Origin of the sequence: Lentzea terrae, from assembly GCF_003265345.1 — a bacterium.
Classification (GTDB): Bacteria; Actinomycetota; Actinomycetes; order Mycobacteriales; family Pseudonocardiaceae; genus Lentzea; species Lentzea terrae.
This window is the reverse complement of record NZ_QFWW01000013.1, coordinates 328,332-386,002: the sequence shown is the minus strand read 5'-3', so window position 1 is coordinate 386,002 and position 57,671 is coordinate 328,332. Positions and strand designations below refer to the sequence as shown.

Annotated in this window: 43 protein-coding genes (1 of these 43 only partly in view); 23 read left to right on the top strand and 20 right to left on the bottom strand. The window is 69.1% G+C overall.

Going from position 1 to position 57,671, the window contains the following annotated elements; translation table 11 throughout:
• On the top strand, positions 1 to 146 hold the 3' portion of the coding sequence (locus DI276_RS20405; protein ID WP_112265685.1) for a hypothetical protein. The gene continues 223 nt to the left of window position 1, outside the view; the window shows 146 of its 369 coding nt (coding positions 224-369); its start codon lies beyond the left edge, outside the window; it ends in the stop codon at positions 144 to 146.
• The gene (locus DI276_RS20400; RefSeq protein WP_232836783.1) at positions 146 to 2,248 is read left to right on the top strand and encodes a caspase, EACC1-associated type; all 2,103 of its coding nucleotides are present in this window, start codon (positions 146 to 148) and stop codon (positions 2,246 to 2,248) included. Before DI276_RS20405 ends, DI276_RS20400 begins: the two co-directional genes overlap by 1 nt.
• A gap of 84 nt (positions 2,249 to 2,332) precedes the next feature.
• On the opposite strand, the gene DI276_RS20395 is transcribed toward DI276_RS20400, so the two are convergent.
• The gene (locus DI276_RS20395; RefSeq protein WP_157984829.1) at positions 2,333 to 2,941 is read right to left on the bottom strand and encodes a hypothetical protein; all 609 of its coding nucleotides are present in this window, start codon (positions 2,939 to 2,941) and stop codon (positions 2,333 to 2,335) included.
• Between the two features lie 170 nt (positions 2,942 to 3,111).
• On the opposite strand from DI276_RS20395, the gene DI276_RS20390 reads away from it, so the two are divergent.
• The gene (locus DI276_RS20390; protein WP_232836782.1) at positions 3,112 to 3,345 is read left to right on the top strand and encodes a hypothetical protein; all 234 of its coding nucleotides are present in this window, start codon (positions 3,112 to 3,114) and stop codon (positions 3,343 to 3,345) included.
• Between the two features lie 7 nt (positions 3,346 to 3,352).
• Here DI276_RS20390 and DI276_RS20385 read toward each other — a convergent pair whose 3' ends face one another.
• Both DI276_RS20385 and DI276_RS20380 read right to left on the bottom strand, forming a co-directional pair.
• A complete protein-coding gene (locus tag DI276_RS20385; protein WP_112265677.1) occupies positions 3,353 to 3,814 on the bottom strand; it encodes a DUF4913 domain-containing protein in 462 nt (153 codons plus the stop codon).
• A complete protein-coding gene (locus DI276_RS20380) occupies positions 3,748 to 5,958 on the bottom strand; it encodes a DUF7779 domain-containing protein (RefSeq protein ID WP_157984828.1) in 2,211 nt (736 codons plus the stop codon). The genes DI276_RS20385 and DI276_RS20380 overlap by 67 nt, the downstream gene beginning before the upstream one ends.
• Before the next feature lie 124 nt (positions 5,959 to 6,082).
• On the opposite strand from DI276_RS20380, the gene DI276_RS20375 reads away from it, so the two are divergent.
• Entirely contained in the window at positions 6,083 to 7,366 is a 1,284-nt protein-coding gene (locus DI276_RS20375; protein WP_112265673.1) for a serine/threonine protein kinase, read from the top strand.
• A 101-nt stretch (positions 7,367 to 7,467) separates the two neighbouring features.
• Here the strand turns inward: DI276_RS20375 and DI276_RS20370 are convergent, their stop codons facing one another.
• The 6 genes from DI276_RS20370 to DI276_RS20345 are packed head-to-tail and all read right to left on the bottom strand — an operon-like array spanning position 7,468 to position 15,356.
• The gene (locus DI276_RS20370; protein ID WP_157984827.1) at positions 7,468 to 9,534 is read right to left on the bottom strand and encodes a transglutaminase family protein; all 2,067 of its coding nucleotides are present in this window, start codon (positions 9,532 to 9,534) and stop codon (positions 7,468 to 7,470) included.
• On the bottom strand, positions 9,531 to 10,634 hold the full coding sequence (locus DI276_RS20365) for a DUF58 domain-containing protein (RefSeq protein WP_112265669.1): 1,104 nt from the start codon (positions 10,632 to 10,634) through the stop codon (positions 9,531 to 9,533). The genes DI276_RS20370 and DI276_RS20365 overlap by 4 nt, the downstream gene beginning before the upstream one ends.
• 3 nt (positions 10,635 to 10,637) lie before the next feature.
• Entirely contained in the window at positions 10,638 to 11,597 is a 960-nt protein-coding gene (locus DI276_RS20360) for an AAA family ATPase (protein WP_232836781.1), read from the bottom strand.
• The gene (locus DI276_RS20355; protein WP_112265667.1) at positions 11,594 to 13,411 is read right to left on the bottom strand and encodes a fibronectin type III domain-containing protein; all 1,818 of its coding nucleotides are present in this window, start codon (positions 13,409 to 13,411) and stop codon (positions 11,594 to 11,596) included. The genes DI276_RS20360 and DI276_RS20355 overlap by 4 nt, the downstream gene beginning before the upstream one ends.
• Before the next feature lie 50 nt (positions 13,412 to 13,461).
• Positions 13,462 to 14,703 carry a sensor histidine kinase gene (locus DI276_RS20350; protein ID WP_112265665.1) on the bottom strand — a complete coding sequence of 414 codons (1,242 nt, stop codon included), beginning with the start codon at positions 14,701 to 14,703 and terminating at the stop codon, positions 13,462 to 13,464.
• Positions 14,700 to 15,356 (bottom strand): response regulator transcription factor, encoded by a 657-nt coding sequence (locus DI276_RS20345; RefSeq protein WP_112265803.1) that lies wholly within the window; start codon positions 15,354 to 15,356, stop codon positions 14,700 to 14,702. The genes DI276_RS20350 and DI276_RS20345 overlap by 4 nt, the downstream gene beginning before the upstream one ends.
• A gap of 73 nt (positions 15,357 to 15,429) precedes the next feature.
• On the opposite strand from DI276_RS20345, the gene DI276_RS20340 reads away from it, so the two are divergent.
• From DI276_RS20340 to DI276_RS20330, 3 genes are read left to right on the top strand one after another with little or no spacing between them, the layout of a single operon-like run.
• Positions 15,430 to 17,067 carry an AfsR/SARP family transcriptional regulator gene (locus DI276_RS20340; protein WP_112265663.1) on the top strand — a complete coding sequence of 546 codons (1,638 nt, stop codon included), beginning with the start codon at positions 15,430 to 15,432 and terminating at the stop codon, positions 17,065 to 17,067.
• Positions 17,067 to 17,672, top strand: coding sequence for a helix-turn-helix transcriptional regulator (locus DI276_RS20335; RefSeq protein ID WP_112265661.1), 606 nt, complete (start codon positions 17,067 to 17,069; stop codon positions 17,670 to 17,672). Before DI276_RS20340 ends, DI276_RS20335 begins: the two co-directional genes overlap by 1 nt.
• A gap of 2 nt (positions 17,673 to 17,674) precedes the next feature.
• Positions 17,675 to 18,319, top strand: coding sequence for a winged helix-turn-helix domain-containing protein (locus DI276_RS20330; protein WP_112265659.1), 645 nt, complete (start codon positions 17,675 to 17,677; stop codon positions 18,317 to 18,319).
• A gap of 4 nt (positions 18,320 to 18,323) precedes the next feature.
• Here the strand turns inward: DI276_RS20330 and DI276_RS20325 are convergent, their stop codons facing one another.
• Genes DI276_RS20325 through DI276_RS20315 form a run of 3 tightly spaced genes read right to left on the bottom strand, consistent with a single transcriptional unit; the run spans position 18,324 to position 21,732 of the window.
• Positions 18,324 to 19,865, bottom strand: a complete 1,542-nt coding sequence (locus DI276_RS20325; RefSeq protein WP_112265657.1) for an AfsR/SARP family transcriptional regulator — start codon at positions 19,863 to 19,865, stop codon at positions 18,324 to 18,326.
• 44 nt (positions 19,866 to 19,909) lie between these two features.
• Positions 19,910 to 21,049 carry a protein kinase domain-containing protein gene (locus DI276_RS20320; RefSeq protein WP_112265655.1) on the bottom strand — a complete coding sequence of 380 codons (1,140 nt, stop codon included), beginning with the start codon at positions 21,047 to 21,049 and terminating at the stop codon, positions 19,910 to 19,912.
• On the bottom strand, positions 21,049 to 21,732 hold the full coding sequence (locus DI276_RS20315; protein WP_112265653.1) for an AfsR/SARP family transcriptional regulator: 684 nt from the start codon (positions 21,730 to 21,732) through the stop codon (positions 21,049 to 21,051). Before DI276_RS20315 ends, DI276_RS20320 begins: the two co-directional genes overlap by 1 nt.
• 136 nt (positions 21,733 to 21,868) lie before the next feature.
• Here DI276_RS20315 and DI276_RS20310 point away from each other — a divergent pair, with 136 nt between their 5' ends.
• Positions 21,869 to 22,660, top strand: a complete 792-nt coding sequence (locus tag DI276_RS20310; RefSeq protein WP_112265652.1) for a hypothetical protein — start codon at positions 21,869 to 21,871, stop codon at positions 22,658 to 22,660.
• Between the two features lie 5 nt (positions 22,661 to 22,665).
• A complete protein-coding gene (locus DI276_RS20305) occupies positions 22,666 to 23,094 on the top strand; it encodes a hypothetical protein (RefSeq protein WP_157984825.1) in 429 nt (142 codons plus the stop codon).
• Between the two features lie 31 nt (positions 23,095 to 23,125).
• Here the strand turns inward: DI276_RS20305 and DI276_RS50090 are convergent, their stop codons facing one another.
• Complete coding sequence (locus DI276_RS50090) at positions 23,126 to 23,290, bottom strand: hypothetical protein (RefSeq protein WP_157984824.1); 165 nt, start codon at positions 23,288 to 23,290, stop codon at positions 23,126 to 23,128.
• 53 nt (positions 23,291 to 23,343) lie between these two features.
• On the opposite strand from DI276_RS50090, the gene DI276_RS20300 reads away from it, so the two are divergent.
• The 5 genes from DI276_RS20300 to DI276_RS20280 all read left to right on the top strand — a co-directional run bounded on the left by DI276_RS20300 (position 23,344) and on the right by DI276_RS20280 (position 40,357).
• A complete protein-coding gene (locus tag DI276_RS20300) occupies positions 23,344 to 23,688 on the top strand; it encodes a hypothetical protein (RefSeq protein ID WP_232836780.1) in 345 nt (114 codons plus the stop codon).
• Between the two features lie 88 nt (positions 23,689 to 23,776).
• The gene (locus DI276_RS20295) at positions 23,777 to 33,100 is read left to right on the top strand and encodes an RHS repeat-associated core domain-containing protein (protein WP_157984823.1); all 9,324 of its coding nucleotides are present in this window, start codon (positions 23,777 to 23,779) and stop codon (positions 33,098 to 33,100) included.
• A 25-nt stretch (positions 33,101 to 33,125) separates the two neighbouring features.
• The gene (locus tag DI276_RS20290; protein WP_232836779.1) at positions 33,126 to 35,363 is read left to right on the top strand and encodes a hypothetical protein; all 2,238 of its coding nucleotides are present in this window, start codon (positions 33,126 to 33,128) and stop codon (positions 35,361 to 35,363) included.
• A 124-nt stretch (positions 35,364 to 35,487) separates the two neighbouring features.
• Positions 35,488 to 38,619 (top strand): sialidase family protein, encoded by a 3,132-nt coding sequence (locus DI276_RS20285; protein ID WP_198680769.1) that lies wholly within the window; start codon positions 35,488 to 35,490, stop codon positions 38,617 to 38,619.
• Positions 38,620 to 38,878: 259 nt separating this feature from the next.
• Positions 38,879 to 40,357 (top strand): non-reducing end alpha-L-arabinofuranosidase family hydrolase, encoded by a 1,479-nt coding sequence (locus DI276_RS20280; protein WP_112265642.1) that lies wholly within the window; start codon positions 38,879 to 38,881, stop codon positions 40,355 to 40,357.
• A gap of 49 nt (positions 40,358 to 40,406) precedes the next feature.
• Here the strand turns inward: DI276_RS20280 and DI276_RS20275 are convergent, their stop codons facing one another.
• Positions 40,407 to 41,690, bottom strand: a complete 1,284-nt coding sequence (locus DI276_RS20275) for an SLC13 family permease (RefSeq protein ID WP_198680768.1) — start codon at positions 41,688 to 41,690, stop codon at positions 40,407 to 40,409.
• A gap of 28 nt (positions 41,691 to 41,718) precedes the next feature.
• Positions 41,719 to 42,825: a PrpF domain-containing protein gene (locus DI276_RS20270; protein ID WP_112265640.1), complete on the bottom strand. Its 1,107-nt coding sequence runs from the start codon at positions 42,823 to 42,825 to the stop codon at positions 41,719 to 41,721.
• A gap of 216 nt (positions 42,826 to 43,041) precedes the next feature.
• Here DI276_RS20270 and DI276_RS20265 point away from each other — a divergent pair, with 216 nt between their 5' ends.
• Positions 43,042 to 43,953 (top strand): LysR family transcriptional regulator, encoded by a 912-nt coding sequence (locus DI276_RS20265; RefSeq protein WP_112265638.1) that lies wholly within the window; start codon positions 43,042 to 43,044, stop codon positions 43,951 to 43,953.
• A gap of 6 nt (positions 43,954 to 43,959) precedes the next feature.
• Here the strand turns inward: DI276_RS20265 and DI276_RS20260 are convergent, their stop codons facing one another.
• The 4 genes from DI276_RS20260 to DI276_RS20245 form a co-directional block, all read right to left on the bottom strand.
• Positions 43,960 to 46,701, bottom strand: a complete 2,742-nt coding sequence (locus DI276_RS20260) for a beta-L-arabinofuranosidase domain-containing protein (RefSeq protein ID WP_112265636.1) — start codon at positions 46,699 to 46,701, stop codon at positions 43,960 to 43,962.
• Positions 46,702 to 46,730: 29 nt separating this feature from the next.
• The gene (locus tag DI276_RS20255; protein WP_112265634.1) at positions 46,731 to 48,182 is read right to left on the bottom strand and encodes a glycoside hydrolase family 43 protein; all 1,452 of its coding nucleotides are present in this window, start codon (positions 48,180 to 48,182) and stop codon (positions 46,731 to 46,733) included.
• A 257-nt stretch (positions 48,183 to 48,439) separates the two neighbouring features.
• Positions 48,440 to 49,678, bottom strand: a complete 1,239-nt coding sequence (locus tag DI276_RS20250) for a leucine-rich repeat protein (RefSeq protein ID WP_157984821.1) — start codon at positions 49,676 to 49,678, stop codon at positions 48,440 to 48,442.
• Between the two features lie 220 nt (positions 49,679 to 49,898).
• Complete coding sequence (locus DI276_RS20245; protein WP_112265630.1) at positions 49,899 to 51,257, bottom strand: ferredoxin reductase family protein; 1,359 nt, start codon at positions 51,255 to 51,257, stop codon at positions 49,899 to 49,901.
• A 73-nt stretch (positions 51,258 to 51,330) separates the two neighbouring features.
• On the opposite strand from DI276_RS20245, the gene DI276_RS20240 reads away from it, so the two are divergent.
• Positions 51,331 to 52,356: a LacI family DNA-binding transcriptional regulator gene (locus tag DI276_RS20240; protein WP_112265797.1), complete on the top strand. Its 1,026-nt coding sequence runs from the start codon at positions 51,331 to 51,333 to the stop codon at positions 52,354 to 52,356.
• Here DI276_RS20240 and DI276_RS20235 read toward each other — a convergent pair.
• The gene (locus tag DI276_RS20235) at positions 52,280 to 53,008 is read right to left on the bottom strand and encodes a DUF4386 domain-containing protein (RefSeq protein WP_112265628.1); all 729 of its coding nucleotides are present in this window, start codon (positions 53,006 to 53,008) and stop codon (positions 52,280 to 52,282) included. The genes DI276_RS20240 and DI276_RS20235 overlap by 77 nt on opposite strands.
• An 80-nt stretch (positions 53,009 to 53,088) precedes the next feature.
• Between DI276_RS20235 and DI276_RS20230 the strand changes: the two genes are divergently transcribed.
• The 7 genes from DI276_RS20230 to DI276_RS20200 all read left to right on the top strand — a co-directional run bounded on the left by DI276_RS20230 (position 53,089) and on the right by DI276_RS20200 (position 57,586).
• On the top strand, positions 53,089 to 53,766 hold the full coding sequence (locus tag DI276_RS20230; RefSeq protein WP_112265626.1) for a TetR/AcrR family transcriptional regulator C-terminal domain-containing protein: 678 nt from the start codon (positions 53,089 to 53,091) through the stop codon (positions 53,764 to 53,766).
• Between the two features lie 405 nt (positions 53,767 to 54,171).
• Positions 54,172 to 54,798, top strand: a complete 627-nt coding sequence (locus tag DI276_RS20225; protein WP_157984820.1) for a MarR family transcriptional regulator — start codon at positions 54,172 to 54,174, stop codon at positions 54,796 to 54,798.
• Positions 54,799 to 54,817: 19 nt separating this feature from the next.
• Positions 54,818 to 55,201, top strand: a complete 384-nt coding sequence (locus DI276_RS20220) for a roadblock/LC7 domain-containing protein (protein WP_232836778.1) — start codon at positions 54,818 to 54,820, stop codon at positions 55,199 to 55,201.
• Between the two features lie 140 nt (positions 55,202 to 55,341).
• On the top strand, positions 55,342 to 55,713 hold the full coding sequence (locus tag DI276_RS20215; protein WP_198680767.1) for a hypothetical protein: 372 nt from the start codon (positions 55,342 to 55,344) through the stop codon (positions 55,711 to 55,713).
• 38 nt (positions 55,714 to 55,751) lie between these two features.
• A complete protein-coding gene (locus DI276_RS20210) occupies positions 55,752 to 56,066 on the top strand; it encodes a hypothetical protein (protein ID WP_112265620.1) in 315 nt (104 codons plus the stop codon).
• Positions 56,067 to 56,074: 8 nt separating this feature from the next.
• Positions 56,075 to 56,419, top strand: coding sequence for a hypothetical protein (locus DI276_RS20205; protein ID WP_112265618.1), 345 nt, complete (start codon positions 56,075 to 56,077; stop codon positions 56,417 to 56,419).
• Between the two features lie 153 nt (positions 56,420 to 56,572).
• Positions 56,573 to 57,586, top strand: a complete 1,014-nt coding sequence (locus DI276_RS20200) for an ABC transporter substrate-binding protein (protein WP_112265616.1) — start codon at positions 56,573 to 56,575, stop codon at positions 57,584 to 57,586.
• The last annotated feature ends 85 nt before the right edge of the window (positions 57,587 to 57,671 follow it).

Below are 57,671 nucleotides of genomic sequence, written 5' to 3'. Positions count from 1 at the left end.
CCGCGATCCGGAGCTGGCTGCACCGGGGCACCCCGGTGCAGCGCGCGGTGCGGGTGGAGATCGACGGCGACGTCCTGGAGCTGGCCGACGCGTCGACTGAGGACCAGGACGAACTGATCGCGCTGTTCATCAGCAGGCACACCTGATGAGCAAGCGGCTGGCGCTGATCATCGCCAACTCTCTCTACGACCACGAGGGATTGAGCCGCTTGCGCTCCCCGGCGGCCGACGCCGAGGCGCTGGCCGAGGTGCTGGGCGATCGCCGTGTCAGCGAGTTCTCGGTGGAAGTGGTGCGCGACGAGACGGCGAGCGTCGTGCAGGAACGGGTGGAAGACCTGTTCCTCGAAGGTGAGCCGGACGACGTGCTGCTGCTGCACTTCTCGTGCCACGGGGTGAAGAGCGAGTCGGGCGAGTTGTTCTTCGCCGCGCGCAACACCCGGCCGAATCGCCTCGGCTCGACGGCGGTGCCCGCGGACTTCGTGCGGCGATGCATGCGGCAGAGCCGGTCGCGCAGCATCGTGCTGCTGCTGGACTGCTGCTATGGCGGGGCGTTCAGCGAGGGTGTGGCGGTGCGGGCGGCCGGTGACGTGGACGTTCTGTCCACGTTGTCCGGTGGCCGGGGCAGGGCAGTGATCACGGCGTCGAACGCGATGGAGTACGCCTTCGAGGGCGACCACCTCGCCGAGGACCACGCCCCAGCGCCGTCCGTGTTCACCTCGGCGCTCGTGCGGGGGTTGTCGACGGGCGAGGCCGACCGGGACGAGGACGGCCTGATCTCGTTGAACGAGCTGTACGACTACGTGTTCGAGCGGGTACGGCAGGAGAACCCGAACCAGACGCCGTCGCGGGACATCGAGATGCAGGGCGAGCTGTACCTGGCGCGCTCAGGGCGGCGGAGGATCAAGCCCGCCGCGATGCCGGCCGATCTGGCAGCGGCGGTGGCGGATCCGAACATGTTCACGAGGCTGGGTGCGGTGGCGGAGCTGCGGTCGAGGTTGTCCAGCGGCAACCTCGAGGTCGCGGCCGGTGCGCAGCTGGCGTTGACGCAGATGGCGAGCACGGACATCAGCACTGTGGCCGGGGCGGCGGCCGCCGCGTTGAGCGACGCGATGATCCAACCGAGTGTGTCGGTGCTGCGGTTCTCCACGCCTGGTCCGCAGGCGGTTGTGCTGCGCGGTCCCCCGCTGGCGCGGGCGGTGACGGTGACAGCGTCGGAGCCGTGGATCCGGGTCGCGCTGGTCGAGGACGAGATCAGCGTGTCGCTGCAGCAGGCTGCCCCCGCGTCGGAGGGACGGATCGAGATCAGCGGGCCGACGGGGAACGCGGTCGTCACCGTGCTGTCCGAGGCCGCGAAGCCCGTCGACGTACCCACAGTGGTGCGGCAGGCGACCGTGAGCCGCCCGGTCGTGCCGGGGCCGCCGATGTCCGCGGGTCCGGTGCCGTCGGCAGGGCGGTCGGAGCAGGGCGGTCAGCGCAGGCCTGTCGAGGATCCGCCGAAGCAGTCCGGCCCGGACACCGATGCCGTCAACCTCGTGCCCCGCTGCGCAGCGATGGTGCTGGGAGCCGCTGCCCTGTTGCTGCTGGCGGTGCCGACCGACTACCGCTACGGCGACCCGATGCTGGTCAATCGCCCGACGCTCTGGTGCTACTTCGTGTCGCTCGGGCTGGCGGCGCTCGTCGGGGGTCTCAGTGTGCTGCAGCCGCGCGCTCGCGCGGTGGGCGCCGGAGTGCTCCTGGCAGCGGGGTCACTCGCGTTGGCCGGCCTGTCAATGGTGTTGTTCGAACCGATCTACTCAGAGAGTTTCGAACCCTACGACCTGGCGTACTACATGGGCGCCGTCGCCATGTTGTTGCTGATCGGGGCCGCACTGGTGGCTGTGGGGATCGTGCGCCGTGTGCCCGGCGCGTCGTTCGTCGCGCCCACACCGCCGTGGTACTCGGTGGTGCTCACCCTGTCCGGGCTGGCGGTGTCGGCCGTGCTGGTGTGGAAGGCGTCGATGATCACCGCGGACGACCTCGTCTGGGCCGGGCTGGCGTACGGCGCGGCGCTGGGGGCTCCATTCGTACCCTGGCTCGCGGCGCGGGCACGACCGGCGCAGCTGGTCTCAGGCATGGTGGCGACCTGGGCCGTACTCCTGGTCGTGCTCTCCATGATGCCGTTCGGGTTCGCGACCCCCAGTTACCTGATCATGGTGCCGGTGCTGGTGGTCGTCGGGCTCACCGTGCCGTCGCGTGCTCGTCGCCGTTGACCGCCGGTTTGCGGATCTGTCGAGTGAAGGTGCGACCGGAGGACACTGGGGTGAGGCCCCGGTTGTGCCTCACCCCAGGCGGTTTCAGCGGGGCGAGTACATCCAGGGGTGCTTGAGGTCGAAGAACTTCGGGGGTTCTGCGTCCAGCGCCTGCATCTCGTCCATCTGGGCCTTGAGCTCCGGGGGCGGCTCCTTCTGCTCGCCCTTGCGCGCGTCGGCTTCGTTGGTGAAGAACAATTCCATGGCGTACCGGCCGTCGGTGAAGTTGGCGCCGACGCTGCCGAGGATGTCCGGGCGGTACTCGGCCCACTTGTCCGCGTTCTCCATGCTCAGGTCCAGGCCTCTGGTCGCGTCGGTCGCGCGGCCTTCGATGATCTGCACGAACTGGGCCTTCGTCGGGTCGCCCGGCGTGTCCTCGGTTACTCGCTCGCTGTCGAGGAACTCCGCGCCTTGGGGGAACAACCTGGATGTTTCCGCCCACCAGGCGCCCTGCTCCGCCCGGTTGCTGTTCTCCTGGGCGTGCTCTGGCGTGTCGAACCGGACGAAGCACACGCAGGTGCCGTCGTCGGTCACGCCGCAGGTCGAACCCAGCCAGCCCGTCGCGCCGGGGGCCAGGTCCTGCATCCACTTGTCCAACTGGGCGTGCAATCGCTCGGCGTCGGACACCTTGCCCTGCACTACCTGCACAAACATGGTGAGCCTCCGATCCCGCCGCAGCCCGGCCGGCGGTGGTCGGGTCTGCGCAGCCACCGACCATACGACCGCCTCGAGTCCACCGCTCGCCGATCATCGGACGTCAGGCGTGGACGCTTTGAGGGAGTCGGCGGTGCGCGTTGCGAGCGAGGAGGAGGATGGGCCGGGTCATGATCGAATCTTCTGCTGCGGTGCGCGCGTGGCTGGACTCCGCGCTGGTGAGTGCGAGCTACACCGGGTTCGGCTACGAGTCCGCGATGCACCTTCAGGCGCCTGAGGTGACCCAGATCGGTGCGGCGTGGGATCGCTTCACGCCGCCCGAGCTCTACCTGCAGGCGAGGGCACCTCGGGTCCAGCCCCATGTCTCGCGAGCGGTGCACGTGGAGCACTACCCGCTCGGATGACGCGCTCTCAGTCGAGGTCGAACGGGTTGCTCGTTTGCAGCCACTTCGACCGTTGGTCGTCGAAGAGGCCGTCCGGCACGTCGTCCAGCGGCAGCGGCTGATCGGCCTGGTGACCGTTGGCGCATTGGGCGAACGGGCCGGTGACCGGGTCCATCAGCGCCCGCATGTGCGGGTCGACGTGGTGCAGCCACCAGTTCGACATTCCCAACGAAGGGTCGAAGCGCAGGAACTCCCAGGCACGCCAGATCGAGTCCAGTCTGGACAGCGCCTGGGCGTGCCGGAACCAGGACGGGCACCACACGCGCCCGGAGTTCGGACCGGACAGCGGGACGAGGTAGCTGAACCTGTCGGTGACGAACTCGAGGACGTTCGGGTAGAAGAGCTGGCCCTCGTTCGCGGTGCCTAGTTCGTCTTGCTGGATTTCGGCGGGCGACTCGCCGTCTTCCTCGCCGGGGAGTTTTGCTGCCATTCGGGGTCTGTTCCTATCCGGTGGGTTGCTGCTGCCGCCTCGGCGTGGCGGCCGAGCCGTTCGAGCACCGTGACCAGGGTGGCCACAGCCGACTTCAAGTTGGCTTGGTAGTAACGCGGATCCTGGTCGACCAGGCGCCGGTATGCGCTGAGCGCGGCCCTTGCGGGCGCTTCGGCACGCGCGGCTCGGCGCACGTCGTGCCGCCCGCACAGGCTCAGCACCTTGGCCAGGTGCAGTTGCCGCCAGGCGACCTTCCGCGGTTCGTCGTCCGCCAACGCCTGGCAGAGTTCCTCGGCTTCGAGGGCGGTGTGCCAGGCTGCGGTGACCTCGCCCGTCATCGCCTGCCCGCGTGCCAGACGCACGAGTCCCATGTAGAGGTCGTTGTCCGGGCTCCGGCGGTCCCGTCGCAAGCGCACCTCGTGCTCGGCGATCCGGACGGACTCGCGGAATCTGCTCGTCATCTGCAACGCACGGGACAGTTCCGCGCACGTGTTGGCCAACACGGCCGCCTCGTCGTCATCGGTGGCAGCCAGTGCCGCGCGCAGCTCATATGCCTGCCACAGCGTGGCCGCCGCTAAATCGGGGGTGCTGGAGTTCAGGTAGCTGGTGCCGATGTGGTGCAGACAGGAGGCCAGTCGGCCTTGCTGTTCCGGGCCGGCAGAGGCGAGCCGCCGGTAGAGCGGAAGGGCTTGGCGCAGCAGGATTCGCTCGGCTACTGGCCGGTCGTGGTGCCAGTACCACTCGGACAGGTCGTAGAGCGCGTCGGCGCGGAGGCTGAGGAACTCGTCGGGCAAGGCGTCGACGGCTGCCGCGTGGGACCGCAGCGCGTCGAGGTGGCGGATCAGCTCTTCGCCGAGGTCGCGCTTCCACTTGACCTGTTCCGCGGTACGGCTCACCGCGCGCAGCAAGCCGCCTGCTCGCGTGAGTGCGGCAGGGAGGTCGTGGTCGGGACGGTCGCGGATGGCGCGTTGGGTCAGCCGGTGCATGACCACCACGGTGTTGTTCGTGCCGGCGAACTCGACCAGCGACGCGTCGAACAGGGCGGCCAGAGCGTCGTCGGCTTCGGCGTTCGACTCGGTGGTGAGCAGGTCGCGCGAGACGCCGTCCGGGGAGAGGACGCTGAGCAGGTCGAGCAACTTCGCCGGCGTCTCGTCGGCGGTGAAAGGCTCTACCGCGAGCAGGATCGCCTTTGCCGCGCCGTGCGGATACGGGTTACCGGGTACCGCGGTGAGCAGCTTGTCCACGGAGACGCTCTGGTGGCGACGCAGGTAGGTGGCGTAGTCGTGGTCGATCCGGACGACGCGGGCGGCGGCCTGCGCCAGGGCCAGCGGCAGGTAGCCCAGCTCGCGGGCGAGCTTGCGGGCGCCGGCGACGTCCGGCAGGCCGGTGCTGTCGGTGAGGAACCGCACGGCGGTGTCCGGGCTGAACAGCTCCACCGGGACCCTGGTGCCCAACTGGTCGATCGCATGGCTCGCGCTGGTCAGCACGATCTGCGCGCTGCCGGTCGCGGGCAGGTGCGGGACGACGTGCGCGGGATCGGTGACGTTGTCGAACACCAGCAACGCGGGCTCACGCAGCGTCTGGAGATGGTTGCGGACCCGCGCGGTGGTCAGCTCGGCGGTGTCCCCGGCGCGGCGCAGCCCCAGTGCGTCGGCGAGCTCTCCCAGACCGGCCAGGACCAGGCTCTCGGACTGGGCTGGGAACCAGGCCACCAGCCAGCCGTCCTCGATCCGCTGGCGCGCGTAGGCACCGACCGCCTGGGTCTTCCCGACGCCGCGCAGGCCGGTCACCGTGCACACCACGGCTATCGACCCCGCGGCGACGTTGGAGAGAGCACGCAGGGTTTCGACTGGCGGCTGGAAGTGTTGCGGTGCCCGCGGTACGGGTCCCACCACCACCTGTCCGCCGCGATCGACAGGGGCGGGCGTCGGGGCGCTCGGCTCCTCGATGACCCGCGCTGGTGCCGATGCCTCACGGCCGGCCCACCAGCCGAGCGGCGACAGGACGAGCGCGCTGGGGATGGCCGCGATGCTGAGCGCGTTGTCGGTCTCCATGCCCAACGGGAAGTCGCAGAGCCACCACCCGAAGACGAACACCGCGGCACCGACGACAAGCGTGACGGCCCACTTCATCGCTCGCGGCATCCACCAACCCCAACGCATCGACCGAAAACGGTCTGCACCGGGAGAAGATCTTACCGCAACGCCCGGTCCGGCAGGTTCCTGCCGTGAGGGCTTGATCGCCCTTTCTCGTGCTTACGATCGCCGGATGAGGGATCGGCGCGGAACCGGTTCGGCGGCCCACCTGGGACCTGAGCACGGTGACCTGGTGCCGCGCGGCGTTGGTCCCAGGGCAACGGTTTACGCGGGTGTTCGCGCCGGTACCGGGGAGGCTGTCGCGCTCAAGGTGCTGAGCGCCAGGTTGCCGCGTCGTACCCGTGCCGAGGTTGAGCGGGAGCTTGGGCGGCTTGCGGCGTTGCGCGGCAGGGTTTCCGTGTTGGTTGCGGACGCGGTTGAGGATCTCGGGGATCGCACCGCGTTGCGGATGGAGTTGTGCACGCAGTCGCTGGCCGATGTGGTGGAGGAGGAAGGGCCGCTGCCGGTCGCGGAGGTGATCGACCTCGGGCGGACTCTGGCCGAGGCGCTCGCGGCTGCGCACGAGGTTGGTGTGGTGCACGGGGGTGTTGCGCCGGGCAACGTGTTGTTCCGGCCGTCGGGTGAGGCTGTGCTTTCGGACTTCGGTGTCGCGTTGCGCCTGGTGTTTCCGCACGCGGGTGGTGACGGGATCGATTTGCTTGCGCCGGAGACGTTGGAGCGCGGTGTCGCCGACGAGCGGTCTGACTTCTACGGGCTGGGTGTTGTGTTGTACCTGGCGTTGTCCGGGTTGTCGCCGCATCCCGCGCGGCTCGGGGAGCATCCGGACGACCGGAAGCTGCGCGTGCTCGGGTCCACCGTGCCGCGGCCGGATCGGGCCGACCTGCCCGATGAGCTCGCTGAGCTGGTCAGGGCGTTGCTGGCGAAGGATCCGGCGATTCGGCCCGGCAGCATGCGGGACGTGGCGTCGTGGCTCGGCAAGCTGTCCGCGGTGCCCGCTCCGGTTGTCCGGCCACAGGGGACGCCGGTGCTCGTTTCCGCGCCGGGCACGACTGCGCGGAAGCATCCCGCGTTGCCGGTGATCGGTGGTGCGGCTGGGGTGTTCGCCGTTGTGGCGCTGGGCGTGTTGCTGATGCGCACTGATCCTCCGGTGCGTGGCGGTGCGCCTACGGCCACGCCCAGTTCGTCGGCGAAGGCCGTTGTTGTGCAGATGAGTGAGCCGGTCGACCGCGTCAACCGGGTGGATCTGCGGTGGGAGAGCCAGGAACAGCTGGAGTTCGCCGTGGTGGTCGCGGCGGAGGGGGAGCAGCCGAAGGTCGTGCTGGCCAAGCAGAACCGCTCGCTCGAGGTCGAGGTGGACCCGGTGCGCAAGTACTGCTTTCTCGTGCAGGGCACCGACGGCACCCAGGTCTACGAGAGCAGGCCGAAGTCGTTGCGGGGCGCTACCTGCAAGTTCTAGTGGCGCGGCCCAGAACGTTGCCGAGCGAATTCGCGGTCAGACGGGTGCCACGAGGCGTTCTGCTGACCGTGAGTTCACCGCCAAAGTTCTGGGTTGCGCCACTAGGCCTTCAGGGTGCGCGGGTCCACGGCGGCTCGTACGCGGGCCGGCAGTCCGCGTTGACGGAGGCCGCGCCGGACCTCTCGCACTGCGGCCCAGGCGTGGTCGCCGAGGTGCGGACCGGGGGCGGTGCCGGACCACATTGCGATGTCCATTGTGGACGCCAGTGTGCGCATGCCGTTCGCGGTGGCCGGTAGGCCCGCTTCCGCTGCGGCCGCGGCCATCTCCAACGGCGTCATTCCCGCCGTGTGTCGCACTCGATGCTCGCGCAGCCGGTCGCGCGCCTCCAGCCACGCGCCGTGCACGGCGGCACTTCCCGGCTGACGGCGCCGCAGGCGGGCTCTGACCCACTTCGCACCCGGCACCCCGGCGAGCCAGGCGAGCACGAGTGCCGCGACCGTGATCAGCGTGGTGAGCAGCGGGAACGGCTGGTGCTCGGCATCGGCCGGAGCGGACGTGCCCGGCGCCACCGGCGGGTCCACCGGGGCAGGCGGCAGTTGGTCCCGAGCGTTCTGGGTCGCGGCGGTCAGGCCGTTGTCCTTGCCGGCGCCGCGTGGTGCCGCACCGGCCGGGTCCAGCGGTACCCAGCCGACGCCGGCGACCGCCACCTCTGGCCACACCAGCACGTCGCCGTTGTGCACGACGTACTCGCCGCCGGATTTGCGTTCCGGGGTGCGGTAACCGACGACCAGGCGGGCCGGGATGCCGAGCGTCCTCGCCAGCACCACGTACGCGGCGGCGAACTGCTCGCTCGTGCCTTCCTTGGTGTCCAGCAGGAACCGGCGCAGCTGCGGCCAGCTGTGGCCGCCAGGGCCGTCCACCCGCCGGTAGTTCTCCCGGAGGAACCTTTCGAGCTGCAACGCCGACGTGAAGCTGGAGCGGACGCCCTTGACCGCCCCGGCCGCGAGCTCGGTGACGCCGGGCGGCGGTGAGCCGATGCCCCCGAGGCCGCCCCGGCGGGGATCGATCGCGAAACCGTCGAGCGATCCGCCGACCGTCGGCTCCCACCAGCTGAGCCCGTAGCCGACGTCCGTCCTCAGTGGACTCTCGGCGAGCAGGCTGCCCTCGGTTTCCTCGACCAGCGGGTCGGCTCCGCGCACGGCGGCCGGCCAGGTCTGGCTCGGCAGCCACCTCGTTTCCGGTTCGCGCAGGCTGATCACGGCGTCCCTGCGCTGCACCGGAACGTGGAGATCGGGCGGTTCGAGCTCGGTGCCGAGCCTGCGGTACCGGCTGCCCGGCGCCCAGGTGACGCCGTCGTAGGTGTCGAGCACGACGATCGGCCACCGGTCGGGCACGCACTCGTCGCACGACGGCCGCACGCTGAACACCGGCGCGTCCGGACGCGCGTGCCGGTGGCCGACCTCGTCGAGCGGACTGGTCATCCTGGCGGACACCGGCACGAGCTGGTCCTGCTTGAGCGAGTACGCGGGGCCGGGCATCGGCACGAGCAGGCCGATCACCACCACGACCGCGGTGACCACCAGCGGCGCGGGCAGGAACGCCTGCGCTGACTGGTGTTCGTCCGACGGGCGGGTGACCACGAACAGGATTGCGGCCACGGCGACGTAGGAGAGCGCGGCCACCACGGCGGCCAGTCCGGTGAGAGCACCGAACAGTTGGCTCAGCACGACGACGAGGAAGCTGGGCACCAGTGCCAACACCGGTTTCTGCAGGCGCAGCACGATTTCCAGGCCGAACACGCACGCCGGCACCACGAGCAGCGGCACGAACAGCATGAGCCCCGCTTCTGGCCGGGCCGGCCACGTCGACTGCAGGGTGAGCTGCCAGGACTCGGTGGCGCCCTCCGCGAGCTGGGTGAGCGTCGTCAACGTGGGGAGTCCGGCGACGGTCGTCGGGAACAGCAGCACTTCCACGACGGCCAGCAGTCCGGCGAGCGTGACGACGAGTGGGCGCCACGAAACAAGTGACTGGCACAGCAATGCGGCAACAGCGGTCACCACCGCGACGACCGCGATGACCGGAAGCAGCGCACCCACACCGAAAACCGGCGCGAAGCACAGTCCGGCCACGGTGGCGGCGAGGACTACCAGCGCGACGGGCAGCTTCACGTCCGCACCTCGTTCCACAGCGCCACCACCGCGGTGGCATCAGCGGCGGCCAGCACTCGAACACCCGGAACGTGACCGGCATTCGGTGCGAGAGCGAGCAGGAAGATCGAGGAGTACCGGGAGCGGAGCCCGGAGAGCTCGGAGACGTCAGCCGTCCCGGACGTCACCACGGCCAGGCAGCCTCCCTGGTGCCGGACTGTCGACCACAGCGTGCCCGCGTTTCCCTGCTGCACCAAGCAGAGCTGGTCGAGCAACTGCCGTGCCGCCAACGGTCCGCCCGCCGTCGCGAGGTCCGTGCCGCACGACGTCAGCAACCTGGCGTGGTGCCCGGCGAGCGCGGCGGACCGCAGCAGTGAGGCGGCGACGTCCACCGCCTCCTCGAAAGCGAAAACGGAGGCGCGGGTGTCGAGCACGACGGTGAGCCGCGGCTGGTCCGGATCGGCGGATTCCTTGACCATCAACGTGCCGGTGCGCGCGGTCGCCTTCCAGTGGATGTCGCGCACCTCGTCGCCCGGCTGGTACTCGCGCAGCTCACGAAGATCGAGCGAACCGCGCAGGTGCTCGTTCGCCCGGCCTTCATGGTGGTGGCGCGGGAAGCCGCCAGTGCGCGCCAACGCGGGGTACGAGCGCGGGTGCACCCACAGCGTCACCGTGTCGCCGACGGTCAAACTGTTGCGCGCCAAGCCGAACGGATCGGTGCGGGACAACGTCAGCGGACCGACCGGCATCCGTCCGCGCACCGGCGTCGGCAGGTGGTAGTCGTACGGCCGCGAGGCGCCCGGTGCCAGGCCGTGCACCTGGACCGCGCGTTCGAACCCACCAGCGGTGTCGAGCGCGAGGAACCCGCGTTGCCACCGAGCGGAACTGTTGTGCACCTTCAGCTTTCCCAACGCCTGCGAACCCCGCTCGACCCGGTCCGGGTACACGTCCCGCGTCACCTCGACGCCCACGCGCCGGAACGTCACGAGCACCGCGGCCACCACCGCGACCAGCCCGGCCGCAGCCAGCAGCAGGAACAACGGGTAGCGCCCCCAGAACCCGGCTGCGCCAAGGAACAGCGACACGACGAGCACCGCGGTGCCCCGCAAGGTCAGTCGCATGATCTAGCGGCCCGCGGCGCTCATCGTCGGTGCCGGCGTGGTCGCGAGCACCTCCGCGACGACGTCCGCGGCGGACCGCTGCTTCAGCTCGGCCTCCGCGGTGAGCACGAGCCGATGCGCAAGCGCCGGCACGGCAACGTATTTGATGTCGTCGGCGGTCACGAACGAACGACCCGCGGTCGCCGCCAGTGCCTGCGCTGCCCGCACCAGCGCGATGCTGCCGCGTGGGCTCGCACCGAACCGCACCGACGCGTGCAGCCGGGTCGCGGCACAGATCCTGGCCGCGTACTCGCAGATCGCCCCGTCGACGAACAGCCCGCGCACCTCGTTGATCGCCTCCACCAGCTCGGCGATCTGGACCACGGGGTGCAGCCGGTCGGCGTCCATGCCGGTGCAGTTGTTCATGATGATCGACACCTCGTCGGCGAGGTCCGGATAGCCGACCGACAGCCGCAGCAGGAACCGGTCGAGCTGCGCTTCCGGCAGCCGGTAGGTGCCCTCCATCTCGATGGGGTTCTGCGTTGCCACCACGAGAAACGGCGACGGCACCTCGTGCGACACCCCGTCGACGGTGACGTGGCGCTCCGACATCACCTCGAGCATCGCCGCCTGGGTCTTCGGCGTGCCGCGGTTGATCTCGTCGGCCACGACGACGTTCGCGAAGACCGCGCCGGGGTGGAAGGTGAACTGCTCGTCCTTCTGGTGGTAGACGGTCACGCCGGTGATGTCGCCGGGCAGCAGGTCGGGGGTGAACTGGATGCGGCTCCAGCTCCCACCGATGCTGCGCGCGAGGCACCGCGCGAGCGTCGTCTTGCCCAGTCCCGGCACGTCCTCGACGAGCAGGTGCCCTTCGGCGAGCAGCGCGACGATCGCCAGCCGCACGACGTCCGGCTTGCCCCTCACCACGAGCTGGACGTTGGCGGAGATCGCCGAGAACACCGCGGCCGCACGCATCTGGTTCATTCCGTCCACCTCAGGGGATTCGATCGCACGCCGTCGGCCGTGACCCACACGGTGTGGCCGGCGCCGTGGTAGTAGAAGGCGTCGAGCACCGCGGAACCCTGCTCATCGGTCGTGAGGCTGTGGCCGGGGTTCGAGTAGCCGGAGTCGGACGAGTGCGGGTCGACCTTGTACCGCGTCTCCGCCTCGAAGCCGGTCATGACGATGTGCATCCAGTAGCAGTCCGGCCGGCCGCACTCCGGTGCGAGCGCGCCCTTGCTGAGACTGATCTTCTTCGTGCTCGGTGGCGGCGCCTGGCGGGCCGTCGCCGGCGCTCCCCGGCCCGCGCTGTTCTGCGCGACCACGGTGACCGTGAACGGGTGGTCCGTGCCCTGCCAGATGCCTTTGACCACATAGGACAGCGTGCCGCCGGGCACCGAGGCCGAGCCGGATCGGCCGCCCTCGCTCTGCCACGAGATGTGATACGCCGTCACCGGTGCGCCGTTGGCGGGCGCCGCACCCCACGTCACCGTCGCGTCGACCTGCTTCGTCGTGATGGCGATGGCGAGGTTCTGCGGCATGCCGGGCGGGGTCACCGGAATCGGCGGCGGGGGCGGCGGCTTGGGCTGGTTGGTGCGCACGGGCGGTGGCACCGGCTTGACCGTGTTCGGCGGCGCCACCGGCTTGTCCCCCTGAGGCTGGGGCTGGGCTTGCGGCGGTGCCGGCTGCTTCGGCTCCTCCGGCTTCGCGCCGATGACGGGAACCTGTTGCAGGGAACCGTGCTTGTCCACGACCACGACGTGCTTGCCCTCGCCGCCGTCGACGTACACGCGGGCGTCCTCGCCGCGGACGATCTCGGGCTTGCCCTTCTCCGCGGGGATCGCCGTGGACTGCTTCTGGCGGCCCTCGACGTCGTAGGTGCGCACCGAGTTGTTCTTGTGGTCGAGCAGCACGATGGACTCACCACTGACCGACGGCCCGTCGTACTCACCGGCCGGAAGCGGCACGGTCGTCGCGGCAGGACGTTGTTGGGCGAGGGCGCCCTTCTCGTCGACGCGGGCTTCCACGAGGTGCATGCGGTTCGCGGACGGATCGAGCACCGCCAGCCTGCCTGCGGCGTCCACTGGAGCGATCCGAGCGTTCGGCGGCGCGTCGACGCCGAGCTTGACGGCGGCGCCAAGGCCCTTCGCCTCGACCACGCTCATCGTGTCGGCGGTGGTGTCGACGAACACGACCTTGCCGCTGCTGACGGTGAGGCTGCCGGCGTGTCCTGGCTGCGCGGCGGCAGAACAGTCGAGCGCGCCGGCACCCCGTGCGATCTTGCAGATCTTCCCGGAGTCCGTGCGGTGCACCCACACCGTGCCGTCGCTGGTCGTGACCGGCGGCCCGACCGGGCCCTCGGCGGACATCACCTTCGGCTCCAGGCCGAGGCGCACGATCTGGCCGCTCTGCCGGAAGACCGAGTAGGCCCCGCCCGCGGTCTCGATCGTCACCGGCCGCTCGCCCTTCACGGGCGCGGGCACCGTCGCCTCCACCGACAGAGTCGACTTGCCGAAGATCGTCACGTCGTCCTTGCCGACGACGTAGCCGCGGGTCCCGTCCTGCACGACCTGGCTGCCGGGCGTGACGGGCACGGACACCTGCGCGTCGGGCTTCTTGGTCCCGCCGTCCACGCGGACCACCAGACCGAGGTCGGGGTTCGCGATCCAGTGCCCGGACGGGATGAACTCGAGGCCGGGCACCTGCTTCGCGGCACCCGTCAGCACCAGCGTCGCGGTGGCGACGACGGCGATGACGAGGCCCAGCAGTGGCCAGCGGGAGTGCTTGCGCTCACTCACACGGCGAAGGTTATTGACGCCGGTACACAAAACATTCGGCATCGGTACATTCACGAAAACGCGATCTCGAAGATCGCCCCGCCGGTCGCGGACCGGTAGATCCCGAGCGTGCCGCCGTGCGCGTGCACGATCCGTTGCACCAGGTAGAGGCCCAGCCCCGTCGACCCACCGGTGCTGCTGAACCGCTGGAGCGCCTGCTGCGCGGCCGCGGGATCCAGCCCCGGTCCCTCGTCGGCGACCACGACCCGGCCGTTGCCGACGCTGACGTGCACGACGGCGGCGGCGTCCGGCAGGTGGCCGTGCTGGATGGCGTTGCCGATCAGGTTCTCGACCGCGCGACCGATCATGTCCGGATCGGCGTCCACCCTCGTCGGCGCGGCGGTGAAGGTGATGCGGGCGCCGTCCGCGGGGATGTCCTCGACGACGGCGGAGACTAGCTGGTCGAGCTGCACCGACTGGATGGCGAGCTGCTGCACGCCGGCCTCGAACTTGGCGTGCATCAGCTGCGTGCCGACGATCCCGCCCATCCGCTTGGCCAGCCGCACGATGCGCGGCAACACCTTGCCCATGCTCCCCGGATTGCGCATCGCGGTGTCCGCGAGCGCACGCAGCCCGGTGACCGGCCTCCTCAGGTCGTGCGCGATTCCGTTGAGCATCTCCTCGTGCTGTTCGAGCGCGATGGCCGCGGGCCTGATCGCGAGCTTGGAGAGGACGTGGCCGGTGCCGCCGAGTGCGCCGATGAGGATCACGCAGCCCAGTGCCACGAGCAGCACACGCCGGTCGTGGCGGTCTTTTTCCTGTTGCGCGTCAACGTGTGCGACGACCGCGCCGACGTACGGGCCGTTCGCACTGATGAACGGCTGTGCGTAGACCCGGACGAGTTTGCCGTCCACCGCGCGCACATAGGCGCTCTGCGGCACACGCGCATGCACCGCGTCAGCGGCAAGTTCGCTCAGCACGGCCAGATCGACGTCCACACAGGGCGCACCGCTCAGATACGGGTCGAACCGTCCGTCGCCGGCGGGGAGCACGGCGAACTGCGGGCACTCGACCGTGATCGAGTCACCGAAGAGCGCGCTCGTGTTGAGCTTGTCGCCCGTGAACGCCAGCTGCCGCACCACCAGCGGGGGAACCCTGCGCAGGTCGGCGTCGAGCGCCTGTTCGCCCTTCTGCTCGTCGAGGTCGAGCATGAGCCACGCGACGAGCAGCACCCCGGCCGCGTTCAACGCGGTGAAGAGTCCGGTGAGCAGCCACCTCAGTCCGCGCAGCCGCGCCGCGGCCCCGGTTGTCACCGCTGGCTCTCCAGGCGGAACCCGACACCGCGCACGGTGTGGATCAGCTCCGGTTCGAGCAGCTTCTGCCGCAGTCGTTTGACGACCTTGTCGACGACGTTGGACATCGGGTCGGTGCTGGTGTCCCAGCAGTGCTCGATCAACTCCGCCCTGGTCACGGTCGTGCCCGCCCGCGCGACGAGGTGTTCGAGCACGGCGAACTCCTTGTGGCTCAGGGTGAGCAGCACCCCGGCCCGGCGCGTCTCCCGGCGCGCGCAGTCGACCTCGAGGTCCGCGTGGCGCAGCACGGACGGGCGAGCACGGCCGGCCCTGCGGCACAGCGCCTGGACGCGCGCGGTCACCACGGCCAGGTCGCACGGCTTGACCACGTAGTCGTCACCGCCGTGGTCGAACCCGGCCACCCGGTCGGTGACGCTGTCCAGCTGGGTCAGGAACAACACCGGCGTGGCCCAGCCCTCCTTGCGCCTGCGGTGCACGTACGTGATCGAGTCGCCGTCGGGCAACAGCCGGTCGAACACCACGCAGTCGTAGTCGGTGCCGGTCAGCGCTCGGTCGGCGCCCGCGATGTCCGCCACGTCGTCGACGTGGAAGCCCGCAGCCTCCAGCTCGACGACGAGTGCGACGCGCGTGTCCTCGTAGTCCTCCACGATCAGCACGCGCGCCGGGACCCCTCCCGGCGGCAGTGTCGTCAAATGCTCTTGTGGTGACGAAGAGGGGTGCAATTCGATGATCTTCCACGTGCTCGGCCCACTCGAGACGCACTCCTCCGCCGGTGCGGTCGTCGATCTCGGCACCCGCAAGGCCGGGACGGTGCTGGGGGTGCTTCTCCTGCACCCTAACCGCTGGGTGCGCACAGAAGACCTCGTCAGCGCGACGTGGCAGGAACATGCCGCGCCCGCGGCGGCGAAGGCGAACCTGAAGACGTACGTGTCCCAGTTGCGGCGCGCGCTGCCGCCGTTCGGCGCCGGGAACCGCATCGAGGCCCGTCCCGGCGCGTACCGGCTGCGGGTCGGCCGGGGCGAGCTCGACTCCGACCGGGCCGCCGAGCTGGCGGCGACCGCACGGGCCGCGATCGAGGCCGGTGACCACCTGACGGCGGCCGGACTGCTGGAGGACGCGCTCGCGTTGTGGCGGGGCAGGCCGTTCGAGGGCTTGGCGCTGGACGAGGCGTGCGCGGCCGCCGGTCGGCTGGACGAACTGCGCCAGGACATCGAGGAGAGCCTCGCCGAGGTGCAGCTCGCGTCCGGCAGGCGCAGCGAGGCGATCACCACCTTGCGCGAGCTGACCAGGCAGGATCCGTTGCGCGAGAACGCCTGGACGCTGCTCGTGCGGACGCTGAACGCGGCGGGCCGGCGTGGTGAGGCGGTCGCGGCCCACCGTGCCGCGCGGGCGGTGCTCGCCGCCGAGCTCGGTGTGGAACCCGGTCCCGAGCTGGCCGGCGCGCTCGCCGACGGTGCGGCGCGTCCCCGCCGGGAGCTGCCTCGCGACGTGCCGGTTTTCGTTGGCAGGACTCAGGAGCTCGCCCTGGCGCGGCGGGGTGCGCTCGTGGTGGTCGACGGGATGAGCGGTGTCGGCAAGACGGCGTTCGCCGTGCACGCGGCGCACCAGTTGGCCAGCGATTTCCCTGACGGGCAGCTGTTCGTGAACCTGCGCGCGGGTGCGGTCTCCGTTGGCGACGCGCTGGCCAGGATGCTGCGCGGGCTCGGGGTTTCCGGTGTTCCCGCGGATGTGGACGAACTGGGTGCGCTGTGGCGGTCGGAGCTGGCCTGGCGACGGGTGCTGCTCGTGCTCGACGACGCCGGTGACGCGCGACAGGTGCTGCCACTGCTGCCCGGCGACGGCCACAGCGCCGTGCTGATCACGACGCGGCAGCGCGGGTGGCGCCTGCCCGGTGAGACGCGGATCTCGTTGAAACCGTTGTGCCGCGCGGAGTCCGCGGTGCTGCTGTGGCGCGCGGCCGGTGACCGGGCGGCGCCCGCTGCCGTCGTGTCGGCTTGTGGCGGCCTGCCCAGCGCGCTGCTCGCCGCAGCCGCACGGCTGGCCAGTCGTCCTTTGTGGACCTCTGCGGAACTGGTGTCCTGGTGCGCTGAACCGGGACGGTTGTCGGAGGGGCTCACGTCTCACCTCCATGGTGCTGCGGTGCAGCGGGCGTTCCGCGCGATCGGTGCGCTGCCCCAGGAGTTCGACTGCGCGCTGGCGGCGGACCACCTCGGCGTCTGCTGGGAGGAAGCCCGTGCGCTGCTGGAGGAACTCGTCGACCAGCATCTGCTGGACACACCGGCGACCAGCCGTTACCGCAGTCACCCGCTCATGCGGGAACTGGCCGGGCGTGCGGTCCCCATCGGCCGCTTGAGGAGTGCGTGATGAGTGTCGTTGGGGTGGCAGCGAAAGTGGCGTCGGCCAGCAGCGAGGTGATGATCGCCAGGTCGTTGGCGAGTCGGTCGGCGCTGTTCGGTCAGGTCGACCACGACAACCTGCGCCGAGGTGTGCGCTACCGGGTCCTCGTGCCCGACCGCGCCCGCACCGCGCACGGTGTCTCCGCTCGGCTGGGCGCTTTGGCGCTGGCCGGGGCGGAGGTCAGGACCCTGCCGAAGGTTCCCCTGGACGCGCTGATCGTCGACCGCGCGCTGACCGTGCTGCCCGCCGAACGCGACTCGGTCGCCGCGTTCGAGCTGGCCAGCGTCGTCACGACCGCGGTCGAGCTGTTCGGGCGCATGTGGCAGGCCGCGGTGCCGTTCACCGCGCCGGTCGAGACGTCCGCCGGGGAGGTGACGGACCGGGAACGCGAGCTGCTCATGCTGCTGTTCGCGGGCTGCACCGACGAGGCGGCCGCGGCGAAGCTCAACATCTCCGTCCGCACGGTGCGCCGCACGGTGTCCCAGCTGATGGACCGGCTCGGTGCGCGCAGCCGGTTCCAGGCAGGGGCCAAGGCAGCCGACCGCGGCTGGTTGCTCGACCGCGTCGGCTGATCGTGCGCGTCCTGCTGACCGAAGACGACGAGGACACCCGGCTCGCGGTGGAAACCTCGTTGCGTGGCGCGGGTTTCGCCGTCGACGCCGCCTCCGACCTGCCGGAGGCCGACGAAGCGCTGTTCGTGAACACGTACGACTGCGTGATCTTCGATCGCGTCCTGCCGTCCGGGGACGCGCTGGACTACGTGAAGCAACGCCGGCAGGACGGTTGCGGGGCGCCGGTGCTGTTCCTGACCGGCATCGACAACCCGGTCGAGGGCCTGCCCTACGGCGACGACTACCTGGTCAAGCCGTTCGCCATGCCGGAGCTCATCGCACGGGTGCGCAGCCTGTGCCGGCTGAACGCGGTCGCGCCACCGCCGGTGCTGCGCCACGGCGACGTGGAACTGGATCTCGGCCGGCGCACCGCCACGCGCGCAGGGCGGGCGCTTCGGTTGACGGTCAAGGAGTTCGTGGTGCTGGAACGCCTGGTGGCCGCGGGCGGACGACCGGTGCGCCGCGACGACCTGATCGCGGCGGCGTGGGACGCGGAGGTGCGGCCGGCGTCGAACGTGCTGGACGTCGTCATCACCGCGCTGCGGCAGAAACTCGGTCCTCCTGCCGTGGTGCAGACCGTGCGCGGTGTCGGCTACCGCTGCAGTTGACTGGTCAGACTGCGGTGAGTTCGCGCAGTGCCGGTGTCACGTGGTCGGCCAGTTGCTCCAGGGCGCGATCGATCGCTCGGGCGTCCAGACCGCCATCCGGCCTGGCGGTGATCGCGTGCAGCTCCCCGAGACGGGCGGCGAACTGCTTCGGAGTCCACTGTGGACACGCGTGGAACAGGGCCGTGGCCGCGCGGACGGCGGCGGGCAGACCGCCCGTGCGGCGGACTACTTCGCGGACGACGTCGGCGGACGCCACAGCTCCGAACAACGTGGCGGTCTGTGCCGCGGGCAGCGGTGTCAACGTCATCGGCTCGATCGCGTCCAGGCGGAGGACACGGGTGCGAGCGGTGATCACGACCAGGCAGCCGGGGCGGCCGGGCAGCAGCGGGCGGACCTGGTCGCTGCTCGCCGCGCCGTCCAGCACCAGCAGCATCCGTCGTCCGGCCAGGTGGGCACGCCAGGCCGCCGCTCGTTCCGCGACGGTGTCCGGGATGTCGCGCACGCCGGCGGCTCGCAGCAGCCGGGCCAGCAGCACGTCCGCACCGAGTGGTTCACCGTCGGGTGCGAGGTCCACGAACAGCTGGCCGTCCGGAAACGCCCCGGCGATCCGGTGGGCGGCGTGCACCGCGAACGCGGTCTTCCCGACGCCTGGCACCCCGTCGAGCACGACCACCGGCACGCTGGTCGCGGACGACCGGCTCAGCTCGGTCAGCCTCGCCATTTCGTTGGTGCGTCCGGTGAAGTCGGGCACGTCCCTGGGCAGGTCGCTGCGGACGCGTTGGGTGGCGGGCTCTTCTGCGAGGGCGTGCCGGTGGGCTTCCGCGAGAGCTCGACCGGGATCGACTCCCAGCTCGTCGGCGAGCACCCGCCGTGCGTCGTCGTACGTCGCCAACGCCTCGCTGCGGCGGCCCGTGCGGACCAGGGCCAGCACCAGCCGGGCCCACGGTCCTTCGCGCAACGGGTCCGCCGCGGTCAGGTCGCGCAGCAGGGCGATCGCCTCGCGATGGCGCCGCACGGCGAGCAACGCGTCGGCCAGCGTCTCGCGGACCTCCCAGCGCAGTTCCTCCAGCTCCGCCACCACCGGTGCGATGACCTCGTCCGGCAGTTCGCCGAACGGCGTGCCGCGCCACAGCGCCGCCGCGGTCTCCAGGAGGTGCACTGCTTTCTGCGCATCTCCTTGCGCCATGGCCGTTCGCGCCTCGGCGGTGCGTTGCCGGAAGCACTCGACGTCCACCTCGTCGGCCTCCGCGCAGAGCCGGTACGCGCCCGTCCGCGCCTCGACTCGCGGGCCGTTCTCCGGGAGCAGGTCGTGGCGGATCTGCCAGACGTAGCTCTTGATGTTCGACAGCGCCGAGCGCGGCGGCACCCGGTCGGGCCAGATCGCCTCGATCAGCCGGTTGCAGTCGACCCACTCGCCCCTGTGCAACAGCAGCGTCGCCAGCAGTGCGGCGGGCTTGCGCGCCACCCGCCGGTTCTCGTCCAGCACTCGCGTCTCCAGCGGCCCCAGCACGCGGAACAGCATCTTCGCACCCCCGGTCTCCGTCACAGTTCGAACTGTCACAGGGGGACCATGAGGATTTGATGACACCGTCAGTTCTTGCAGGTCGCCCCGCGGATCGGCTTGGGCGGGGTTTCCAGCACGTTTGCTCCATCGGTGGCCTGGACGAGGAAGCAGTACTTGCCAGCGGCCTCCACCGGGACGCGCAGCGAGCGGTTGCGGGCCATGAGCACCTGCGGTTTCTGGTTCTCGGCCGCCACGACGACGGCGAACGTGAGACCGTCCGGGGCCTGCCAGGCCAGGTCGACATGGGTGCCGCCGTCGACCGGATCGTTGAGGGTCACCGGGTTCGCCGGGCTCGTGGTGGTGGACGCCGTGGACGCTGCCGAGCGCGGGGTGGCCGGCTGGTCGTGGACGAGGTTCGGCACGGTGACGAGCGCGGTGACGGTGGCGGCGATGCCGATGACCACGGTCCTGGCGCGAAGATGCCTGCGCTTCTCGGGAACGTCCTCGGTCTCGGGTTCGGTCTCGGGCTCGGCGGGTTCTGGTTGGGGTTCCAGCATTTCGGCGAGCTGCCGGACGACGACGCCCGCCGTCGACGGGCGGTCCGCCGGGTCCTCGGCGAGCAGGCGGCGCACCAGCTTCACCAGCTCGGCCGGGCCCTCCAGCTCGCCAGCGCCGGGAGGGAGACCCGTGAGGGCGAGGTGCAGCACACCGCCGATCCCGTACAGGTCGGACCGTTCGTCCATCGTGCCGTCGCGCCGGGTTTCCGGTGCGGTGTACTCGGTCGCGGCCGGCCGGAACGCGCGGCGCAGGGCGGTGCCGAAGTCGGCCACCACCGGCGCGCCGGACGGGTGGAACAGCACGTTGTTCGGCGTCAGTCCACCGTGGACGACACCGGCACCGTGTGCCGCGGCGACGGCCGTGGCGACCGCGTGACCCACCGCCAGTGCGTCGGGCGGGAGCAGCGCGCCGCTGTCGTTCACCAGTCCGGCCAGCGAGGCCGAGCACAGTTCCATCTGCAGCGCGGGATTGCCGTCGCCCAGCCGCACCACCTCGTCGACCGGCAGGATCGGCGCCTCGTCGCGCACCGCGGCCAGCGCCGCCTGTTCGCGGTCGAACGCGTCGAGCACCCGCTCGTCCACCGGCGGATAAGCCTTGAGCGCCAGGTACATGCCGCCGTAGACCGTTGCCACGGGGCCGGTGCCGATGAGGTCGAAGTCGTCGCTCATCACGCGCTCCTCTGTGCCACGCGGGCTGCGTTGCGCGATGCCGCCGCGGCCTCGATCGACCGGCCGGCGTGGGTCAGCACCTCGACCAGACGCAGCCAGGTGCGTTCGCGTTTCGGGTCCTCCGCGGTGAGCGCCTGCAGCAGCGTCACCGAGCCGGCGGTGTGGTCCAACGCCATCATTGCGTCCACGAGGTGGTCCAACGCTGCCCACCGCAACCGCGTCAGCCGGTCCGTTTCCGCCCGGCTGTGGTAGGTGTTCAGCGCCGCGAACGGCGTGCCGCGCCACAGGCCGGCCGCGGCGCGGAAGCAGCGGGCGGCCATCTCCGGGTCGGTGGGCAGCAGCGTCCGTCCGTTGTGGACCAGCCGCTCGAAGACGATGCTGTCCAGCTCGCCCTCGGCGATGTTGAGCCGGTACTTGCCGCCCATGCTCTCGATTCGTGCCGACGTCTCGCCGAACAGCGGTGTGCGCCGGCACAGGTCGTGCACGTGCGGCCACAGCTCCTCGGCCGGAGAGGAGGAGGTCCGGTCCGGCCACACGGCCTCGGCGAGGTTCTCTGCGCTCACCCAGTTGTTGGGGCGCAACAACAACGCCGTCAGGACGTGTTCCGACGTCCCGGCCGGGATGTCGGCCTTGCGGCCGTCCACGTGGACGACTTCGAGCGGTCCCAGCACGCGGAACAGCATTTCCGTCACCTCCCTCACCTCATTGCCTTGGCGACGCTAAAGCAGGGGTGTGCAGGAGCGGTTCATTCGCGTTGCACCCCTTCTGCACCGGCCGGTGTGACCGTCCTCGTCAGGCATCTACCGAAACGAGGGAGTCATGGAAGAGTCGGGCAGCAACCTGAAGCGTGCGGCGCTGTACGGCGTCGCGGGACTGATGACGGCCGCGCTCGGGGCGTCGGCGGTGGGCGCGCTCGCGGGGGAGGACGACAAGAAGCCGGAGCACAAGCCGGCGGCGCAGTCGGCGCCCGTCACGCCCAAGCCGACGACGCCCGCACCGGCCCCGGCGCCGAAGCCCGTTGCGCAGGCGGCCCCCGTTGCGGAACCGGTTGTGGAGCCCGTTGTACAGGCGGAGCCGGCGGTTCCGCAGCCCGTCGTGCAGCAGCGTGTTGTGCCGCCGGTGGTGCAGAAGCAGGTGGTGCAGCGACCGGTCGTGGCCGCCGTCAAGGTCGAGACGCCACCTGCGGACGCGGGGCCGTCGTCCGTCTCGAGCGCCCAGGTGCAGGTCAGCCGGGCGGGGCAGGGCTCGGTCGCCGTGCACGCGTCACCCTCGGCGCCCGCGAAGCCCGTCAAGAAGCCCTCGCCGACGGATGAGGCGCTGAAGAAGGCGAAGTCCGAGGCCACCGAGGCGAAGAAGAAGGTCAAGCACGCAGAGAAGCAGCTGGACGAGGCGAAGAAGGACTACGAGAAGAAGAAGAGCGAGGTCAAGAAGGTCCAGCAGCAGAAGAAGGAGGAGAAGAAGGCGAAGCCGAAGCCCAAGCCGCCGGTCGAGCCCGTGCTGACGGTGAAGACCTCACCGGACATGGAGAAGCGGCTGAAGGTGCACACCAGCAAGACCAAGTCCGGCCAGAAGGTCACCATCTCGGTGTCGGCGTCGGCGCACAGCGGGTGAGCGGCATGCCCACGAAGCGACTGTCGTTCGACGAGTACGGGTCCGCCGCGGTGGAGGACGAGTTCGCCGAAGACACCGAGCCGTCCTACGACTCCTACTACGTGGTGCTGCCGGAGGAGGTCTGGCAGTCCGAGGTGGACTCGCCGGTCGATGCTTTCGAAGACGCTGACGACTTCGCTGACGACTTCGACGAGGAGTTCGACGAGGACTTCGACTTCGAGCCGCCGCGGCGTGAGCCGATGAGCAGCGCCAAGGCAGGCGGCATCGGTGGGATCTCCGCGGCACTGGTGGCGGGAGCGATTCCGGCTGTGGTCGTCGACGTGCTGCCGGCCGCCCTGGCGGGTGGTCTCGCGGCCGGGCTGTTCGGCGGGCTCATGGGGCGGTGCCTGGGGGTTGAGCTGCAGCAGCGCCGGCAGCGCCGCAGGGAGGCCTAGCACAGCCGCTGAGACAAAAGCTGACGAGCGCTCACAAAGAGCGCTCGTCATTTTGTGTTTGCGGGTTGTTTTCATTTTGGTCACTCAACATTAAGGTTGTTTCCGACCGGTTGATGTGACGGCTGTCACCTGTCAGCGAAGTGTCAGCGGCGGTTTCTACGTTGGCGGCGCGGGTCGCCTGACCTGCGACGATCATGGAACTGGGGACAGTCGATGATTCGTGTCGCCCGGCAAAAATGGGGATTCGTCGTGCTTCTCGGCGCTGTCAGGAAGATTGGAATCACGGTCGCCACCATCGCGAGTGCGGGCATTCTGCTTGCCTCGCCCGCGTCGGCTGCTCAGCAGTGCGGCGATTTGCAGGGGCCGGAAGGCGGCGACCTGCCGCTGTGCAAGTCGTGGGTGTGGGACGGCAACGACTACGACGGCAAGTGGTGGACCAACGGGCCGTCGGACTTGCCGTCGCACACGTACCTGCAGCGGCGTGAGGACGGGGTCGTGAAGAACTCGTCCTACTCGGGCAGCTACAGCGACGTCAGCAAGATCTCGTTCCGCCTCTGCGACAGCCTCACTCGCCGCTGCTCCGGCTGGTGGTGAGGGCCCGGAGCCCTGCGGCGCGCCCGCCGCAGGGCTCCGGACCGCCAGAGAAGTCATCGGAGTGTTCGTGTTCATCCGAGGGGACCACGTGCGCAGACGCAAGGCTGGCATTTTCGGCTTCTTCTTCTTCTTGTTGCCCAGTGGATTCGTGAAAGTCGCCGCAGGCGGCTTCGCGGTCCTCATGGTGATGACGGCGACCACCGGTGACTCGGTCACGGGCGGGCAGTGGAACGCGTACGCGGCCTTGCACGGGCCTGGGCAGGTGTGGGGCTCAGCCGATGGCGGGGCCAGACATTTCGAGGGCAGACCGGAGAACCGGACGCTGCCCGCCAGCGTGCGGAGTCGTTACCCCAAGCAGACCTGGGATCAGCAGGTCGACAACACGATCACCGAAGCTGAGCCACCGCGAACCGAAGTCACGGGGTTCGACGAGAAGGCCAGCGAGGAGCAGCCGAACAGGCGCTCGGAGTACGAACGGGTCTACCGCAACCCCGATGGCACGGAGACGACCGAGTTCTCCTCCTCCAAGCTCAACTTCCGCGGCAAGGACGGCGCCTGGACGCCGATCGACCCGAACCTGGTGGACGACCAGGGCAACGGGTGGCGAAACGCGGCGGACGAAGTGGGCATGCGCTTCGCGCAGAAGGCCGACGCGCCCGATCTGGTCACGCTGACCGTCGACAACGATCATTCCGTGTCGTACGCGCTGGCTGGTGCCGCAGCGTCCACGCCGAAGGTCGACGGCGCCACGATCGTGTACCCGCAGGTTGCGCCCAACGTAGATCTCAAACTCGAATCCAGGCCGGGCGGAGTCAAGGAAACCCTTGTGCTGGCCGGGCCCAATGCACCGACGAGCTTCATGTTCCCGTTGCGCCTCAAGGGGCTTACGCCGCAGATCGACAACGGCCAGGTCGTCTTCAAGGACGAGAAGGGCGCGCCGCGCGCGGTCATCCCGGCCGGTGACATGGTCGACGCCAAGGGAGCGGTGTCGAAGGCCGTGTCCTACCGGCTGGTGCAGGGCGCGCTCGAACTGACCGCAGACGCCGCCTGGCTGAAGGATCCGAGCCGCGCGTTCCCGGTCGCGGTCGACCCCACCGTCGCACTGCCGGTGAGCAGTGGATCGGCGGACGCCAGCATGACCGCGGGATCGGCCGGTTCCGGTGAGCTCGCGATCGGGGCGAACGCCAACGCGTACATCAAGTTCGGCGACCTGGTCAACCGGTTGCAGTACCACACGATCTTCGGTGCCCAGCTGTGGCTGGTGAACTTCGAGGCCGAGTCCTGTCAGCCGCGCCCGGTCAGCATTCATCCGGTGACGGAGAACTGGTCGTCGGGCTCAGGGACGTATCCGGGGCCGGCGGTCGGCGGTGCGTTGGCCAGCAAGTCGTTCGCGCACGGCTACATCGCGTTCGGACAGTCGTCGTCGGCCTGCCCTCGCGCCGGCGAGCTGTTCAACCTCGGGGGCGCGGGCCGCGATCTGGTGCAGCGCTGGGTGAACGGGGAGCAGTCCAACTTCGGCCTGTCGATCCGCGGCGCCGGTGCCAAGAAGTTCACCGACCGCGGCACCGCGAACCCGCCGAAGCTCTACGTCACGCACAGCCCGTACAACGCGACCTACAAGCTGACCGACCCGCGGCCGAACCCGCCGGTGCTGCAGAACCAGAACGGCAAGGTCAAGATCCAGGTCACCAACAAGAGCGCCGCGGCCTGGGCTCCCGGTGACTACTACCTGGCGTACCGCGCGTACAAGGCCGACGGCAGTGCGTTCGGGCAGCAGCGCGCGGCGAACCTGACCACCACGGTTCAGCGCAACGGCAAGGTGACGCTCGACGCGACCATCAAAGCGATGCCGCCGGGCAAGTACTTCCTCGACTTCACCATGGTCAAGACCGGCGGACCGGTGTTCACCGACCACCAGGTCCCGCCCGGCCGGATCGTGCTGCAGGTCTTCGACATCCCGCCGGTGCTGCAGGAACTGTTCCCGCCCAACGGATACCAGGCGCCGACGCTGACCCCGCAGCTGTGGGCCAGAGCGCTGGACGTCGACGCGCCGCCGAGCTCGACGCTGCAGTTCAAGTTCGAGATCTGCGAACGGGACGCGGCCGGCAAGCCGATCAACTGCACGAACTCCGGTTACGGGACAAAGACCGCTTGGCCGGTTCCCTCCGGCACGCTCAGCTGGACCAAGGCGTACATGTGGCGCGCGTTCGTGAAGGACGCCACCACCGAGGTGCCGTCGCCGTACTCGGTGCTGCTCGCGAACGTGCCGCAGCCCGAGATCACCGCTCGTGTGTCGTCTTCCCCCAACGGCATGCAGGAGCAGGACTTCGACCCGCAGACCGGCAACTTCACCACCTCCGCGGTCGACGCGACCGTGGGCACGGCCGGGCCGCAGTTGTCGGTGGCCAGGACGTACAACAGCATCGACCCGCGCAGGGACGGTCTGTTCGGCGCGGGCTGGACCACCGTCTTCGACATGAAGGTCGTGCCCGACGACGACGGCTCCGGCAGCGTCGTCGTGACCTACCCGGACGGGCAGACCGTCCGATTCGGACGCAACGCCAACGGAACCTATGTCGCGCCGGGCGGCCGGACTGCCTCGCTGACGCAGGACGCCACGTCGTGGAAGCTGCTGGACAAGTCCGGCACGACCTACCAGTTCGCGCTGACAGGCAAGCTGTCGAAGATCACCGACGTGTCCAACCGGTCGGTCGTGCTGACCTACCAGGACGGCAAGCTCCGCAAGGCGCAGGTGGCCAACAGCCAGACCAACACCGCCGGGCGGTCGCTCACCTTCACCTGGACCGGCAACCACGTCACCAAGGTCGACACCGACCCGGTCGACGGCGCCGCGCTGAGCTGGTCCTACAGCTACACCGGCGACCTGCTGAACAAGGTGTGCGGACCGACGCCGGGCTGCACGAACTACGAGTACGGCGCCGGTTCGCACTACCGCAGCTCCGTGCTCGACTCGCGGCCGGAGTCGTACTGGCGGCTGGGTGAGGACGAGGGCACCGCGGCGGCGAGCGAGGTCGCGGTCAACCTCGGCAAGGACACCGGCACCTACAAGAACGTCACCCTGGGCGCCGCCGGCCAGTTCGCCGGCACGACCGACACCGCCGCGTCCTTCAACGGCACGACGTCCACAGTGGACCTGCCCAAGGGCACGGTGAAGAAGAGCAGGGACGGCGCGATCGAGCTGTGGTTCAAGAACTCGATCACCGGCTCCGGCGGTCCGCTGATCGGCTACCAGGACAAGGCGCTGGGCTCGGCGAGCACCACCGGTGTCCCGGTGCTGTACGTCGGCAGGGACGGCAAGCTGCGCGGCCAGTTCGGGACCGGCTCGATCAACCCGATCACCACGTCCACCCCGGTCAACGAGGTGGGGAAGTGGCACCACGTGGTGCTGTCGTCGATGGGGTCGACCCAGACGCTGTACCTGGACGGGGTGAAGGTCGGTGAGCTGACCGGCAAGACGATCGACCACACCCTGCTGACGTTCAACCAGATCGGTGCCGCCTACGCGAGCACTCCCGGCTCGTGGCCCGAGTGGGGCACGACGGCCCAGCGGTCCTACGACGGCCTGATCGACGAGGTCGCGATCTACTCCGGCCCGCTCGGCCCGGCCTCGGTCCTGGCCCACTACAAGGCCGCGACCGCGCAGGCCGACCTGCTGAGCAAGGTCACCCTGCCCAGTGGCCGGGTCGACGCACTCGCCACGTACGACGTCGGGCGTGACCGCGTCAAGCAGTACACCGACGAGAACGGCGGTGTGTGGAAGGTCGGCGCCCCAACGGTTTACGGCGGCGACACCGACCTGCGCCGCAGCGTCGAGGTGCTCGACCCGGGCAACCGCACCAGCCTGTACGAGTTCGACGCGATCAGCGGGCAACTGCTGCGCCTCGGCCAGCCGCTGGGCATGGAGGCACGGCCGGAGGACAAGCCGGGCGAGCCCACCGAGACCCCGCCGGCTCCCGTGCGGCAGTGCACCCAGCCGGACGCCAACGACCCGGCGTTCTGCACCGTCATCCCCGACGACTCCGGCGGACCCGTGTTCGTCCGGTACGGAGTGGACGGTGTCAGCATCCGCACGTTCGAGTACAACGACGACGGCGTGCTCACCACGGTCCGGGACGAGAACGGCAACCCGACCACGATGACGTACGACGCCCGCGGCAACGTCACCTCGACGAAGACCTGCCGCGACACCGACGCCAACCAGTGCCAGACGTCGTACAAGTCCTACCCGGCAACGGTCACCAACCTCTACGACCCGCGCAACAACCTGCCGACCGAGAGCAGGGACGCGCGTTCGGCGAGCGCGACGGACACCACCTACCGGACCCAGTACACGTACCACTCGAGCGGTCAGCTCGCGACGCAGACGACGCCTGACGGAGCGCAGACCTCGTACCGGTACACGACGGGCAGTGAAGGCGCGGTCGGCGGTGGTACCCAGCCCGCCGGGCTCGTCGACTCGGTCACCAACGCCCGCGGCAAGATCACGAAGTACAACTACTTCGCCAACGGCGACCTGGCGCGGGTGACCGAGCCGTCCGGGCGCTCGACCGAGTACACCTACGACTCGATCGGCCGGATGATCTCCAAGAAGGACATCTCCGACAGCTACCCCGCCGGTGTGGTGACCACCTACAGCTACGACGGCATGTCCCGGTTGCGCACCACGACCTTGCCGGGCACCACGAACGCGGTCACGAACGTCAAGCACCAGAAGCGGATCATCAACACCTACGACCCGGACGGCAACGTCGTGTCGGTCGAGGAGGCCGACGCACTGGGCAACGACGAGATCCGCACCACCTCGTCGACCTTCGACGACCACGGCCGTGCGATCACCACCACGGACCCGGAAGGCGGCCGGACCACCTTCGACTACGACGCCTTCGGCAACATCACGTCCACGACGGACCCGAACGGCAACCGGTACGACTACGCGTACACCGCGCGCAACGCGCTCGCCGAGGTCCGGCTGCGGGACTGGCGCAGTGACCCGGAAGGCACTCCCGCTCCGTCGACCGGTGACCACCTGGTGCTCAAGGCGTTCAGCTACGACTTCGCGGGCCGGCTCGCCAGCGAGACCGACGCGATGGGGCGACGCACGGAGTTCCAGTACTTCGACGACGGCCTGCTCTCCAAGGCCGTGCTCAAGAAGTTCCGCAACCCGGACGGCACCACCCGTGACTACGTGCTGGAGGACAACACCTACGACGCCGCCGGCAACCCGATCAAGCAGGCCAGGAACAACGGCAAGACCGTCAAGGCCAGCACCTACGACAGGCTGGGCCGCGTCCTGACGTCCACAGTGGACCCGAACGGCCTGATGCGCAGCACGTCGTTCACCTACGACGGCAACGGGAACGTCAAGACCGTCACGACCACCGGCAAGCCGTCGAACGTCCCCTGGGTCACCGGCAACAACCAGGAGCAGGTGACCTACGACTACGACGACGCCGACAACCTCGTCCAGGAGAGCGTCGCCAACGGCACGGTTTCCAGGGTCACCAAGACGAGGTACGACCAGCGAGGGCTGGCAACGTCGACCGTCAACCCCCGCGGCAACGTCACCGGGGCCGACCCGAACGCGTTCACCGCACGGCTGACCTACGACGAAATCGGCCAGTTGATCACCTCGACCGCGGCACCGCTGTCCGTGGAGAGCGGCGGCCAGCCGGCGAGCACGGTCACGCCGACCGCGACGACCGGGTACAACACGTTCGGCGAGATCACCGACTACAAGGACGAGCTGGGCAACATCTCGCGCACGACCTACGACCGCAACGGCCGGACGACGAGCTCGGTCAAGCCGTCCTACCGGGCACCCGGTGCGACGCAGGCCGCCACGCCGACGACCTTCACCAAGTACGACGGCAACAGCAACATCGTCGAGATGAAGGACCCGCGCGGCAACATCACGCGGACCACCTACGACCAGCTGAACCGGGTCGCGAAGGTCGACACCCCTGCTGCGACCAACGACGAGCGTGCCGTCACGACGTTCGGCTACACCCGGTCCGGGCAGGTCATGTCCATTGTGGACGCGACCGGGATCAGGACCGAGGCCACCTACGACGACCTCGACCGCCAGGTGACGGCCACCTCGATCGAGCGCACCCCGGTCGCGGGCGCGTTCACCAGCAGGGTCGGCTTCGACGACGCCGGCAACGTGGTCAGCGAGGTCTCGCCGAAGCAAGCGACGACCACCTACACGTTCGACACGCTCGACCAGGTCACCAAGTCGGTCGACCCGAACGGCGTGCCGTTCCAGTACGGGTACGACTTCGCCGGACGCACCGTCCGCGCTGTCGACGCACAGGGCCGCACCTCCCAGGTGGTCTACGACCTGTTCGGTCAGCGGACCGCGGACAACGTGCTGAAGGCCGACGGGTCGACGTTGCGGAGCACGACCTACGGCTATGACCCGGCCGGGAACCTGATCACCGTCACGGACCCGAACCAGACCGTGCGGACCTACACCTACAACTCGGCCAACCAGCTGGTCAACCAGGTGGAACCGGTGGCCGACAACAGGTCCATCACCAGCTCGTACGGTGTGGACGCGGCCGGCAACCGGACCCGCTACACCGACGGCCGCGGCAACTCGACGATCACCACGTACAACACCCTCGGCCTGCCCGAGTCCACGATCGACCCGCCGACCTCGGCGCATCCCGGTGCCGCGGACCGGACCTGGACGACGAGCTACGACGAGAACGGCAACCCCGTCCAGCTGACGGCGCCGGGAGGCGTTGTCACCAAACGGGACTACGACGCGGCGAACCGGCCCAAGTCCGAAACCGGTACGGGTGCCGAGGTGCAGACCGCGACGACGACGTACGGCTACGACCTGTCCAGCCGGCTCAGGTCGGTGAGCGCGGTGGGTGGCACGAACACCTACACGTACGACGACCGCGGGCACCTCCTCACCACGGCAGGTCCCGGTGGGGTCGCGGAGTACCGATACGACGAGGACGGCAGCGTCGTCAGCCGCAAGGACGCCGCCGGAACCGCGACGTACGGCTACGACAAGGGCCGGCTGGACACCGTGGTCGACGGCCTCACCGGCGCGGGCCAGAAGTTCGGCTACGACAACACCGGAGCGGTCAAGACGATCGACTTCGGCGCGAGCCGCAAGCGCACCCTCGGCTACGACGACTTCGGCAGACTGAGCTCGGACGTCCTGACGAACTCCGCCAACGCCACGGTCGCGTCGACGACGTACGGGTACAACCTCACCGACACGATCGCCAGCCGGACCACGACGGGTGTCGCGGGTGCCGGTACCACGACCTACGACTACGACAAGGGACTCCGCCTCAAGAGCAGCACGGTCGGCGGCGTGACCACCGGCTACGAGTGGGACGACGCCGGCAACCGAACCAAGATCGGGTCGAAGTCGTCCACGTTCGACGAGCGGAACCGGCTTCTGTCCGACGGCGACAGCACTTACGCGTACTCGCCGCGAGGAACGTTGCGGTCGAAGACGACGGGGTCGCAGACCCAGCAGGTCAGCTTCGACGCGCTCGACCGGATGATCGCCAACGGGGCGCAGACCTACGCCTACGACGGCTTCGACCGGGTGGCCACCCGCAACGGCACGACCTTCACCTACGCGGGCCAGAACGACGAGGTCGTCTCGGACGGCACCGAGACGTTCGCCCGCGGTCCGCGTGACGAACTGATGGCGACCAGCCGCGGTGGCACCAAGCGACTGTCCCTTTCGGACTCGCACGGCGATGTCGTCGGCGGTTTCGACCCCGCCGACAACGCGCTCGGCGCGCTGCCGGACTCGACCACGTACGACCCGTTCGGCAAGGTGGCCGCGAAGACCGGCAACACCGGCGCGCTCGGCTTCCAGGGCGACTGGACCGACCAGGCGACCGGTCAGGTCGACATGGGCGCACGCTGGTACGACCCCGGCACGGGCGGATTCGTCTCCCGGGACGACGTCGACACCAGTGGTGGTTCGGCGGTGAACGCCAACCGGTACGGCTACGGCGCCGGAGACCCGGTGTCCAACACCGATCCCACCGGCCATCTGTGTGATCCGAAGAAGTACCAGGTGTGTGCTCCGCGTCAGACGCAGCCCCCCACGCCTCCCAAGAAGTCGTGGTGGTCGGGCATCGGCAAGCGCGTGAAGTGGGGCATCGGCCGGGCGTCGATCCCGGCCTGGGCGGCGTGGCAGGTGCTCAAGCCGACGCCGCTGGGCGACTCCTCGTGCACCGGCCGGTACGGCATGACGTGCGACAAGTTCTTCAACCTGCCGAAGAACCCGACCGTGCGCGAGCAGTTCTGCGACACGCACGCATGGACGAAGCAATGTGGTGGTGGCGGCGATTCTCCGTGGGCCAGGGCGCTCCCGGACGCGGAAACCGGCAACGACACCGATGGTGACGGCGATGTCGACGCGCAGGACGACGCCGCGGCCCGCGCCGAGGCCGAGCGGATCGCCGCCTACCTGAGGGCGAAGGCGATCTCCGACAAGGCGCGTGCCGACAACGCACACGCGGCCAAGCACACGCCGATCGCGGTGGACCCCGGCGCGACCAAGCCGATCCTGCTGACGCCCCAACAGGTGTCGTCCACACCGAAGGCACCGGCCGGGAAGGTCGGGACGGCGCGGGACGTCGTCAACGACGCACGGGCCGACGCGGACGAGATCTACCAGCGGGCGCTGAAGCGGGCCGGTCAGTTCCTGCACACCGTGTCCTCGGCGTCCCGGGCTGTCGTGGTAACGATCGAGGGCACCCAGGAACGCCAGCGGCTGATCCCCGACCAGCACCAGCGGGACCGGCGGGACTGCCGCCAGGCGCTGCCGACGCCGAACTACATGCCGGTGGACGCAGATCACGGCAACCGAGCGACCGGTGTCGAGGCGTGTGTCACCAAGAAGCACGGCGAGAACAAGGCAAAGCGTGGTCCGGGTTACAAGTGGACCCAGGACTACGTATCGCAGAACTACGGCGTGACGGCGTCCAAGACGATCAACTCGTGTCATCTTCTCGCAGCTGTGCTCGGAGGTGCGGGGAACAGGAGCGAGAACGTCGCGACCTGCAGCCGGGCCGCGAACACCTTCGTCAGGGGCGACGGCCGGGTCGAGGACAACATGCGGGCGTTCGAAAAGCGCGCGGCCGACGCGGTCGCAGACGGCCAGATCGTCTACTACAAGGTGGTTCCGCAGTACGCGGGCGACCGCACGGTTCCGGTGGCGTTCGAGATGACCGCCGAGGGCTTCTACAAGGACGGCCGTCCCGGCGGGATCAACCGGCACGAGGTCGTGCCCAACGTCCTCTACAACCCACGAGCTCCCGGGGGCAACTCCCTTGGCATGCCCAACCTCGGGCTGCTCAACGACAGCCAGGGAAATCCCGCGCCAATCAAGAACACAAAGTAGAGAGAGTGACGCCGTGTTCAGAAAGATGAGAGCCAGGCTGGCGGCCGTGCTGGTCGCCGGTCTGGTCGGGACAGTGGTGCAGGTCGTCGGCGCGCCGGTCGCGCACGCCGACGCGGCGGGCAAGGGCGGCGACTACGTCCCCGTGCCGTCGTCGCCGATCGTGCTCGACACCCGCAACGGCGTCGGCGCGACGGGTGAGCGTGGCGAGGCCAGCACGACCACGTTCACGGTGACCGGGGGAGCGGTGCCCACCACCGGCGTCGGTTCGGTGGTCATGCGCATCTCGCTGCTCAACCCGACCGAGGCGACGTGGGCCGTGCTGTGGCCGGACGGTCAGGCCCGGCCGGGCACCACGATGATCTCGGCGGGCGTGGGCGAGGACATCTCCAACGTCGCCGTGGTGAAACTCGGCCCGCAGGGCAAGGTGAACGTCTACAACGCGGCCGGTAAGACCCACGTGGTCGCCGAGGTGCAGGGCTACTTCACCAGCGCACAGGGCGCGACCGGCGGCGGCTTCGTCCCGGTGGCGCACACCAGGGTGGTCGACACCCGCAACGGCACCGGCACCACGACCGGCACGATCCCGTCCGGCGGTTCGCGCACGGTGACCCTCACCGGCGGCGTGATTCCGGCCGGCGCGGGTGCGGCGTTCGTGAACCTGCTGGTGCCCAGCGCCACCAAGGCGGGCTGGGTGTCGGCGGGACCGGGGACTTCGGTGAACCGGGCGGTGTTCAACCACGAGGTGGGATCCACGCAGTCCGGCGCGGTGCTCGCACTGTCGACCGACGGCAAGGTGACGTTGCGCAACAACGGGCCCGATCCGATCAACCTGGTCGTCAACGTCGAGGGCTACTTCGGCAAGGTGTCCAACTCCGGCGCCGGGCTGCGCGACCTGACCAAGCGCCTGGTCAACACCCGGACCGCGGGCAACGGCGTGGCGCTGGGCGCGAACGCCGTCATGGACGTCCAGGTCGGCGGCATCACCGGGATGGCGACCGACGGCGTGGCCGGTGCGGCGATCAACATCATCGTCACCCCCGAAGCCGCGGGGTACCTCAAGGCGTGGCCGGCGGGCACGACCGAGCCCGCGCTGACCGTCATGGACTTCAAGGCGAACGTCTGGCGCGGCAACATGATGGTGCTCAAGCCGGGTACCGACGGCAAGATCCGCATTCGCAACGGCAGCTCCCAGCCCGCGCACGTGATCGTGGACCTGCAGGGCTGGTTCGCCGACCCGGTGCCGACCGTGCCGGTTGAGCAGGACTCCAAGATGTCCATGACGATGGCCGCGCCCACGGACACCGCGCCCGCGGGCTACCTCCACCACACCTATGTGGACGATGGCGGCGACATCCGCTGGGGTCTGCAGACTCAGGTGGACGTCGAGGGCGCCGTCACCTGGACGGTGTTGTCCGAAGGGCAGTCGTTCACCGGACAGCCCGCCATCACCCAGCTGCAGCCCAGCGGCCAGATGAAGATCTTCACCCTGCGGCCGAACGGTTCCGTGTGGTCCCGCACGCAGACCGGCCTGGCCACCGCGACCTGGGACCCGTGGGTGGACCTGGGCGGCTCGATGGCCGCACCGCCGGAGGCCGCGAAGCTCGGCAACGGCACGGTCGTGCTGTTCGCGTCCGACAGCGCGGGCAGGCTGTGGGCGTACGCGCACACCGGTTCGGTTCCGTTCTGGCGCAGCCTGGGTGACCAGGACCTGGTGCCCGGCACCGTGCGCACCGTCGAGGTGCAGGGCGGTGTCCGGATCTTCGGTGTCACCGGCGGCGGTTCGATGAAGACCATCCAGTACTACGACGACGGTGGCCTGTCGGCGTGGACCGATCTCGGTGGCCAGGGCCTCAACGGCAAGCCCGACGTGGTGCTGCGTCCCGGTTTCGTGCCGCAGCTGTTCGTGCGCGGGGCCGACGGCCTGATCCAGACCAAGCTGCAGGACCAGAGCGGCGCGTGGCCCACCGAGTGGCAGGCCATCGGTACCAGTGTCATCGCGGGTGCGCCCACGGCGGAGAAGGACCAGGGCCTCGGCCGGATCGCGGTGTCGTACCGCGGCACCAACGACGAGATCTACCGGTTCTACGAGACCGCGACCGGCAGCAACACGTGGGGCGCCCCGGAGAAGATCGGCGGTGCCGAGAGCTCCGACCCCGCGTCGAGCGACCCGACCACGATGAGCTTCCTCAACTCCTCCGGTCAGACCGTCATGTTCGGCTTCATCACCATCAACGGCGTTCCGCGCTTCTACTCACGGAAGTAACTCGGCCAGACAGTTCAGGCGGGGCCAGGCCAAGCCTGGCCCCGCCTTTGTCATGATTGGTGTGACAGTGCGTTTCTTGCGGATTCTCCTACCTGTTCTCCTTCTCCTGCCCTTCCTGCCGGCTGTGGCGAGTGCCAGCGGTGTGAGCGTCGTCGGCGCACATCAGGTGCTGTATCGGGGCGGCACCAACGGCTACGGCTGTTTCCGGATCCCGGTGTTGTCCAGAACCGCGTCCGGTGCGCTGCTGGCGTTCGCGGAGGCCCGCAAGTCGCCCACGTGCGGCGACCGCGGTGCCATCGACCTGGTGGTGCGCCGCTCCACCAACGACGGCCGGACCTGGGGACCGATCCGGGTCGTCGCCCAGGGCACGCCGACCGAGCCGTTCGCGCCCTTCACGCGCGGCAACCCGGTGCCGGTGATCGACCGGACCACCGGCAAGATCCTGCTGATCACGACGTCCAACGAGGCGACGCCCACCGGCAAGCGGCTGCCGTGGATCCAGGAGAGCACCGACGACGGCCTGACGTGGACCGCGCCGAAACCGTTGGGTGCCAGCATGGACGGTACCAACGACGGCTGGTTCGCCACCGGCCCGGCGCACGGAATCCAGCTCGAACACGGCGCGCACGCGGGCCGGCTGATCGTCGGCGCGCACCAGAAGCCGGCCACCGGCGTCGTGCTGGCCGGCGTGCTCTACAGCGACGACCACGGCGCGACCTGGCAGGCCAGCAGGACCGAGAACTCCTATGTGGACGGTGTGCTGAGCCCCGGTGAGATCGTCGTGACCGAGCTGCCGGACGGCTCGGTGTACGCGGGGGCGCGCAACGAGGTCGACGACAGCGACCACCGGGCGAGGGCGGTCAGCACCGACGGCGGCACCACGATGCCGAAGTTCTCGTTGGTGCCGTCGCTGGTCACGCCGAACGTGCAGGGTTCGGTGCTGGCGCTGAAGAACACCTACCGGAGCACACCCGGTGACGTCCTGATCTTCTCCGCTCCGGCCGATCCCAACGACCGCAAGCAGATGCGGATCCGCTACTCCACCGACCGCGGCACGACCTGGGCCAGCGCGCCGAACGGGCTCGTCACCAACGACCGCTCCGGCTACTCGGACCTCGCCGAGCTGCCTGGCGGCGAGGTCGGTCTGCTGTACGAGGGCGGGACCACGTTCTCCGCCGACGAGATCCGGTTCACCCGGTTCACCCCGGCCCAGTTGGGGTTGCCGGGCACGACCATCGGAACACCGTCCAGCCAACCGGCCCAGGGCGCCGGACTTTCTACCCCGGACAGCACGCCCGAGGCGAATGACGCGTACCTCAAGGGGAACGCGACCATCAACGACGGCCTGTTGTTGGACGGCACCGGCGACCACGCGGACATTCCCTACACGCGGACGATTGATCCGGGCAGTGGCGACTTCACGCTCTCGCTGCAGTTCCGGTACCAGGCCACGGCTGCAACGCGGAACCAGGTGCTGGTCTGGGGTTACGGCGCGGGTGCGGGTGTGCCTCAGCTGTGGGTGCGCCTGCAACCCGGTGATGACCAGGTCACCGCGTGGGTCGAGGGTTCTGGTGGTGGCGCGAGCGCTTCGGTGAAGGACGGCAGCGGCACGGTGGCCTTCGGGGACAACACCTGGCGTCAGCTGACCGTCGCGAGGACCGGCGGCCAGCTGCGGCTCACGGTGGGCACGGCATCGGCCACCGCGAACGGCATCGCCGGGGTGGTGAGCTCCGGCGTGACGGGCATCCGCCTTGGCGGCAAGCAGGACGCGGGGGTCAGCGACGCGTTGGCCGGTCGGATCAAGGACGTCGAGCTGACCCGCGGCGGCAAGCAGGTGCTGGACCTGGCCATGGCGAGGATCGACGGCGCGGTCGTGCCGGGCAGGACCGCCCTGCCGATCACCGAGGACGTCTCCGGGCATTGCGCCAGGGCGACCGTGCTCGGCGGCATCCAGACCGAGGACGGCCGTCCCGGCAGCAGGGCGTTGAAGGTGGACGCTGCCCATCCGGGCGTGGAAGCGCCGTTCTCGCCGACCCTGGACCTCGGGACAGGCGACTTCACCATGGCCGCCTGGTTCAAGTACAGCGCCACGTCCAGCACGCCCAACCAGGCGCTGATCTGGGCGTACGGCACGACATCCGGCAAGCGCTCGGTCTGGGTGCGGGCACAACCCGGGCAGGACCGGCTGTTCGCCTGGCTGGAAACCGGCACGTCGTCGGTGGGTGTGGCACTGCCGGACTCCGTGGCCGGTCGGACGGCGTTCGGTGACAACGCCTGGCACCTGCTCGCTCTCACCCGCACCGGCGGTCAGGTCCAGCTCAGCGTCGACGGTGGAAGTCCTGCGACGGGTTCCGGTCTGACCGGATCCGTGAGTGGCGACCAGGCCGACGGCATCAAGGGCCTGCGGCTCGGGTCCAAGATGGACGGGACCGACGTGCTGCAGGGTTCGCTGGACGACTTCCGGCTGTACCACCGCGCTCTGACCGCCGCGGAGCTCACCACGGCGGCCACGACCCGGTTCCCGGCCGACCTGCCCGCGCTGTGGTGGAGGTTCGGTGGCCAGACCACTCAGGCACACGACGTCGTTGATCCCGTGACCGGGCCGCAGACCCCGGACGCCTCGGTGCACTGCGGGCCGGCCAAGGTGCTCGGCGGTCCGGTCGTCGGCGCGGGGCGGTACGGCACGGGCTTGCAGTTCGACGGCACGGACGACGAGGCCTACCTGCCGTACCGCCCGAGCATCGCGTTGGCGGACGATGACTTCACGATCTCGACCTGGGTGAAGTACTCCGCCACCAGCGCGACCGCCGACCAGGTCGTGCTGTGGGCCTACGGCACCGGCGCCGCGGAGAGGTCGTTGTGGCTGCGGGCCCAGCCCGGCAAGGACCGGTTCTACGGTTACCTGCAGACCGACACCGGCGCGTACGAAATGGCCGTCATCGACTCCTCGGCAGCGGTGGGATTCGGTGACAACGCCTGGCACCTCGTCACGATCCGCCGTTCCGGCAACACCCTGGAACTGCTGGTCGACAACAACCGGTCGAGCGGTCCGGTCGCCGGATCCCTGACCTCCGGCGACACGTTCGCCGTCGACGGCATCCGGCTCGGGGTCAAGCCGGACGGCACCAACCGGTTCAAGGGAACGCTGGACGAGTTCCGGGTCCACCGCCGTGCGCTCAGCGACGGCGAACTGACGGGCAACGCGGACTTCGGTCCGGTGACGGCAGTGCACCTGCCCTTCACCAACGCGTCGTAGCCGGGAGGTGGGGGCCGGGCTCTGTCTGGCCCCCAACTGGCGTACTGAGACGCAGTCAGGAAAACGTCCCGTTACATCTTGACGCGATGAATGTTATCGCTCACAGTTCCGTGGAGCGTTCCGCCGCACTGCTGGATGGCTTTATTCCTGAACCCTTGCGTTTCCCTGCCCTGCAACTTCATCGGTGAATGTTAGCGCTAACAATCTGGTGCGGCATGCCTCAGGTCGACGGTCTCAATGGCGAGAAAGGACAGCTGCCATGTCGGTTGGGTTTTGGCGCGGTACGAGGTCGCGATGGCGGCCGAGGTGGGCTGCCGCGGCAGTCGTGACCGTGGTGGGCGGGCTGCTCACGGCGGTGGTCCCCACGTCGGCATCGGCTGCCACGGTGGACACCACCGCCTGGTACGTGCTGGTGAACCGCAGCAGTGGCAAGGCTCTTGACGTCAACGGTGCGTCTACCGCCGACGGTGCCAACCTCATCCAGTGGGCCCGCTCCAACGCCAACAACCAGCAGTTCCAGTTCGTGGACGCCGGTGGCGGCTACTACAAGCTGCGCGCGCGGCACTCCGGCAAGGTCGCCGACGTGCAGGGTGCCTCGACCGCCGACGGTGCGGGCATGGTGCAGTGGGCCGACAACGGCGGCACCAACCAGCAGTTCCGGCTCGCCGACTCCGACGGCGGGTACGTCCGGCTGCTCAACCGCAACAGCGGCAAGGCCGTCGAGGTGCAGGGAGCCTCGGCCGCCGACGGCGCCCGTGTGGTGCAGTGGAGCGACTGGAACGGCAGCAACCAGCAGTGGCAGCTCGTCCGGGTCGACGGGGGCAGCAGCTCGTGCTCGCTGCCGTCGACGTACCGCTGGACCTCGACCGGCCCGCTGGCGCAGCCGAAGGCGGGATGGGTCTCGCTCAAGGACTTCTCCGCCGTCGTCCACAACGGACAGAAGCTCGTCTACGCCACGACGCACGACTCCGGGGACGCCTGGCAGTCGACGAGCTTCAGCCCGTTCACGAACTGGTCCGACATGGCCGGTGCCACCCAGCACACGTTGCCCTTCAACCCCGTCGCGCCGACGCTGTTCTACTTCGCCCCGAAGAACATCTGGGTGCTCGCCTACCAGTGGGGCTGGCCGGACACCTTCTCCTACCGCACCTCGAGCGATCCCACCAACCCCAACGGCTGGTCCGCGCAGCAGCAGCTGTTCTCGGGCACTCTCCCCGTCGGGGGGCCCATCGACCAGACCCTCATCGCCGACGACAAGAACATGTACATGTTCTTCGCCGACGACCTCGGCGGCATCTACCGCGCCAGCATGCCGCTCGGGAACTTCCCCGGCAGCTTCGGCTCGAGCTACACGAAGATCATGAGTGACACGGCGGAAAACCTGTTCGAGGCGGTCGAGGTCTACAAGGTCAAGGACCAGAACCAGTACCTCATGATCGTCGAGGCGCAGAGCCCGCGCGGGCGTTGGTTCCGCTCGTTCACCGCCACCAGCCTGGACGGCACGTGGACGCCGCAGGCCGCCACCGAGAGCAATCCCTTCGCCAGCAGGGCGAACACCGGTGTCACCTGGACCAACGACATCAGCCACGGTGACATCCTGCGCACCAACCCCGACCAGACCAAGACCATCGACCCCTGCAACATGCAGTTCCTGTACCAGGGGCGCGACCCGAGGTCTGACGGCACGCCCTACGGCCTCCTGCCGTACCGGCCAGGAGTGCTGACGCTGCAACGCTAGTGAGAACGCCTTGGTGGCCAGACGGTCCGTCCGTCTGGCCACCAAGCGATCAGAACGAGCCAGGCAGGACGAGCACCGCCCAAGCCGCGATCGGACCGAGGGCGACGATGACACAGGTGTAGGAGATGACCTGCCGGTAGAAGCGGTTCCGGTCGACGCCGCGCGCATTGGCGAGGACCAGTGCGCCGTTGGTGGAGAACGGTGAGACGTCCACGATCGTGGTAGAGATGGCCATGGCGGCGACGACCCCCACGACTGGCAGGGAATCCGTGAGCAGCAACGGGATCGCCATCGGGATGGTCGCGGTGAGAATCGCAGTCGACGAGGCGAACGCCGACGTGACACCGACGATGACGCACAGCACGAGCGCCACCAGCAACGGAGCTCCCAGCCCGACCGCGCCGTTCGCGACCCAGTCGATGGTGCCGGAGTGCTCCAGCACTCCCACGTAGGTGACCATGCCCGCGACCAGGAGGATCGTCGGCCAGCTGATGCCCTCGACGGCCTTGCCGAGGTTCTCGCGGTCGAGCAGGGCGAGCACGGCACCCGCGGCGAGCGCGAGGAAGCCGATCTGCAGGTGGAAGGCAAGTGCGCCGACCACGAGCACGACCAGCGCCGCGAGCGTGGCGCGCTGGTGCCAGGTGACCGTCTTCGGCTTGACCGCGGTGGCGACACCGCCGCCGGTCGGCACGTCATCACCCGCGGTGTCGTCCGGCTGCTCGACGAAGCTCTCCTCGCCACGACGGCGGAGCAACACGTACGTGCCGGCGGCGAGCAGCAGGTTGAATCCCATGCTGGCGAAGAACAACGCGGCGTGCGAGATCGTCAGACCGGACTTCGCCACGATGCCGTACACGAGCGCGCCGGACACCGCCATCGGGGAGAACGCCCCGGCGTGGGCGCCGCAGATCACCATCATGCCGATCATCAGCGGGCTGATCCGGTAGGTGAAGGCGAAGCTCATCCCGATCGGCACCAGCAGCGCGACCGCCGCCGGGGTGAAGGTGCCCAACGCGGTCAGCGTGGCCGCGACGGCGAACAGGACCCACGGGACCAGGATCGCGCGACCTCGCACGAGCCGGATTCCGCCCTGCACCAACAGGTCGATCGTGCCGTTCTGCTTGGCGACGGAGAACAGGTAGGTGACTCCGACGACGGTGATGAACAGCGAGACCGGGAATCCCTCGAAGATCTCCTTGTCCTCCAGGCCGAACACGAACGTGCCGACGACGAAGGACGCGACCAACGCGAGGATCCCGATGTTGATGGGCAGCACCGTGGCGACGACGAACATGCCGCCCAGAACCAGGATCGCGATCAGCTGTGCAGACATCATTGTCCTTTGTGGTCGTTCGGCCGGATCAGGAGGCCGAGGCGGCGGCCAGTGCCGGGAGGGTGGGCTCCAACGGCTCGTCGTCGGGGAGCACGAGGGTCGCGTCGCCGATGCGCCGCGTGGTCCGGGTGACCCCGATCGCGAGCAGTCCGTCGCGAGTGCCCGCGCGGGTGGTCACGACGCCGGCCGGAGTGTCCAGGCGCAGCACCTCCTGCTCGCCGACGGTGAAGTCGGACAGGACCGTACCCGCCGTGTGAGCGGCGGCGGTGAGCGCGACGCCGCCGGTGATGGCCAGCGCGGGATGCGTTCGTCCCATGGACAACATCCGCACCGTCACGTCCGAACGCCCTGGCCGGCCGGCGCTGACGAGGGCGAGTTTCGGGGTGGCCCGTGCGGCTGCGGCGGGATCGGCGGCGAGACCCATGCGGACTGCGGCGATGCGGCGGATGCGGTCGAGCCGGCCCAGCAGCTCTTCCTGGGCGTCGAGTGCGGCCGGAGTGGCCTCGCCGTCCACGCCGACCTCGTCGGCGGGGACGAGGACAACGGGTGCCCCGGCGTCGAGCAGCGTGACGCGCACCCCGTCCACCAGGTCGACGGCGTTGCCGGTGGGCAGCAACGCCCCGGTCGTGCGGCCCGCCGGATCGACGAACCACAGCTGCACTCCGAGCCCTGGCTGAACCACACCGGGAATGCGGTCCGCGCCCTGTTCGGTCACCTGGCCGGAAGGGGTCGGCACGTCGACGACGATCAGCTGACCGGTGTTGGTGTTGTTGATCCGCACGGTGGTCACGTCGCCGGTCGGCACCACCCAGCCGCGCCGCAGCGCGTACGGCCCGACGACCGCCGAACAGTTGCCGCAGTTGCTCGTCCAGTCCACCCGCCCCTCGGCGATGCCGATCTGGGCGAACGTGTACTCGACGTCGACGCCCGGCCGATCGCTCCTGGCGAGCACGACGGCCTTGCTGGTGGTGGAGGTCGCCCCGCCGACGCCGTCGACCTGGCGCGGGTCCGGGCTGCCGTACAGCCGCAGCAGCACGTCGTCGACGCTGCGGCCGGGCACCGTGAGCACATCGCGCTCGAACACCCAGCACTTGCTGGTGCCACCGCGCATCCACGTCGCCGATATCTCTCGCATGGCGGCAACCGTGACTCTCGTCGAGGTTGAACACAATCACGAGAATCTGCATGCCTATGAAGTAACGCTTCACGCTCAGCGAAGCCGTTGTGGGCCTGATCAGTGGGCAGATTGAACGTAAGTGCAGCTGAAGTGGAAGACAGCAGCCTGAAGCTAAGCTGCACGGAAGTCATCAAGCAGTGAACTGAGCGCAGTGGACTTTTTCGAGGAGCGACCATGTTGGACGTGCGGCGCCTGGCGCTGCTCGCGGCCGTGGTGGACACGGGTTCGATGACCGCCGCCGCGGAGCAGCTCGGCTACACGCCGTCCGCGGTCTCGCAGCAGCTGCGGCGGCTCGAAGTGGAGGCCGGGCAACCGTTGCTGCACCGGCAGGCCAGGGGAGTGCGCCCCACCGAGGCGGGTGCCCTGTTGGCAGGTCACGCTCGCCACGTTCTGCGCCGGCTCAGCGCAGCCGAGGCCGACCTCGCCGAGCTCGCGGGACTGCGCAGGGGCACCATCGCGGTGGGGGTGTTCCCGACCGTCGCGAGCGCCCTGCTGCCGCTGGTCGTCAGCCGGTTCCGCCGCCAGTACCCCGACCTGCGCCTGGACGTGCGCAGCACCCGGTTCGACGAGCTCGTCGAACTGCTGGAGAACGGCACGGTCGGCATCGCGCTGCTGTGGGACTACGCGTGGAACCGCGTCGACGTGCCCGACATCTCGCTGACCCCGCTGCTGGACGATCCGACCGTGCTCGTCGTCGCCGCCGACCACCGCCTCGCCCGCAAGCGGTTCACCACCATGTCCGAGCTCGCCGACGAGGACTGGATCGTGCGCGCGCACGACCACCCGGTGGCCGAGGTGCTCGAACGCAGCTGCCGCGCGGCCGGGTTCACCCCGAAGATCGCGTTCGAGGCCAACGACTACCAGGAGGCGCAGGCCATGGTCAGCGTCGGGCTCGGGGTCGCACTCGCGCCCAGGACCGCGGTGCGCAACCCGATCCCGGACGTCCGCGTGCTCGCCCTCGGCACCGACGTGCCGGCCCGGCGAGTTCTGCTGGCGCACCGCCAGGACCGGCTGCGCGCACCAGCAGAACTCGCCATGCACCAACTCCTGGTCGACGTCGCCCGCGAGTACCAGACCAAGGCCTGACCTCGGTCAGATGAAGCGCCAGAGGTGGTCGTTGGTGCCGTTGTCGTCCCAGATGACCACTTGCGCGCCCCGCGAGCTGGAGCCGTTGTTGATCGCGAGCACCCGGCCGCCGTTGGCGCACTGGATGCGGAAGTAGCCGTTCGCTCCGTACCGCAGGCGCCACTTGTGGTCGGCGGTGCCGTTGTCCGCCCATTGCAGGACGCGGGCGCCGTTGCCGGTGGCGGCGCCTTCCACGCCGAGGACCTTGCCGCTGTTGCTGTTGCGCAGGCGGAAGTACCCGTCGGGGTCGAGCACGGCGGTCCACAGGTGGTCGGCGGTGCCGTTGTCGTCCCACTGGATCGCCAGGCCACCGTCCGCTGTGGACATGTCCTGCACGCCGAGGACGAGGCCGCTGGCCAGGTTCTGGACGCGCCGGGCACCGGTCGGTACGAACCGCCAGTTGTTGTCCGTGCTGGCGTTGTCCGCGTCCTGGACCGCCTGTGCGCCCTGGGCGGTCGAGCCGTTGAGGATGCCCAGCAGCTTGGCGCTGTTGGCGTTGCGGATCTTGTGCGTGCCGTCGCCGTTGTCGACGATCGTCCAGCGGTGGTCGGCGGTGCCGGTGTCCGCCCACTGCAGCACGCGGGCGTTGTCGGCCGTGGACATGTTCTCCACGCCCAGGACCTTGTTGCTGTTGAGGTTGCGCAGCCGGACCGCGGTGCCGTCGGCGACCAGTTGCCAGTTGTGGTCCGCCGTCCCGGTGTCACCCCACTGCAGCGCCAGCCCGCCGTCCGCTTTGGACATGTCCCGGATGCCGAGCACCATGCCGCTGGCGGCGTTGAACAGCCGGTAGCCCGAGCCGGTGGCACCGCCGACGTTCCAGTAGACGGTGTAGTTGTGGCCGTGGGCGTCGTAGAACGGCCCGAGGTTGACCGTCGCGCCGTCCGCGGTCGCGGTGAAGGCCAGCGCCGAGGAACTGGTGCGGGTGATGGAGTCGGGGTTGAGCGACGGGAGCGCGCTGAGGGTCCTGTCGCCGTAGTTGCCGGACAGCACCGTCGGGCCGTAGGTGATCGCGGCGACCGCAGGGTTGTCGTTTGCCGGCACCATGATCACCCGCATGGGCAGGCGCAGCGTGACCACGTCGCCGGAGGTCCAGGACCGGGTCACGCTCGCGTAGCTGCCGGGGGTGGCGGTGACGTTCTGGGCGACGCCGTTGACGTTGATCGTCGCGTTGCTCGTCCAGGCGGGGATGCGCAGGCGCATGGTCCACGACCCGCTGACGTTGCCCGTCACGGTCAGGGTGGTGGTGTCCGATGCCGGGTAGGTCGTGGTCTGGGTGACGGTGATGCCGCGCTCCGACCAGTTCAGCGTCGACGGCGCGTAGAGGTTCACCGTGAGCGTGGTGCCGTTGTGGAAGTAGATCGAGTCGGCGAGCTTGGTGTTGGTCTCCAGCGCGGTGCCCTGGCAGCACCAGAACGTGCCGTAGTCGGTGCTCCAGTTGCCGCCGCCCCAGGCAGGTCCGGTGTTGCCGCGGCGGTGGCCGGGGTTGAGGCCGGTGAAGTAGCAGATGTGCCCGTGCGGGTCGGCCGTGTTCTGCTGCCCGATCAGGTGGTTGAGCAGGGCGCGTTCGTAGTAGTCGAAGTACGAGGCGCGGTTGGGGTCGAGCTGCCACAGCTCGCGGGTCAGCCTGAGCATGTTGTAGGTGTTGCACGCCTCGGCCGTGTCGGTGTTGAGGTAGGCGGCGATGGCGTTGGGCGCGCGGAAGTGTTCGGCCTGGCTGTTGCCGCCGATCACGTAGGTGTGCGCGCCCACGGTGATGTCCCACGCATTGGACGCGATGGTGCGGTAGCGGGTGGTGCCGGTCGCCTTGTACTCGCGGGCAGCGCCGATCCACTTCGGCACCTGGGTGTTGGCGTGCAGGCCGTTCAACCGGTCCTGATTGGACGCCAGCGGATCGAACACGACGGCGTGGTCGAACCGTTGCGCCGTCACCAGCCACCGGGAGTCTCCCGTCTGCTGGTACAGGTCGGCGAGCACGGCGTTCATGCCGCCGAACTCCGTCTGGAGGACGGCCTGCATCTGGGCGGTGCTCAACCGGCCCGTCCGCCAGTCCACCCAGCCGGCGAAGCGCAGCAGCACGTCCCGCGCCTGGGTGCTGCCCAGGTACCGCCAGACGTCCAGCAGACCCTGCAGGGTCTTGTGGAGCGAGTAGTACGAGACGGACTTGGGCGAACCGGCTTCCATCGCGTCGAAGTCGGACTCGGGGAACCCCGACAGGTAACCGGTGTTGAACCTGGCCGTCGCGTTGTTGGCCTGGCACTTGGCCAACTCGGCGACCATGTAGTTCGCCCGGTCTCTGGACGTGGTGTCGCCCAGCACCGCCCACGCCTGCGCCCACGCGCTCAGGAAGTGTCCCTGGCTGTGCGTGCGGAACGGGAAGTCCGGTGCCTCCCACCCGCCGAGCGGTGCGGCACCACCCGTCGACAGGCGGTGGTTCGCCCGGAAGTTGTAGAGCAGCCGGTCGACGTCGACGAACCGGAGGTAGGACAAGGTGCGGTTCTGGTTGTCCAGCCAACGGCCGGACGACAGCCGGACCTGCCCGAGGTCGAACTCGAACGCCGAGACGCCGATGTCGGGACGGACCGGCGGCACGACCGCGGCGTCGGCGGCCGGGGCCAGCTCCGGGACCCCGGCGGGGACGGCGGTCGCGACGGCGGCGACCCCGGCCGCCTGCAGCAACCTGCGGCGGTTGAACGGTGTGGAGGAGGACATGGGTGCTCCCTGTCGAATCTCGCAGGTGATCAGCTGGTCACGCGGAACGTGGCGTCGCTGCGCGCGGTCGCGGTGGTGATCTGGTCGAGCCTCAACTGGTACGCGTAGTGGCGCAGGTAGCGGTCGGGGTGGTTGTAGGACTGGAAAGAGCTCCAGGACGACGACGCCAGCCCGGCGACCTGGCGGAAGGTCGCGTCGGCCTGGAACTGCGCGCTGCCGTCGTTCGGGGCGAGCACGAAGTCGTAGTTCTGGTGCCGCAGGTAGTAGCCGGGGTAGTTCACCGACTGGAACGACACGGCGCCGGAGTCGGCGAGTCCGGGCATGAGCCGGAACTGGGAGTCCTGCAGCGGGCTGACGTTCGGGTCGATGCGCACGTCGAAGTCTGCGTGCCGGACGTAGCGGTCCTGGAAGTTGAACGACTGCAGGCGATTGGTCGGCCTGGTGACGCCGTACTTGCCCAGCACCCGGCTCTCCTCGGCGGCGGTCAGGCTCATGATCCCGCCGTGGCGCTTGCGGGTGCTGCCGAGCGCGTAGTCCGACACCGTGCGGAAGTTGTTGGTGCTGCCCAGGTTCGTCGACGTGATCGGCATGTAGCCGCGGCCGGTGGCGAACTGGTCCAGCCAGAGCGCCCACTCGTTGCGGCCGTTGAACGGCATCCACATAGGACCTTCGACGACGTTGCCACCGGTGGCGCCGTTGGAGATGCCCATGTGGGACAGGTCGCCGATCCTGGTCCAGGAGCCGAGAATCGTGTTGCTGCCCTCGATGGTGATGTGCCCGTCCGCGGAGGCGCGGTAGTAGCGGAAGCCGCCGACGCTGGTGGGCGACTCCACGATCTGGGTGTCGATGATGCCCTGGTTGCCCGGCCGGTCGATGTAGAGGGCAGGTGCGCTGATCGTGCGGAAGTCACGGGTCCGCACGGAGTAGATGCGGTGCTTCTTGACGCCGTTGAGGGTCGCGTTCGTCGCCCAGTAGACGACGTAGTCACCCGTGGCGGGGTCGAAGATCGCCTCGGGCGCCCACGCGTCGCCCGCGCCGGAGATCGCGCCGGCCACGTTGAGCAGCCGCGGCGCGGACCAGTTGACCAGGTCCGTGGACTCCCAGACGACGAGCGAGGTGCTGCCGCGGTTGGCCGCGTCGCTCCACGACGTGCCGCTGGCGATGCGCAGGTCGGTCGCGATGATCCAGTACCGGTCACCGTTGGGGGAGCGGACGATCGCGGGGTCGCGCACGCCCTTGGTGCCCACAGTGGACAGCAGGGCCGGTGCGCCGTGGTTCAGGTCGTTCCAGTGCAGGCCGTCTTTGCTGTGCGCGAGGTAGATCTGCTCACCGATCGCGGTCTCACCGGTGAAGTGCGCCATCAGGTAGCCGGTGAACGGGTCGGCGGCAGATGCCCGGTTCACCGTGACGAGGAGTTGAGCAGCGAGCAGGAGCAACGCCGTGAGCAGGGCGGCACCTGTGCGCGACAGTGTGCGGTTCATGAAGTGCTCCGATCTTCATTGGTCGGGGCAAAGAGGGTGCGCTTGAGTTAGCGCTAACATTTGCTACGCGAAGGAGCTGCCTGCGGTCTTCGACGAATTGCCGTGCCGCTGTGTGATGACTCTGCGCAGGTCGCGTCTCTTGTTGCGCGGGCAGGGAAGTTCGATGGCATTCATGCTGCGGACTCCTCGCGTGGCTGCAGGGCCGCAGGAAGTATGCGTGTTGTTCGCGTTAACATCAAGAGTCGAAAGATGTGCGATCAGGGCTTGAGACGGACTGGGAGCCCAGGGGCGCCGGACGGCTTGAAGTTCGCCCACGCCGCAGGGTCGCCGGTGTGGAACACCGTCGCGTTCGGGCTCGCGGTGAAGACGTCGGCCTCCTGCCGCGGCGGTGTCGCGCCCAGGTGGACCGCGGTCAGCGCGGCGTTGCCCCGCAGTGCGCCCGGTCCGAGCCGGGTGACGCTCGGCACGACGACCGTGGTCAGCTTGGCGTTGTTGGTGATGGCGTTGTGCCACACCGTGGTCAGCCGGGGCGCGTGGACCCAGCGCAGGTTCGCGAAGCCGGTGACCGCGTTCTTGTCCAACTCGACGAGGGAGGGCAGGCGCAGCCCGATCAGCTTGCCGTTCAGGTCGAAGCAGTTGATGCCCAGGTATTCCAGCTTGGGCAGGTTGACCGAGATCAGCTCATGGCTGTCGTTCAACGCGTTGCGGCCGAGCCGTTTCAGTTGGGGTGCGGTGAAGTACTGCAGGCGGGAGGCGTCGTCGAACGCGAAGTCGTCGATTTCGACTGCGGCCGGCAGGTTCACCTTGACCAGGTACTGGTTGCGGCGGAAGGCGTCGTGGGCGATGGTGCGGGCGCTGGGCAGGTACAGAGTGCCGAGCTTGGCGTACGGGCCGTGGCCGAACGCCATGACGCCGATCGACCGGGCGCCGCGCAGGCTCACCTCGCTGAAGTTGTGGTTGCTGAACGCGCCGTCGGGCACTGCTTCCAGGTCGTCGAGGACGAGCTGCCTGACCCAGGTGTCCCACCAGCCGTTGTGCCACAGGTAGGGGAACTTGCCGCCGCGGGCCTGCTGACCCGCGCACGGCAGCCCGGACGCGGGGGTGCACTCCCGCCCGCCCTGGATGCTGCGCAGGTTGTAGACGTGCAGCCGGGTGAGTTTGGTCAGGCCGAGGTCGCGGTGCACGCCTTGCAGTGCGGCGAGGTCGGCGTCGGAGAGCGCGGTGCCGCCGGTGAGGTACAGCGCGATCCCGGTCGCGTTGGCCAGTTCCGGTTTGCGCTCGGCCAGGCGGGTCTTGAGCGCGTTGGTGGTGACGTCGTACTGGAACGCGCGAGTTCCCGCGGGCAGTTGGTGGTCACCGGGTTTGCTGGGCTGGTAGCTGTAACCGTCGGCGCGGCGCAGATCGGGATCGGCGGCGAACACCGGATCCGGCCCGGGATCGGCGGCCGGGTCCGCTGGCAGCGTCCCGTCCTGGTACGGAAACCGTGCTTCTTGCACGGCTTTCCGTTCCGCGCTTGGCGTTGTGGACGCTGCGGACGACGTGGTCGTCGTTGCGGACGCGCTTGAGGCAGCGGACTCGATGGCGGCGGGCGTCGGAGCGGAGTTTCCGCCTGAAACAAGGCTGATCGCTCCGACACCCGCGGCGGCGAGGACGGTTCCGATGACGACAAGGACAGCTTTGCGCTTCACAGTGATGTGAACGCTAACATGCCGTTCGTCAGGCGAGCCCGAAGCGTTCGGAGTGGACCTGCCGGTCCGGAACCTTCAGGCTGCGCAAGGTTTTGAGCACCGCCGCGGTCATTCCGCCCGGCCCGCAGACGTACACGTCGCGTTCGGTCACGTCGGGCACCAGGGCGCGGAGGCGCTCCGGCTCGAACGGCGATGCCCCCTCCGCCGTGCGTCCGGTGAGCAGGTGCAGCTGCCCACCGCACTCCTCGACCAGGGTTCGCACCTCGTCGGCCAGCACGGCGTCGCTCTCACTGCGCACCCGGTAGAGCACGACGACGTCGCCGACCGTCTCCTCCTCCAGCATGGCTCGGATCGGCGTGATCCCCACTCCGCCGGCGATCAGCAGGGCGCCTGGCCGCGTCCGGTGCAACGAGGTGAACGCCCCGTACGGCCCTTCGACGAACACGCGGCTCCCGACGGGGACGTTCCGCAGGCCGGCGCTGGCGCTGCCGACCGCCTTGGCGGTGAGGCGCAACGTGCGGCCGTCGGGTGCCGCCGACAGCGAGAACGGGTTCGCGTGCCACCAGTGGTTGTGTCCGGGGAACCGCCAGATGCAGAACTGGCCGGCCTGGGCGGGCAGCCGGTCGAGGTGGCGGCCGGTGACGTGCACCGACACGACGTTGTCCGACTCCGGCACGACCGCGGCGACCTCGAAGCGGTGGTAGGCGTTGCGCCACAGCGGCATGACGATCCGTCCGGTGACCAGGGCGCCGAACGCGAAGAGCCACATCGCCCACCAGTAGATCCGCGCGAACACGGAGGAGGTGAAGGTCGTGGTCTCCAGCAGCTGGTGGACGAACGCCAGTCCCAGCGCGAGGTACAGCAGCAGGTGCAGGCCGTGCCAGGTCTCGTACCGCAGCCGGCGCCGCACGTTGCGGGTGGAGACCACGCCGACCACGACGACGATCAACGCGGCGCACATCCCGAGCAGCGAGGCCGGCACTCCGGCGAGTGCGAGGAACGTCTTGCCCATCGACGCGTTGTCGAGCGTCGCGTAGCCCAGGACGACCAGCACGGCGTGACTGAGGATGGTCCACAGCAACGTGAAGCCGACCCACCGGTGCCAGACCGTCAACCGGTCCATGCCGATGCGCCGGTCGAGCCACGGCAGCCGGGCCACCAGCAGCAGCTGGCACAGCATCAGCACGGCGGCGTGCAGGCCGACGAACTTGGCGACCGTGAGGATCCCGTTCTTGCCGCTGCCCGCGGTGAAGAAGAGAACCTCGACGATCAGCAGGTTGACGACGATGAACGTCCACAGCGCCCACCGCGCTGCGACGATCGGGGGCACGGCGCGGTGCCGTACCTGAGAAGTCCTCGCCTCCACCGGCGTCCCCTTCGTCCACATGAAACTCCTGGGCCGGTAGGTTGAGTGATTAACGTCTTAAGCACAAGCCGGCACCGAGCCTGTTGAGATGGACATGAAGAGCACACATGTCTGGCGGCGTCCCACGCTCGAGGCCGTGGCCGCGCGGGCCGGGGTGTCCACGGCCACCGTGTCGAACGCGCTCAACGGCACCGGACGGCTGTCCGAGGCGACCAGGCAGCGCGTGATCGCCGCGGCGCGCGAGCTCGGGCACGCCCAGGCCAGCACGGCCAGAGCCACGGCGAGCGGCGGCACGGGTGTGCTCGGCCTGACGATGACGACGTACGGCGACCTGCCCGTCTCCTACACCGAGATCCCGTACTACGCCCAGCTGGTGCTGAGCGCGATGGCGGCGGCGCACGAACGCGGCTACCTGCTCGTCGTGCTGCCGAGCTCGCTGTCGCCGTGGATGTGGCTCAACACGCCGATGGACGGCGTCATTCACGTCGGACCGCGCGCCGACGACCCGGTGGGTGCCCTGCTGCGCGAGCGCGGCATCCCGATCGTGACCGAAGGCCGGCCACCTCGGGCGCGCAGCGGTGACGCGTGGGTGGACACCGACTGCGACGCGGGCGTGCGCCTGCTGCTGGACCACCTCGCGGAGGCCGGTGCCCGGCGGATCGGGCTCACGCTGCCCCTGCACGACGACGCTTATCCGCAACAGATCGGACGTGCCTACGCGTCCTGGTGCGCCGAACGCGAGACGTCCGTCCTCTTCGAGGAGTACGCCTCGCTGCCCGACTACTTCACGGCCGAACGGGACGCGGTCGGCCGGCTGCTCGACCGCGATCCGCGACCGGACGCCGTCGTCGGCGTGTACTCCGACTCCGGTCACAACGTCCTCGCCGCCGCTGCGGACCGCGGGCTCGAGGTGCCGCGGGATCTGCTGGTGGCGTGCATCAGCGAGGATTCGGACTACGCGGCGACGACTCCGCCCGTCACCACGGCCAGTCTGCGTCCGGACCGGGTGGGCGAGGAAGTGGTCGACGTGCTGATCGCTCTCGTCAACGGCCGGTCCGGGGTGGAGCGACGTCGGTCTGTGCAGCCGCTGTTGATCCCTCGCCGGTCCACTGCGCGGTGACCGGACGGACGCCCCGGATGACCAGGTAGCCGATCATCCAGAACTCGCCGACCATCGACGGCAGCACGAGGGCGTCGGCGACGAGCGGCACGTCCGGGACGAGGTACTTGGCGAAAGTGCTGAGCACGTAACCGATGCCGCCGGCGATGAGGGTCCAGCCGAGGCCGCGGGGCATCCAGCCGGAGCGGAGCACGCACCGGCCCATGGGGATGAGCCACAGGCCGAAGAAGAGCGCTCCCACGTTCCACAGGTTGCCGGCGATCAGGTACAGCAGCTGGACGGTGGCCGCCGCGTCCCCGGCCGGGGCGTGCGCGACCTCGACGGCCGTGGCCAGCATCGCCGCGCTGCCGAGGATCGCGACCGCGTTGACGAGGCCGAAAGCGGCGACACCGCCGGCGTTGACCGGATCCGCGTTGCGGAACAGGCGGTAGAACCACATCGCGGCGAGGGCCTGGGTGAGAACGACGAGCAGTTCGAAGGCGATGCCTGCGCGCGCTAACGATTCGTGCTCGACCAGGTTGGCGAGTGTCGTGCCGGGGTCGTTGGCGGCGAACAGTTGCGGCCGGATCACCAGGAAACCGAACAAGCCGGTGATGGCGAGGCCCAGGTAGAGCAGTCCGGTGGTGCGGGCTGTGCGGATCGGCGCGGTCATGGCGCTCCCTTACGTTGTAAGGCACCTTACCTTGTAAGGTAAGCACACGCGGTAAGGTGCGGACAAGAGTTGGGAGATCGGTGGCAGCGAAGGCGTCTCGGAAGCCGCTCAGTCGTGAGCGCGTGCTGGCCGCGGCGGTCGCTCTGGCCGATGCGCACGGGATTCAGGCGCTGACGATGCGTCGCCTTGCGGACGATCTCCACGTCGAGGCCATGTCGCTCTACTACCACCTGCGCGACAAAGAGGCCCTGCTCGACGGCGTGGTCGAAACCGTGATCGCCGAGGTCGACATCGCCGGCCTCGACGTGGACGGCGGCGACTGGCGTGCGCGGCTGCGCGAGCAGTTCCTCGCGGCGCGTCAGGTGATGCTGCGCCACCCGTGGATGCCAGGGCTGCTGGGCACCCGCCGGACCGTCCCGGCCAGCGTGTACGCCTACTACGACTCGATCGTCGGCACGCTCGTCGGCGCCGGGTTCTCGTACCGCCTCGCGCACCGGGCGCTGCACGCGTTCGGGAGCATGCCGCTCGGGTTCGTGCAGGAGATCTTCAGCCCTGCGTCGGCCGGCGGGAGCATGGAGGACGAGGCCGCCGAGGCGGATCTGGCCGCGATGGCCGAGGCGTTGCCGCATCTGACTTCCATGCTGGCGGCCGAGATCCACGACCAGGCCGACCCCACACTCGGGTGGTGCGACAGCCAGGTCGAGTTCGAGTTCACGCTCGACCTGCTGCTGGACGGGCTGGAACGCCTGCGCAGGTGAACGGCCCCGATCGCTGATGGCGGGTCTGTTTTGCGGAGTGGTATTTGATGCATTGACGGCGGCTATTTCGCTCGCAGGCGCATCAGATTGTTACCCGAGCTGGAATGTTTCACTCGATCGTGTGGCACCCGATGTGGGTGGGTCATGTCGGAGGGTAAGAAGTAGCGGTGGCGGTGGCTCTTTCAACGAGGGGAAGTACTCGATTGGATGACCAGTTCGCCGATCAACTCGCTCTGTAATCCCCGAAATAACCCGGAGTTACCTCTGAGACCCGATTGTCGGTCTGCGTTCGACGTGCTCGCGGATGCCTTGACGCGGTGCCACCAGGACCGAGTCACCGGAACATTGCGCGTTCTGGGCAATGCGGGCGGACTTTTTCACCTGCGCGACGGTGTGGTGATCGCGGTGGACAGCCCTGGTTCGCCCGGTGCGGACACGTTGCTGTTGAGCTCGGGCAGGATCAGCGCGGAGGACTGGACCGCTGCGCTGGTGGAGAGTGTTGGGACGCGGTCCGTTCGGGCGGCGCTCGTCGCTCGTGGGTCCATCGGCTCGGCCGAGGTCGAGGTCGTAGCGCTGGCCGCGCTGCAGGACGCGGCGTTCGCCGTTGCCGCCGGTGACATCGAGCAGTGCGTCGTCAGCGGCGACTCCGCCGAGGTGACTCCGCTGGCGGTGGACGAGGGGATCGGCCCGGACCTGCTGTTGTCGGAGACGGCTCGCCGGCTGGACGTGGTCGCTTCGCTGCCGGTCCCGGTGTCGCCTTACCGGGATCGCGTCGTGGCGGTGTCCGGGGTGGGCGTCTCGACGGCGGAGCGGCGGGAGATCGTCGCGCACGCCACGGGACGGCGCACTGCGCGGGACATCGCCTTTGCGGTGGGGCGCGGGGTCTATCCCGTGGTGGTGGAGATTTCTCGGATGTTGAGTGAGGAACTGCTGGAAATCGCCTCGCCTGCAACGTCGTTCAGCTTTTCGCACGGGGACCTGACCTCGTTGCGTCCGCGGGCGGAGGTCACGGAGGTGGAGCGCCCTGTCTGAACTCTTCGACCTTGCCGCAGTGGGAAGGAAGTTTGTGGACTACGACGCCCTGGCCGTCGAGTTGCGGTGGCTTCGGGAGAACGTCACCGGAGTGACCGACACGGTGATAGCCGCGTCCGACGGGATTCCCATCATCGCCGATGTGGCGAAGAACGTCGAACCCGCGCACATATCCGCGCTCGCCGCCGCCGATCTCGGAATCGCGCGGCAGGCGGCGGAGGTGATCGGGCTGGGCGCACTCACCCAGACCGTGGTGTTCGGCACCGAGGGATACATGGCCGTGTACGCCGTCGGGCGGATGTCGTTGATGGTCGCGCTCGGGGACAAGGGGCTGAATCTCGGCCGGCTGCTGCACGAGTCCAGGCCCGTGGTCGAGCGCGTCAGCTCGATCCTGACCTCTTAACACCCCTTGGTTGGCATCGGGTGAGCGGCAAAAAGCGCGTGTCCGCACTTGGTTCGTTCTGGTGGACGGCTGTGTGGGGACGTTTCCGTAAAAGATCGAGGTCGTCTCGATCGCCAGTTGACATGGAGAAGTGGAATCTGATGAACATCGATGTTGCGCTGAAAGAGGCCATGTCCATCTCCGGCGCCGTGGGCGTCGCGCTGGTCGACTACGACAGCGGGATGTCGCTCGGCTCCAGCGGTGGCGGGGAGTGGCTGAACCTGGAGATCGCGGCGGCCGGGAACACCGAGGTCGTCCGGTCGAAACTGCGGGTGATGCAGTCGCTCGGGCTCAACGACAGCATCGAGGACATCCTGATCACGTTGCACCGCCAGTACCACCTGATCCGGTTGATGGGTGGCGTGAAGGCCAGGGGCTCGCTCTTCCTCTACCTGGTGCTGGAGAGAGACGTAGCGAACCTGGCGCTGGCCAGGCACCAGCTCAAGCGCATCGAGGCTGATCTGCAGGTGTAGTGCACAATTCGGCAGATCCTCGGCAGGCGGGAACGGTGATGGAGCAGGTGTTCGAGTACGCGGACCGGGTCGCGGTGGTACGGCGTGCCGAGCAGTTCGCGGGCTACCTGCTCGTCACCGTGCCCGAGATGATGCCGTCGCCGAAACCGGTCACCTACGTCGACATGGTCTTCGCTCGGACGGACGCGGAGGAACCCTCCGGCTGGCGGTTCGAGGACCGTGCAGATCCCGGGGTCGAGAGCGCGCAGGAGGAACTCGCCGCGTCGATGCTCGAGTGGTACGGCACGGCCTTCCGCGTCAGCTGGCTGGACGACGTCGAGGCTGACCGGATTCGTACGACGATCTTCGGCTGAGGTGGGTGATGTCGTTGTTCCGCAGACGGGACGTCTTTGCCGACCCGATCCCGTTGGCGCCGGACCTGGCCGGATTCGGTGACAGGGTCGCGCGGCTCGAACGGGAGCACGAGACGTCCGGACACCTGTTGTTGAAGAAGGACGTCGTGAAGACGGGCGACGAGCGACCGCGCGAGGTGCTGGAGCTCAACGCGGTCATGGTGGATCCCGCGGAGTACCTGCAGGCGATCTACGACGAGACCGAGGCCCAAAACGAGCTGACGGCCGGCGTGATCCGGTTGCGCGGCATCGACCACGACATCGTCTGGCTGGACGGCGCGGACGCGGAAGCCGCGCGAGCGAAGTTCTGCTGAATCCCTTGGGTGATCACTCCGACACGCACTGTTCCACCCGGCTGTGAGGTATGGGTGAACGTGATCGGGGTCGCAAGGGAAGGGTTTGCTTAATTAGGTTAGCCTTGCTTGACTTGGCGCGCTCTTGACCACGTGCACCGAAAGGGTGTTGCCATGTCCAGCAGGGTTCGTCCGTCCGGCAGAGCGCTGGGAAGCCTCGTTCTCGCCGCCGTCCTGGGCGCCGGTCTGGCCGCGTGTGGCCAGGTGCAGGACTCGTCCACCCAGTCGACGAGCCCGGCGAGCTCCGACGCGTCGGCCTTCCCGGTGAAGATCACGCACAAGTTCGGGACCGCGGAGATCACCAAGGCGCCGTCGCGGGTGGTCGTGGTCGGTACGGCTACCGATGACCTCGACGCCGCGCTGGCGTTGGGCGTCACGCCGGTCGCGTTCTTCAACAAGTCCGGTTCCGACGCGGTGCCCAGCTGGCTCAAGGGCAAGCTCGACGCGAGCAAGACGAAGATCGTCAACGCGGCTGCCGGGGTCAACGCGGAAGAGGTCGGCGCGCTCACGCCCGACCTGATCCTCGCCACGTCCAGCTACGGGCTCGAGCAGGAGTACCCGAACCTCGCCAAGATCGCGCCGACGGTCGGGTACGCCACCGACTGGGGCAAGCAGACCTGGCAGGAGCACGTTCAGGTCGTCGCGCAGGCGCTCGGCAAGACCGGTGACGCCAAGAAGGTCATCGAGACCACCGAGGCCGCGATCACCAAGTTCAAGGGCGACAACGCGAAGGCCACCGGCAAGACCTTCACCGCCTCGGTCGGCAACACCGCTGGCAAGATGTTCTCCTTGGTGTCCAAGGAGGACTTCGCGGTCAAGCTGATCGAGCAGACCGGTCTCACGCTCAGCCCGGCCGTTGCCGACGCGACCAAGAACGAGTCCGGCAGCCCGACCGGCACGCTGACGCCCGAGCAGTACGACAAGCTCAAGGCGGACCTGGTGATCGTCGCGTTCACCTCGCCGGACCTGCAGGCCGCGTTCGAGGGCAACCAGCTCGGCGCCGGCGTCAAGAGCGGCAACTACCTGCTCGTCGACATGGAGACCATCTCGGCGCTGCGCTACCCGACGGCGCTCGACATCCCGTGGGTGCTGGAGAAGCTGAAGCCGGGCGTGTCCAAGCTCGCCTGACGCACCAACGCAAAGGGGCGTGCATCCTGCGGGATGCACGCCCCTTTTCGCTGTTTTACAGCGTTAGTGCTGTGACCGCCAACCA

Coding starts and splice junctions, on each gene's coding strand:
- DI276_RS20400 (WP_232836783.1), top strand. CDS start 146: ATGAGCAAGCGGCTGGCGCTGATCATCGCCAACTCTCTCTACGACCAC.
- DI276_RS20395 (WP_157984829.1), bottom strand. CDS start 2,941: ATGTTTGTGCAGGTAGTGCAGGGCAAGGTGTCCGACGCCGAGCGATTG.
- DI276_RS20390 (WP_232836782.1), top strand. CDS start 3,112: ATGATCGAATCTTCTGCTGCGGTGCGCGCGTGGCTGGACTCCGCGCTG.
- DI276_RS20385 (WP_112265677.1), bottom strand. CDS start 3,814: ATGGCAGCAAAACTCCCCGGCGAGGAAGACGGCGAGTCGCCCGCCGAA.
- DI276_RS20380 (WP_157984828.1), bottom strand. CDS start 5,958: ATGCCGCGAGCGATGAAGTGGGCCGTCACGCTTGTCGTCGGTGCCGCG.
- DI276_RS20375 (WP_112265673.1), top strand. CDS start 6,083: ATGAGGGATCGGCGCGGAACCGGTTCGGCGGCCCACCTGGGACCTGAG.
- DI276_RS20365 (WP_112265669.1), bottom strand. CDS start 10,634: ATGCGACTGACCTTGCGGGGCACCGCGGTGCTCGTCGTGTCGCTGTTC.
- DI276_RS20360 (WP_232836781.1), bottom strand. CDS start 11,597: ATGAACCAGATGCGTGCGGCCGCGGTGTTCTCGGCGATCTCCGCCAAC.
- DI276_RS20340 (WP_112265663.1), top strand. CDS start 15,430: ATGATCTTCCACGTGCTCGGCCCACTCGAGACGCACTCCTCCGCCGGT.
- DI276_RS20335 (WP_112265661.1), top strand. CDS start 17,067: ATGAGTGTCGTTGGGGTGGCAGCGAAAGTGGCGTCGGCCAGCAGCGAG.
- DI276_RS20320 (WP_112265655.1), bottom strand. CDS start 21,049: ATGAGCGACGACTTCGACCTCATCGGCACCGGCCCCGTGGCAACGGTC.
- DI276_RS20315 (WP_112265653.1), bottom strand. CDS start 21,732: ATGCTGTTCCGCGTGCTGGGACCGCTCGAAGTCGTCCACGTGGACGGC.
- DI276_RS20310 (WP_112265652.1), top strand. CDS start 21,869: ATGGAAGAGTCGGGCAGCAACCTGAAGCGTGCGGCGCTGTACGGCGTC.
- DI276_RS20305 (WP_157984825.1), top strand. CDS start 22,666: ATGCCCACGAAGCGACTGTCGTTCGACGAGTACGGGTCCGCCGCGGTG.
- DI276_RS50090 (WP_157984824.1), bottom strand. CDS start 23,290: ATGATCGTCGCAGGTCAGGCGACCCGCGCCGCCAACGTAGAAACCGCC.
- DI276_RS20290 (WP_232836779.1), top strand. CDS start 33,126: ATGAGAGCCAGGCTGGCGGCCGTGCTGGTCGCCGGTCTGGTCGGGACA.
- DI276_RS20280 (WP_112265642.1), top strand. CDS start 38,879: ATGTCGGTTGGGTTTTGGCGCGGTACGAGGTCGCGATGGCGGCCGAGG.
- DI276_RS20275 (WP_198680768.1), bottom strand. CDS start 41,690: ATGTCTGCACAGCTGATCGCGATCCTGGTTCTGGGCGGCATGTTCGTC.
- DI276_RS20270 (WP_112265640.1), bottom strand. CDS start 42,825: ATGCGAGAGATATCGGCGACGTGGATGCGCGGTGGCACCAGCAAGTGC.
- DI276_RS20265 (WP_112265638.1), top strand. CDS start 43,042: ATGTTGGACGTGCGGCGCCTGGCGCTGCTCGCGGCCGTGGTGGACACG.
- DI276_RS20260 (WP_112265636.1), bottom strand. CDS start 46,701: ATGTCCTCCTCCACACCGTTCAACCGCCGCAGGTTGCTGCAGGCGGCC.
- DI276_RS20255 (WP_112265634.1), bottom strand. CDS start 48,182: ATGAACCGCACACTGTCGCGCACAGGTGCCGCCCTGCTCACGGCGTTG.
- DI276_RS20245 (WP_112265630.1), bottom strand. CDS start 51,257: ATGTGGACGAAGGGGACGCCGGTGGAGGCGAGGACTTCTCAGGTACGG.
- DI276_RS20240 (WP_112265797.1), top strand. CDS start 51,331: ATGAAGAGCACACATGTCTGGCGGCGTCCCACGCTCGAGGCCGTGGCC.
- DI276_RS20235 (WP_112265628.1), bottom strand. CDS start 53,008: ATGACCGCGCCGATCCGCACAGCCCGCACCACCGGACTGCTCTACCTG.
- DI276_RS20215 (WP_198680767.1), top strand. CDS start 55,342: ATGAACATCGATGTTGCGCTGAAAGAGGCCATGTCCATCTCCGGCGCC.
- DI276_RS20210 (WP_112265620.1), top strand. CDS start 55,752: ATGGAGCAGGTGTTCGAGTACGCGGACCGGGTCGCGGTGGTACGGCGT.
- DI276_RS20205 (WP_112265618.1), top strand. CDS start 56,075: ATGTCGTTGTTCCGCAGACGGGACGTCTTTGCCGACCCGATCCCGTTG.
- DI276_RS20200 (WP_112265616.1), top strand. CDS start 56,573: ATGTCCAGCAGGGTTCGTCCGTCCGGCAGAGCGCTGGGAAGCCTCGTT.